The sequence below is a fragment of the Micromonospora trifolii genome, assembly GCF_050516465.1.
Lineage (GTDB): Bacteria > Actinomycetota > Actinomycetes > Mycobacteriales > Micromonosporaceae > Micromonospora > Micromonospora trifolii.
In genome coordinates this window covers 2,159,568-2,214,727 of the sequence record NZ_CP191526.1, presented here as the reverse complement: position 1 = coordinate 2,214,727, position 55,160 = coordinate 2,159,568, and the positions used below count along the sequence as shown (strand labels likewise).

The 55,160-nt window shown below is 72.2% G+C and carries 53 protein-coding genes and 1 riboswitch (1 of these 54 only partly in view); of the genes, 24 read left to right on the top strand and 29 right to left on the bottom strand.

All coding sequences use genetic code 11. The features are described from left to right. Positions 1-119 precede the first annotated feature (119 nt). Positions 120-1,049, top strand: a complete 930-nt coding sequence (locus ACQRWP_RS10285) for a hypothetical protein (RefSeq protein ID WP_430502017.1) — start codon at positions 120-122, stop codon at positions 1,047-1,049. A gap of 105 nt (positions 1,050-1,154) precedes the next feature. Continuing rightward, positions 1,155-2,888, top strand: a complete 1,734-nt coding sequence (locus tag ACQRWP_RS10280) for a DEAD/DEAH box helicase (RefSeq protein WP_430502016.1) — start codon at positions 1,155-1,157, stop codon at positions 2,886-2,888. A 45-nt stretch (positions 2,889-2,933) separates the two neighbouring features. Here the strand turns inward: ACQRWP_RS10280 and ACQRWP_RS10275 are convergent, their stop codons facing one another. The 4 genes from ACQRWP_RS10275 to ACQRWP_RS10260 all read right to left on the bottom strand — a co-directional run bounded on the left by ACQRWP_RS10275 (position 2,934) and on the right by ACQRWP_RS10260 (position 7,625). Then, a complete protein-coding gene (locus tag ACQRWP_RS10275) occupies positions 2,934-3,338 on the bottom strand; it encodes a DoxX family protein (RefSeq protein WP_430502015.1) in 405 nt (134 codons plus the stop codon). A gap of 130 nt (positions 3,339-3,468) precedes the next feature. After that, a complete protein-coding gene (lon, locus tag ACQRWP_RS10270; RefSeq protein ID WP_430502014.1) occupies positions 3,469-5,799 on the bottom strand; it encodes an endopeptidase La in 2,331 nt (776 codons plus the stop codon). Positions 5,800-5,940: 141 nt separating this feature from the next. Beyond that, on the bottom strand, positions 5,941-6,810 hold the full coding sequence (locus ACQRWP_RS10265) for a manganese catalase family protein (protein ID WP_210784870.1): 870 nt from the start codon (positions 6,808-6,810) through the stop codon (positions 5,941-5,943). An 83-nt stretch (positions 6,811-6,893) separates the two neighbouring features. Further along, on the bottom strand, positions 6,894-7,625 hold the full coding sequence (locus ACQRWP_RS10260) for a sensor histidine kinase (protein ID WP_430502013.1): 732 nt from the start codon (positions 7,623-7,625) through the stop codon (positions 6,894-6,896). Positions 7,626-7,708: 83 nt separating this feature from the next. Between ACQRWP_RS10260 and ACQRWP_RS10255 the strand changes: the two genes are divergently transcribed. After that, complete coding sequence (locus tag ACQRWP_RS10255) at positions 7,709-8,332, top strand: response regulator (RefSeq protein WP_430502012.1); 624 nt, start codon at positions 7,709-7,711, stop codon at positions 8,330-8,332. 144 nt (positions 8,333-8,476) lie between these two features. Beyond that, positions 8,477-8,824, top strand: a complete 348-nt coding sequence (locus ACQRWP_RS10250) for a histone-like nucleoid-structuring protein Lsr2 (RefSeq protein ID WP_088989485.1) — start codon at positions 8,477-8,479, stop codon at positions 8,822-8,824. A 125-nt stretch (positions 8,825-8,949) separates the two neighbouring features. Here the strand turns inward: ACQRWP_RS10250 and ACQRWP_RS10245 are convergent, their stop codons facing one another. Then, positions 8,950-10,242 (bottom strand): hypothetical protein, encoded by a 1,293-nt coding sequence (locus tag ACQRWP_RS10245; RefSeq protein WP_430502011.1) that lies wholly within the window; start codon positions 10,240-10,242, stop codon positions 8,950-8,952. A gap of 294 nt (positions 10,243-10,536) precedes the next feature. Beyond that, positions 10,537-11,418 carry a hypothetical protein gene (locus tag ACQRWP_RS10240; protein ID WP_430502010.1) on the bottom strand — a complete coding sequence of 294 codons (882 nt, stop codon included), beginning with the start codon at positions 11,416-11,418 and terminating at the stop codon, positions 10,537-10,539. A gap of 164 nt (positions 11,419-11,582) precedes the next feature. On the opposite strand from ACQRWP_RS10240, the gene ACQRWP_RS10235 reads away from it, so the two are divergent. From ACQRWP_RS10235 to ACQRWP_RS10215, 5 genes are read left to right on the top strand one after another with little or no spacing between them, the layout of a single operon-like run. After that, complete coding sequence (locus ACQRWP_RS10235; RefSeq protein ID WP_146754562.1) at positions 11,583-11,774, top strand: hypothetical protein; 192 nt, start codon at positions 11,583-11,585, stop codon at positions 11,772-11,774. Continuing rightward, on the top strand, positions 11,771-12,151 hold the full coding sequence (locus tag ACQRWP_RS10230) for an Asp23/Gls24 family envelope stress response protein (protein ID WP_430502009.1): 381 nt from the start codon (positions 11,771-11,773) through the stop codon (positions 12,149-12,151). Before ACQRWP_RS10235 ends, ACQRWP_RS10230 begins: the two co-directional genes overlap by 4 nt. Before the next feature lies 1 nt (position 12,152). Continuing rightward, entirely contained in the window at positions 12,153-12,674 is a 522-nt protein-coding gene (locus ACQRWP_RS10225; protein WP_430502008.1) for a DUF6286 domain-containing protein, read from the top strand. Further along, entirely contained in the window at positions 12,671-13,231 is a 561-nt protein-coding gene (locus ACQRWP_RS10220; protein ID WP_430502007.1) for a hypothetical protein, read from the top strand. Before ACQRWP_RS10225 ends, ACQRWP_RS10220 begins: the two co-directional genes overlap by 4 nt. Positions 13,232-13,284: 53 nt before the next feature. Continuing rightward, on the top strand, positions 13,285-14,010 hold the full coding sequence (locus ACQRWP_RS10215; protein WP_430502006.1) for a helical backbone metal receptor: 726 nt from the start codon (positions 13,285-13,287) through the stop codon (positions 14,008-14,010). Positions 14,011-14,064: 54 nt separating this feature from the next. On the opposite strand, the gene ACQRWP_RS10210 is transcribed toward ACQRWP_RS10215, so the two are convergent. Then, complete coding sequence (locus ACQRWP_RS10210; protein WP_430502005.1) at positions 14,065-15,021, bottom strand: TerC/Alx family metal homeostasis membrane protein; 957 nt, start codon at positions 15,019-15,021, stop codon at positions 14,065-14,067. Between the two features lie 271 nt (positions 15,022-15,292). On the opposite strand from ACQRWP_RS10210, the gene ACQRWP_RS10205 reads away from it, so the two are divergent. Together ACQRWP_RS10205 and ACQRWP_RS10200 are read left to right on the top strand one after the other, a co-directional pair. Then, positions 15,293-15,850 (top strand): hypothetical protein, encoded by a 558-nt coding sequence (locus tag ACQRWP_RS10205; RefSeq protein WP_430502004.1) that lies wholly within the window; start codon positions 15,293-15,295, stop codon positions 15,848-15,850. A 219-nt stretch (positions 15,851-16,069) separates the two neighbouring features. Beyond that, entirely contained in the window at positions 16,070-16,462 is a 393-nt protein-coding gene (locus tag ACQRWP_RS10200) for an FKBP-type peptidyl-prolyl cis-trans isomerase (protein ID WP_430502003.1), read from the top strand. 79 nt (positions 16,463-16,541) lie between these two features. On the opposite strand, the gene ACQRWP_RS10195 is transcribed toward ACQRWP_RS10200, so the two are convergent. Further along, positions 16,542-16,928 carry an STAS domain-containing protein gene (locus ACQRWP_RS10195; protein ID WP_430502002.1) on the bottom strand — a complete coding sequence of 129 codons (387 nt, stop codon included), beginning with the start codon at positions 16,926-16,928 and terminating at the stop codon, positions 16,542-16,544. Positions 16,929-17,111: 183 nt separating this feature from the next. Between ACQRWP_RS10195 and ACQRWP_RS10190 the strand changes: the two genes are divergently transcribed. Further along, positions 17,112-18,128 (top strand): SMP-30/gluconolactonase/LRE family protein, encoded by a 1,017-nt coding sequence (locus ACQRWP_RS10190; RefSeq protein ID WP_430502001.1) that lies wholly within the window; start codon positions 17,112-17,114, stop codon positions 18,126-18,128. Positions 18,129-18,192: 64 nt separating this feature from the next. Here ACQRWP_RS10190 and ACQRWP_RS10185 read toward each other — a convergent pair whose 3' ends face one another. Then, entirely contained in the window at positions 18,193-19,461 is a 1,269-nt protein-coding gene (locus ACQRWP_RS10185) for an Ig-like domain-containing protein (protein ID WP_430502000.1), read from the bottom strand. A 682-nt stretch (positions 19,462-20,143) separates the two neighbouring features. On the opposite strand from ACQRWP_RS10185, the gene ACQRWP_RS10180 reads away from it, so the two are divergent. After that, positions 20,144-21,109, top strand: coding sequence for a sugar phosphate isomerase/epimerase family protein (locus tag ACQRWP_RS10180; protein WP_091397722.1), 966 nt, complete (start codon positions 20,144-20,146; stop codon positions 21,107-21,109). A gap of 23 nt (positions 21,110-21,132) precedes the next feature. Next, entirely contained in the window at positions 21,133-23,232 is a 2,100-nt protein-coding gene (locus tag ACQRWP_RS10175) for a PQQ-dependent sugar dehydrogenase (protein ID WP_430501999.1), read from the top strand. A gap of 85 nt (positions 23,233-23,317) precedes the next feature. Here ACQRWP_RS10175 and ACQRWP_RS10170 read toward each other — a convergent pair whose 3' ends face one another. From ACQRWP_RS10170 to pdhA, 4 genes are all read right to left on the bottom strand, one after another. Further along, positions 23,318-24,997 (bottom strand): right-handed parallel beta-helix repeat-containing protein, encoded by a 1,680-nt coding sequence (locus ACQRWP_RS10170; RefSeq protein ID WP_430503173.1) that lies wholly within the window; start codon positions 24,995-24,997, stop codon positions 23,318-23,320. Positions 24,998-25,132: 135 nt separating this feature from the next. After that, on the bottom strand, positions 25,133-26,485 hold the full coding sequence (locus tag ACQRWP_RS10165) for a dihydrolipoamide acetyltransferase family protein (RefSeq protein WP_430501998.1): 1,353 nt from the start codon (positions 26,483-26,485) through the stop codon (positions 25,133-25,135). Further along, the gene (locus ACQRWP_RS10160) at positions 26,482-27,486 is read right to left on the bottom strand and encodes an alpha-ketoacid dehydrogenase subunit beta (RefSeq protein WP_181539337.1); all 1,005 of its coding nucleotides are present in this window, start codon (positions 27,484-27,486) and stop codon (positions 26,482-26,484) included. Before ACQRWP_RS10160 ends, ACQRWP_RS10165 begins: the two co-directional genes overlap by 4 nt. After that, on the bottom strand, positions 27,483-28,649 hold the full coding sequence (pdhA, locus tag ACQRWP_RS10155) for a pyruvate dehydrogenase (acetyl-transferring) E1 component subunit alpha (RefSeq protein ID WP_430501997.1): 1,167 nt from the start codon (positions 28,647-28,649) through the stop codon (positions 27,483-27,485). Before pdhA ends, ACQRWP_RS10160 begins: the two co-directional genes overlap by 4 nt. Positions 28,650-28,754: 105 nt before the next feature. Here pdhA and ACQRWP_RS10150 point away from each other — a divergent pair, with 105 nt between their 5' ends. Beyond that, a complete protein-coding gene (locus ACQRWP_RS10150) occupies positions 28,755-29,261 on the top strand; it encodes an Lrp/AsnC family transcriptional regulator (RefSeq protein ID WP_354946383.1) in 507 nt (168 codons plus the stop codon). 11 nt (positions 29,262-29,272) lie between these two features. Here ACQRWP_RS10150 and ACQRWP_RS10145 read toward each other — a convergent pair whose 3' ends face one another. Next, positions 29,273-30,244 carry a DNA polymerase domain-containing protein gene (locus ACQRWP_RS10145; RefSeq protein ID WP_430501996.1) on the bottom strand — a complete coding sequence of 324 codons (972 nt, stop codon included), beginning with the start codon at positions 30,242-30,244 and terminating at the stop codon, positions 29,273-29,275. A 109-nt stretch (positions 30,245-30,353) separates the two neighbouring features. Here ACQRWP_RS10145 and ACQRWP_RS10140 point away from each other — a divergent pair, with 109 nt between their 5' ends. The 3 genes from ACQRWP_RS10140 to ACQRWP_RS10130 all read left to right on the top strand — a co-directional run bounded on the left by ACQRWP_RS10140 (position 30,354) and on the right by ACQRWP_RS10130 (position 32,518). Further along, the gene (locus ACQRWP_RS10140; protein WP_430501995.1) at positions 30,354-31,085 is read left to right on the top strand and encodes a histidine phosphatase family protein; all 732 of its coding nucleotides are present in this window, start codon (positions 30,354-30,356) and stop codon (positions 31,083-31,085) included. After that, positions 31,069-31,938, top strand: a complete 870-nt coding sequence (locus ACQRWP_RS10135; protein ID WP_430501994.1) for an NAD(P)H-hydrate dehydratase — start codon at positions 31,069-31,071, stop codon at positions 31,936-31,938. The genes ACQRWP_RS10140 and ACQRWP_RS10135 overlap by 17 nt, the downstream gene beginning before the upstream one ends. 79 nt (positions 31,939-32,017) lie before the next feature. Continuing rightward, positions 32,018-32,518, top strand: a complete 501-nt coding sequence (locus ACQRWP_RS10130; RefSeq protein WP_430501993.1) for a hemerythrin domain-containing protein — start codon at positions 32,018-32,020, stop codon at positions 32,516-32,518. A 60-nt stretch (positions 32,519-32,578) separates the two neighbouring features. Here the strand turns inward: ACQRWP_RS10130 and ACQRWP_RS10125 are convergent, their stop codons facing one another. Then, positions 32,579-33,385 carry an SDR family NAD(P)-dependent oxidoreductase gene (locus tag ACQRWP_RS10125; RefSeq protein WP_430501991.1) on the bottom strand — a complete coding sequence of 269 codons (807 nt, stop codon included), beginning with the start codon at positions 33,383-33,385 and terminating at the stop codon, positions 32,579-32,581. A gap of 149 nt (positions 33,386-33,534) precedes the next feature. After that, positions 33,535-33,624, top strand: a riboswitch (ZMP/ZTP riboswitch). 19 nt (positions 33,625-33,643) lie between these two features. Between ACQRWP_RS10125 and ACQRWP_RS10120 the strand changes: the two genes are divergently transcribed. After that, positions 33,644-35,080 carry a glycine hydroxymethyltransferase gene (locus tag ACQRWP_RS10120; protein WP_430501989.1) on the top strand — a complete coding sequence of 479 codons (1,437 nt, stop codon included), beginning with the start codon at positions 33,644-33,646 and terminating at the stop codon, positions 35,078-35,080. A gap of 110 nt (positions 35,081-35,190) precedes the next feature. Here the strand turns inward: ACQRWP_RS10120 and ACQRWP_RS10115 are convergent, their stop codons facing one another. The 6 genes from ACQRWP_RS10115 to ACQRWP_RS10090 all read right to left on the bottom strand — a co-directional run bounded on the left by ACQRWP_RS10115 (position 35,191) and on the right by ACQRWP_RS10090 (position 41,513). Beyond that, the gene (locus ACQRWP_RS10115; protein WP_357205073.1) at positions 35,191-35,451 is read right to left on the bottom strand and encodes a hypothetical protein; all 261 of its coding nucleotides are present in this window, start codon (positions 35,449-35,451) and stop codon (positions 35,191-35,193) included. Between the two features lie 67 nt (positions 35,452-35,518). After that, a complete protein-coding gene (locus ACQRWP_RS10110; RefSeq protein WP_430501987.1) occupies positions 35,519-36,853 on the bottom strand; it encodes a PLP-dependent aminotransferase family protein in 1,335 nt (444 codons plus the stop codon). A 3-nt stretch (positions 36,854-36,856) separates the two neighbouring features. Continuing rightward, a complete protein-coding gene (locus ACQRWP_RS10105) occupies positions 36,857-37,960 on the bottom strand; it encodes an alpha-hydroxy acid oxidase (RefSeq protein WP_430501985.1) in 1,104 nt (367 codons plus the stop codon). Further along, positions 37,953-38,948, bottom strand: coding sequence for an alpha/beta hydrolase (locus tag ACQRWP_RS10100; RefSeq protein ID WP_430501983.1), 996 nt, complete (start codon positions 38,946-38,948; stop codon positions 37,953-37,955). Before ACQRWP_RS10100 ends, ACQRWP_RS10105 begins: the two co-directional genes overlap by 8 nt. A 7-nt stretch (positions 38,949-38,955) precedes the next feature. Then, on the bottom strand, positions 38,956-40,167 hold the full coding sequence (locus ACQRWP_RS10095) for a cytochrome P450 (RefSeq protein WP_430501981.1): 1,212 nt from the start codon (positions 40,165-40,167) through the stop codon (positions 38,956-38,958). A gap of 68 nt (positions 40,168-40,235) precedes the next feature. After that, complete coding sequence (locus ACQRWP_RS10090; protein ID WP_430503172.1) at positions 40,236-41,513, bottom strand: SGNH/GDSL hydrolase family protein; 1,278 nt, start codon at positions 41,511-41,513, stop codon at positions 40,236-40,238. Between the two features lie 312 nt (positions 41,514-41,825). Here ACQRWP_RS10090 and ACQRWP_RS10085 point away from each other — a divergent pair, with 312 nt between their 5' ends. Further along, the gene (locus tag ACQRWP_RS10085; protein WP_430501979.1) at positions 41,826-43,391 is read left to right on the top strand and encodes an AMP-binding protein; all 1,566 of its coding nucleotides are present in this window, start codon (positions 41,826-41,828) and stop codon (positions 43,389-43,391) included. Further along, the gene (locus tag ACQRWP_RS10080) at positions 43,388-44,611 is read left to right on the top strand and encodes an MFS transporter (protein WP_430501977.1); all 1,224 of its coding nucleotides are present in this window, start codon (positions 43,388-43,390) and stop codon (positions 44,609-44,611) included. Before ACQRWP_RS10085 ends, ACQRWP_RS10080 begins: the two co-directional genes overlap by 4 nt. A 26-nt stretch (positions 44,612-44,637) precedes the next feature. Here ACQRWP_RS10080 and ACQRWP_RS10075 read toward each other — a convergent pair whose 3' ends face one another. Continuing rightward, the gene (locus ACQRWP_RS10075) at positions 44,638-45,852 is read right to left on the bottom strand and encodes a pentapeptide repeat-containing protein (RefSeq protein WP_430501975.1); all 1,215 of its coding nucleotides are present in this window, start codon (positions 45,850-45,852) and stop codon (positions 44,638-44,640) included. 93 nt (positions 45,853-45,945) lie between these two features. On the opposite strand from ACQRWP_RS10075, the gene ACQRWP_RS10070 reads away from it, so the two are divergent. Continuing rightward, a complete protein-coding gene (locus ACQRWP_RS10070) occupies positions 45,946-46,869 on the top strand; it encodes an aminoglycoside phosphotransferase family protein (RefSeq protein ID WP_430501973.1) in 924 nt (307 codons plus the stop codon). 21 nt (positions 46,870-46,890) lie between these two features. On the opposite strand, the gene ACQRWP_RS10065 is transcribed toward ACQRWP_RS10070, so the two are convergent. Beyond that, the gene (locus ACQRWP_RS10065; protein WP_430501971.1) at positions 46,891-47,466 is read right to left on the bottom strand and encodes a hypothetical protein; all 576 of its coding nucleotides are present in this window, start codon (positions 47,464-47,466) and stop codon (positions 46,891-46,893) included. Positions 47,467-47,702: 236 nt separating this feature from the next. On the opposite strand from ACQRWP_RS10065, the gene ACQRWP_RS10060 reads away from it, so the two are divergent. Both ACQRWP_RS10060 and ACQRWP_RS10055 read left to right on the top strand, forming a co-directional pair. Beyond that, a complete protein-coding gene (locus ACQRWP_RS10060) occupies positions 47,703-48,641 on the top strand; it encodes an exo-alpha-sialidase (RefSeq protein ID WP_430501969.1) in 939 nt (312 codons plus the stop codon). Positions 48,642-48,680: 39 nt separating this feature from the next. Beyond that, the gene (locus tag ACQRWP_RS10055) at positions 48,681-49,406 is read left to right on the top strand and encodes an SGNH/GDSL hydrolase family protein (protein ID WP_430501967.1); all 726 of its coding nucleotides are present in this window, start codon (positions 48,681-48,683) and stop codon (positions 49,404-49,406) included. A 28-nt stretch (positions 49,407-49,434) separates the two neighbouring features. Here ACQRWP_RS10055 and ACQRWP_RS10050 read toward each other — a convergent pair whose 3' ends face one another. The 6 genes in view from ACQRWP_RS10050 to hppD are tightly spaced (at most 55 nt apart) and all read right to left on the bottom strand, a layout consistent with a single transcriptional unit that may run on beyond the window. Next, positions 49,435-50,793, bottom strand: coding sequence for a hypothetical protein (locus tag ACQRWP_RS10050; protein WP_430501965.1), 1,359 nt, complete (start codon positions 50,791-50,793; stop codon positions 49,435-49,437). Beyond that, the gene (locus tag ACQRWP_RS10045) at positions 50,790-51,758 is read right to left on the bottom strand and encodes an alpha-ketoacid dehydrogenase subunit beta (protein WP_430501963.1); all 969 of its coding nucleotides are present in this window, start codon (positions 51,756-51,758) and stop codon (positions 50,790-50,792) included. Before ACQRWP_RS10045 ends, ACQRWP_RS10050 begins: the two co-directional genes overlap by 4 nt. Before the next feature lies 1 nt (position 51,759). Further along, positions 51,760-52,734: a thiamine pyrophosphate-dependent dehydrogenase E1 component subunit alpha gene (locus ACQRWP_RS10040; RefSeq protein ID WP_430501961.1), complete on the bottom strand. Its 975-nt coding sequence runs from the start codon at positions 52,732-52,734 to the stop codon at positions 51,760-51,762. Further along, positions 52,731-53,522, bottom strand: a complete 792-nt coding sequence (locus ACQRWP_RS10035; RefSeq protein WP_430501959.1) for a DUF3050 domain-containing protein — start codon at positions 53,520-53,522, stop codon at positions 52,731-52,733. The genes ACQRWP_RS10040 and ACQRWP_RS10035 overlap by 4 nt, the downstream gene beginning before the upstream one ends. 1 nt (position 53,523) lies before the next feature. Further along, on the bottom strand, positions 53,524-54,453 hold the full coding sequence (locus ACQRWP_RS10030) for a phytanoyl-CoA dioxygenase family protein (RefSeq protein WP_430501957.1): 930 nt from the start codon (positions 54,451-54,453) through the stop codon (positions 53,524-53,526). Positions 54,454-54,508: 55 nt separating this feature from the next. Continuing rightward, on the bottom strand, positions 54,509-55,160 hold the 3' portion of the coding sequence (gene hppD, locus ACQRWP_RS10025) for a 4-hydroxyphenylpyruvate dioxygenase (protein WP_430501955.1). It continues 440 nt past the right edge of the window; only the last 652 of its 1,092 coding nucleotides appear in the window; the start codon falls outside the window, past its right edge — the gene reads right to left on this strand; it ends in the stop codon at positions 54,509-54,511.

The window sequence follows — 55,160 nt, the reverse complement described above, 5'->3', positions numbered from 1 at the left end:
GACCGCCCGGCGCACGGTCCACCCCTGCGAACTGTCACGGTCGGGCCGTGCGGTCCGCACGGATTTCCCGTGACGAACGGGTCTGCCGGCCACACCGGGGACACCGGCAGGGTCGAGGCATGGAAAACAACCAGATGTACGCGGACAGCCTCACCGCCGTACCGTCGCCCGCGCCCCTGCCCACCGACGAGCCGGCACCCTCGGCCCCGACACCGACCACCGCGGCACCGGCGGCCTCGGCACCGGCCAGCAGCAAACGGCGGCTGCTGTGGCATCTGGGCGAGATGGCCCTGGCGATGGTCGCCGGGATGCTGCTGCTCGGGCCGTTGTGGGAGCTGGCCGGCACCGCTGCGGGCATCGGCGACGCGCTGGCCCGGCCGGAGATCGCCGCACTGGTGATGGCCACGAACATGACCGTCGGGATGACGGTGGGGATGCGCTACCGGGCGCACCGCTGGCACGCGGTTGGCGAGATGGCCGCCGCGATGTACGTCCCGTTCCTGCTGCTGCTCGTGCCGTTCCGGGCCGGCGTGATCGACGCCGACGCGCTGCTGCTCGGCGGTCACCTGCTGATGATCCCCGCGATGGTACTGGTGGCGGTCCGACACCGGCACGAGGCGTCGGCGCCGGTACGCCGACACCGGGTCGTGGTGGCGCTCGCCCACCGCTGGCCGACCGGGTTGGCGCTGCTGATGACCGTGGACATGTGGGTCGACCCGAGCGTGCTCAGCCCGTGGACGATGCTGGTGCTGCCCGTCGGCTACCTGGTGATCGGCGTGGCCCGCCGCACGCTGGGCGGGCGGGGCGTGCTCGCCACCCAACTCGCCGGTCTGGCCGTCTGGGTCGCCCTGACGCTGGTCGCGGTGATGGCCGGCGGGCGGGCCGCCGACTGGCTGGTGGCGTTCGGGTGGTTGGCACACGCCGGCTGGGACCTGGCGCACCACCGCAACCGCCGGGTGGTGCCGGGTGGCTACGCCGAGTTCTGCGCGGTGCTCGACGTGGCCCTCGCCGCGGTGATGGTGCTGGCCATCCTGACCACCGACGCCTGACCGAGGCCGCCGCCGGGATCATGGAACAGCCGCAGCACGAGCCCGGAGACAGCTCTTGTGGCGGTCGCCGCAACGGCCCGGACGGCGTGATGAAAGGCTTGGCACATGAGTTCCGCACCTGCACAGCACGAAGCACCGATTGACGCCACCCCCGACGGCACCGACGAGGTGAGCGCCTTCACCGAGCTCGGGCTGCGCGCCGAGCTGCTGGGCGCGCTCTCCGCCCTCGGGTACGAGGAGCCGACCCCCATCCAGCGGGAGGCTATCCCACCGCTGCTGGAGGGTCGGGACCTGCTGGGTCAGGCGGCCACCGGCACCGGCAAGACGGCTGCGTTCGCGCTGCCACTGCTGAACCTCATGGCGGCACACCGCCAGGGCGGCGACCCGGTGGCCCTGGTGCTGGTGCCGACCCGGGAGCTGGCGGTGCAGGTCTCCGAGGCGTTCCACCGCTACGGCAAGGACCTGGGTGCGCGGGTGCTGCCGATCTACGGTGGGCAGCCGATCGGGCGGCAGCTGCGGGCACTGGACCACGGTGTCGACGTGGTGGTGGCCACCCCGGGGCGGGCCCTCGATCACATCGCCCGGGGCACCCTGCGCCTCGGTGGGTTGGCCACGGTGGTGCTCGACGAGGCCGACGAGATGCTCGACATGGGCTTCGCCGAGGACATCGAGGCGATCCTGGAGCATGCTCCGGCGGAGCGTCAGACGGTGCTCTTCTCGGCCACCATGCCGTCGCGCATCGACGGGATGGCCCGCCAGCACCTGCGCGAACCGGTGCGGATCGAGATCGGCCGGGAGCAGACGGTAGCGGGTGAGGCGCCCCGGGTGCGGCAGAGCGCGTACATCGTGACCCGAGCGCACAAGCCGGCCGCGCTGGGTCGGGTGTTGGACGTGGAGTCCCCGACCGCGGCGATCGTGTTCTGCCGCAGCCGGGAAGAGGTCGACCGGTTGACCGAGACGATGAACGGTCGGGGCTACCGCTCCGAGGCGCTGCACGGCGGCATGAGCCAGGAGCAGCGCGACCGGGTCATGGGCCGGCTGCGGGCGGGCACCGCCGACCTGCTGGTGGCCACCGACGTGGCGGCCCGTGGGCTGGACGTCGAGCAGCTGACCCACGTCGTCAACTACGACGTGCCGTCCGCCCCCGAGTCGTACGTGCACCGGATCGGTCGGGTGGGCCGGGCTGGCCGCGAGGGCGTGGCGATCACCCTCGCCGAGCCGCGTGAGCACCGGATGCTCAAGACCATCGAGCGGGTGACCGGCCAGCGGATCACCATCGACAAGATCCCCACCGTGGCCGACATGCGTACCCGGCGGCTGGAGCTGACCCAGGCGGCCCTGCGGGAGAGCCTGCTGGAGGACGACCTGGACCCGTTCCGGGTGATCGTGGAGACCCTGACCGACGAGTTCGACCTGATGGAGGTCGCCCTCGCCGCCGTGAAGCTGGCCCACGAGGTGACGTCGCCGGGCTCCGACGACGAGGAGGAGATCCCGCAGGTTCCGGTCCGTGGGCCGCGCGAGGGTCGGCCGGAGACCGGCGGCCGGGGCGGCGACCGGCGGGGCGGGGGCCGGCCGCGCTCCGCTGGCGGCAACACCGTCCAGGTCTTCGTCGGCCTGGGTCGACGCGCCGGGGTACGCCCGCAGGATCTGGTCGGCGCGATCACCGGGGAGACCGGCATCCGCGGCCGGGACATCGGCTCGATCGAGATCGCCGACCGGTTCTCACTGGTCGAGGTGCCCCAGGGGGTGGCCGACGAGGTCATCTCCGGGTTGCGCTCCAGCACGATCAAGGGCCGCAAGGCCACCGTGCGCCGCGACCGCGGCGGCGACGAGCGCTGAGCACGCCGTCGGCGACCGCCGGAGTACGACGGTCGCCGGCGCGGATCAGAGGGCGTACGGGCCGAAACGGCCCCAGGCCACCACGGCGGCGAGGACGAGCAGCACCGCGCAGGTGATCGCGCCCTGGATCTCGGTGCGACGCCCGTCCTGGGTGGTCTGCTGCTTCCGGTCGCGCAGGTGCACCAGGATGCCGCCGATCATGACGATGACCAGCCCGACGGCGGCGAGCGGGGTGAGCACTGTGGCGACGCCGGTGGCGGCGGGCAGCACCAGCCCGGCGGCGGCCAGCAGCTCGACCGCGCCGAGCGCCTTGACCTGCGACGGCGGGACCGGGTCCACCCACCGCATCACGCCGTTCAGCTTCTCCTTGGGCTGGGTCAGCTTGGCCAGCCCGACGCCGGCGAAGACGGCGGCGAGCAGGATCTGAATGATCCAGAGCACCACGTTCACGGGGGTTCCTCCAGGGGGCCGCCTCGCGGCGGAGAGGTGGTTGACGGTGCAGACGAGACAGTAGACCTCCCCCGCGTACCGAAAGGGCCCCCGCCGTCGCAAGACGGCGGGGGCCCGGATGGTCGGAGCGTCAGACCGCGAAGAGCGCCGGACCGTCCAGCGTCTTCACGTCGGCCGGGCGCAGCGCCAGGGCGAGCACGTCGGCCACGTCGGCCAGGGTGTGCACTGTCAACGCCTCGCGCACCTCGGCCGGCAGGTCGTCCAGGTCGGGCTCGTTGCGCGCCGGGATGATCACCTCGGTGAGGCCGGCCCGGTGCGCGGCGAGCAGCTTCTGCTTCACCCCACCGATCGGCAGCACCCGACCGGAGAGCGTCACCTCACCGGTCATCCCGAACTCGGGGCGGACCGGACGGCCGGTGACCAGCGACGCCAGGGCCGTGACCATGGTGATGCCGGCGCTCGGACCGTCCTTGGGCACCGCGCCCGCCGGGAAGTGGACGTGGATCCGGCGTCCCGCCAGGGCGTTCGGGTCGATGCCGAACCGCCGCCCGTTGGAGCGCAGGTAGGAGAGCGCGATCTGCGCCGACTCCTTCATCACGTCACCGAGCTGGCCGGTCAGGGTCAGCCCCGGCTCGCCCTCCATGCTGGTCGCCTCGATGAAGAGCACGTCCCCACCGGCGCCCGTGACGGCCAGGCCGGTGGCCACGCCGGGCACGGCGGTGCGCTCGGCCGATTCCGGGGTGAACTTCGGCCGACCCAGGTAGCCGGTGAGGTTGTCGGTGCCCACGCGTGCCGGCGTCGGGTCCGTCGCCAACGTCACCGCCACCTTGCGCAGGATCTTGGCCAGGGCCCGCTCGAGCTGCCGGACGCCGGCCTCCCGGGTGTACTCCCCCGCGATCAGCGCGAGAGCCTCGTCGGCGACGCTGACCTCGTCGACGGTCAGCCCGGCCCGCTCCCGCTGCCGGGGCAGCAGGTGGTCGCGGGCGATGGCGACCTTCTCGTCCTCGGTGTACCCGTCCAGGGTGACCAGCTCCATCCGGTCCAGCAGGGGGCCGGGGATGGACTCCACCACGTTGGCGGTGGCCAGGAAGAGCACGTCGGACAGGTCGAGGTCGACCTCCAGGTAGTGATCCCGGAAGGTGTGGTTCTGGGCCGGGTCGAGCACCTCCAGCAGGGCGGCGGCCGGATCACCGGCGTAGCCGGCGGCCAGCTTGTCCACCTCGTCGAGGAGCACGACCGGGTTCATCGAACCGGCCTCGCGCAACGCGCGGACGATCCGGCCGGGCAGCGCCCCCACGTAGGTGCGCCGGTGCCCGCGGATCTCCGCCTCGTCGCGGACGCCGCCGAGCGAGACCCGGACGAAGTTACGCCCGAGCGCCCGCGCCACGGACTCGCCGAGGCTGGTCTTACCCACCCCGGGAGGACCGGCGAGGGCGAGCACCGCGCCGGAGCCGCGACCGCCGACCACACCGAGGTTGCGCTCGGCACGCCGGTTGCGCACCGCCAGGTACTCCAGGATGCGGTCCTTCACGTCGGCCAGGCCGGCGTGGTCGGCGTCGAGCACCGCCCGGGCGGCGGCCAGGTCGGTGTTGTCCTCGGTACGCGTGCCCCACGGCATCTCGAGCACGGTGTCCAGCCAGGTACGGATCCAGCCCGCCTCCGGGGAGGCGTCGCTGGCCCGCTCCAGCTTGCCGACCTCGCGCATGGCCGCCTCGCGTACCTTGTCAGGCAGCTCGGCGGACTCGACCCGGGACCGGTAGTCGGCGGAGCCGTCCGGCTCGTCCTCGCCCAGTTCCTTGCGGATCGCGGCCAACTGCTGGCGCAGCAGGAACTCGCGCTGGGACTTCTCCAGCCCCTCGCGGACGTCACTGTTGATCTGCTCGGTGACCTCCTGCTCGGCCAGGTAGTCCTTCACCCAGCCGACCAGCAGCTCCAGCCGGGCGGTGACGTCCGGTGCGGCGAGCAGCTCGTTCTTCTGCTCCAGCGTCAGCCAGGGCGCGTAACCGGCCGAGTCGGCCAACTCGGAGAGGTCGGTCATCCGCTCCACCGCGTCGATGACCTGCCAGGCGCCCCGCTGCTGGAGCACGGAGGTCACCAGGGCGCGGTACTCGCGGGCGAGTTCCCGGGCCCGACCGGCGTAGGCGGGTTCGTCGAGTTCGGTCGCCTCGACCCAGAGGGCGGCGCCGGGCCCGGGCACGCCGGAGCCGATCCGGGCCCGGGACAGGCCACGGATGACGGCGGCGGGCTCACCCTCGGGCAGCCGGCCGACCTTCTCGATGGTGGCGACCACGCCCACCGGGCCGTACTCGCCGTCGATGCGCGGCACGGCCAGCAGCTTGCGGTCGCCGGTCGCACGCGCCGCGTCGATCGCGGCCTGGGTGGTGGGGTCGAGGGTCACCGGGATGACCATGCCGGGCAGCAGCACGGCGTCGGTCAGGGGAAGTACCGGAAGAGTTGCCATCGAACACCTGCTATCGCGTTGAGTTGAGCGTGTCTCACTCAAGTAACAAAGCGTTCCCCTTGTTCCGGCCTGTGACCCAGACCACTCTTCCGCCCGGTCCGTCGGGTCGCCCGGGACCGGCGGGCGACCCGACGAGGCACCTCAGGTGAGCTTGCTCTTCACCGTGTTCACCACCGAGCCGGCCACCCCCGGGTTGGTGCCGTACAACCGAGGGTCACCCGGAGGCAGCACCGGTTCCGGCGCGTTCGCCCGCGGGTTGTCGTCGTACCGGAACTCACCCTTGCCGTCCGGCGAGGGCCCGGACGCCCAGCGCCCCTGGGCGGCGTCGGTGCCAGAGGAGAAACCCAGGTAGGTGTAGCCGTACTCCTCGGTGAACTCACCCGAGTCCGGGAACGCCTCCGGCACCGGCATCTCCTCCAGCCCGTCCTCCTTGAGCTGCTCGATCGCCGCCAGCCACATGTTCTGGTGCATCGTGTCGCGGGCCAGCAGGAAGCGCAGCATCTGCTTGACGCCCGGGTCGTCGGTCATGTGGAACAACCGGGCGACCTGGAGCCGACCCTGCGCCTCGGCGGTGACGTTGAGCTGGAAATCGGCCAACAGGTTGCCGCTGGCGGTGATGAACGCGCCGTTCCAGGGCACCCCGTTGGAGTCGGTGGGCAGGGCCCCACCACCGCCGTGGATGAAGTGCGCCGGGTTCTCACCGGCGTAGGTCGCGGCACCTCCGGGGTCCTCCGCGATCCCCTCGGTCAGCGACAGCGGCGCATTGTCCAACAGCCGGGTGATCATCGTGACGATCATCTCGACGTGGCCCATCTCCTCGGTGCCGACGTCGAGCAGCAGGTCCTTGTACTTGCCGGGCAGTCGGCAGTTCCAACCCTGGAAGAGATACTGGTTGGCGACCGTCATCTCGCCCCACTTGCCGCCCAACACCTCCTGCAAACGGCGGGCGAACGCCGCGTCCGGGCCGTCCGGCTTGGCCTCGAACTGCAGATCCTTGACGTGGCTGAACATCCAACCTCCTCGGTACCGGAAATAGGTAGCGAGGCCGTTCCCGCCCCGATGACCCGAGCGGGCCAACCGGTGTCCCGCCCGGGTCAGCGCACCGGGCGAGCCATCGGCAGCAACACCTCCAGCGCCACTCCACGGGGCCGTAGCCGGTGCGCCCGCAGCGCTCCCCCGTCCGTCGCGAGGAGCTGTCGCGCGATCCACAGGCCCAGACCGGACATCCCGACGGCCGGCGCCGGACGCCGCAGCGCGACCAGCAGCGAATCGTCGACCCGACCCTCGTCGGTGACCAGGATGCTCAGGCTGGGGCCACGCAGGGTGGCGTAGAGCCCGACCTGCCCGTCCGGCGGCCCGTGCCGCAACGCGTTCTGCACCAGGTTGACCAGTACCTGTCGGGTTCGTCCGGCCGGCACCGGGCAGGAGGCCGCCCGCCGGGTGGCCCGCGCCCGCCGACGGCCGACCGGCACCAGCGCGGCGGCCTCCCGCAGGATGCCCGACAGCGCGACGGCCGGCTCCGGCTGCGGAGTCGGCGTCAGCACGCCGGTGCCGGCGGTCGCGTCGCGCAGCAAACTCTGGAGGTGGGCGGCCTGGTCGCGGGCCAGCTCACTGAGCGCCCGCCGGTCGTCCCCGGTCAGCTCGCGACGCTCGTCGGCCAGCGCGCGGGTCAGCGAGGTCAGGGTGCTGATCGGCGTCCGGAACTCGTGGCACAACACCCGCAGGAGCAACTCCGAATCCGCCGCCGTCGGTGGCCTCTCGCCGGGTGTCGGCTCAATGGGGCGCAACCCTCGCAGCAGGTCCCGCAAACCGTGCCGTACGCGCATCCACCCGACTCCTCTCGTTGGGTGCGAACCCGCATGATCGGTACCCGCTGGGGAACGGCGCAGACATGCCGGGAGCCTCCACCTTGCGACTCGTCGTCGTGGACGATCACCCCCTTTTCGTCCGCGGCCTGGAGTTGCTGCTTCCGATCACCACAAACGGCCGCGCCGAGGTGGTTGCCTCGACCGGCGACGCCGCCTCGGCGGCGGCCCTGGTCAGCAACTACTGCCCCGACCTGGCCCTGGTCGACCTGCACATGCCGCCGCCCGGCGGCATCCGGGCGGTGGCCGCGATCCGGCGGACCACCCCACGGGTACGGGTGGTCGCGATGTCCGGTTCCACCGACCCCGGGCCAGCGGTGGAGGCGCTGCGGGCCGGCGCGGAGGGGTTCCTGCCCAAGACCAGCGAACCGGAGGAACTGCTGCCCCCGCTACTGGCCATCCTCGACGGCTGGGCGGTGCTGCCGGCCGAACTGCTGCGCGCCGTGCTGCGGCCCACGCGCTCCACGCCCGTCGACCTGGACGGCGAGGAACGGCGCCTGCTGCGGGCGATCGCCGTCGGCCGCAGCACCGTCGACATCGCCGAAGAACTGCACGTCTCCGAACGGACGGTGAAACGGATGACCGCCGCGTTGCTGCGCAAGTTGCGGGTCTCGAACCGGGCCGAGGCGGCTGCCATCGCCGGTCACAGCGGCATCCTCGCGGAATGAAGCCTCGCCACCGAACCGATTCACGGTTTTGCTCGGTAACGGAATCGCGACGCGCCGAATGAATGGAAGGCATATTGTTGCGGATTACCGGGGTGATAGGTCAGACTTTGGACACATCCCGCCGCACACAGGGAGTAATCGGCAATGGCGAGAAAAGTAATCACGGTCCTGACCGACGACCTCGACGGTGGGAAGGCCGACCGGACGGTTGAGTTCAGTCTCGACGGCGTGGCCTACACGATCGATGTCTCCGACGAGAATGCCGGCGTCCTGCGCAAGGCGCTCGATCCGTACATCAATGCGGGTCGGCGGATCGGGCGCGGCCCGGTGGAGAGCGCCCGTTCAGTCCGGCGGCCGGGGCGACCCGCCGGCGCGGGAATGGATCGGGAGCAGAACCGGGCCATCCGGGAATGGGCCGTCAAGAACGGCTACAAGATTTCCGAGCGCGGCCGGATCCCGGTTGAGGTCGTCGAGGCGTACAAGAGCCGCTGACGCGACTCGACGGGGCCCCGCCGGAAACGGCGGGGCCCCGTCGTTTGTCCGGGTACCCGAAGCGACGCGGCGGCCGGCCACCCCGGGTTGTCGCCCCGGGTGGCCGGCCGCCGTTGTACGTCAGCTCAGTTGACGTCGATGCGCACCGAGTCGAAGGCGGGGGTCTGGTTGGCCCGCTCCATCATCGGCAGGCGGTGCGAGCCGTCACCGGCCCAGACGGAGCACTGGGCGGTACCGGACTCCGGCAGGCCCGGAATCTGGATCGTCACCTCGTCGGGCTGGGCGCCGCCGCGACCGTCCTCGGTCGCGACGAAGAACGCGGGCACCTCCTGCGGCTCCGGCGGAGCGGTCAGGCTGTCCAGCATCCGGCAGGCGGTGTGGAAGTGGCCGCGGACCAGGCCCTGGTCGTTGAGGAGCGAGCTCTCCACGTAGTAGCCACCCTGACCGGCGGCCAGGAAGCGGTCCCGGACCAGGTTGCGGGTGCTGACCCGCAGGGTGAAGGGCTGGTTCTGGCCGACCTGCTCGGGGAACTGGGTGATCAGCAGCGACGGGTTGTTGGCCGCCGCGCCGACCTCACCGAACTCGGTGCTCACGCAGCGGTTGCCGTTCTGGAAACCGTCGTGCGGCTGGAGCTGGCTCTCGTCGCAGTCGTTGGCGAGCACGCCGAGCCCGGCGCCGGGCTCGGTGCCACCGCCGTTGTTCCCGCCACCGTTGTTGCCGCCGCCGCCGTTGTTGCCGCCGCCGTTGTTGCCGCCACCGGGGGTGGTGGTTGGCGTGGTGCCGCCACCGTTGTTGCCGCCCGTGCCGCCGGTGGGCTGCACCTGGCACTCGGCGAGCTGCGCGAGGCCCTGCGGCCGGGGTCCGGCCCGGTCGATGGCGGTCGTGATCCGGTCCAGCACGGCGCGGCGCTTGCCGGCCAACGGCTGGAGGATCGCGCTGCGGATGAACGCCTCACCCTTGTTGCCCTCGGCGGCGAGTCGGCGGTCCGCCTCGGCGATCTGGGTCTGCAACTGGGCGAGATTGCGGTCCACCTCGGCCCGCGCCCGGTTCGGCACCTGCGGCAGTTTGGCCGCCACATCCGGACAGGCGATGGCCGTGCCGGTGCCCACCGTGCCGTCCTTGCCGTCCTCGCACTCGGGGACCGACTGCTGTCCGTCACCCCAGTGATTACGCACCCACCGACCGTTCTGCCAGGTCCGGCTGGTCGAGCCGTCGCCAGTGGGCGCGGTCGCGCCCGGGCTCGGCTCCACGCACTGCCCGGAAGCCGGACGTGGCTTATTTGTCCGCCGGTCCTGGGCCGACGAAATCTGAGTCACGGCGACAACTCCGCCGAAGACCGCGAGCGTGCCGACAACTGCCAGCAGACGCTTGCTCCGCGCGTTGCCGGAAGGCCGGCGCGCCCGAGTGGACCTGCGCATCGAATTGCTCTCCTTCTCGATCCGGTAGTGGATTTCTGCCCTCGGCGGACCGACGGATGTGAGTTGGCACGCCGCGGTGGCGACCCACCGTGACCTACCCGGTAATGCGTCGATGGCCGACGATGCCCTTTCCGCACCGTCTCCCGCGCCCGGTGGACGCGGATGGGGAGATCCTGTTCATTCGCGCAGGAGTACGGGGCGGCGGCCGGGAAGGTTCAACAGACGCACAGGAAATTGCCGCGACCCGACACGGAGCCGGTGCGGAGCAGGGATCAGCAGGTGAAACGGGCCTGGTCAGTCGGCGCAGAGGTGGTCGAACGCGAAGCCGCCGACCAGTTCGTGGCGGCGCTGGCTCAGCGCGGCGATCTGCGCGGTCCACTCGGCGCGCGACGGCAGGTCGGCGACGGCGTTGTCCCGCAGTCGTTCCCCCACGGCGACGGCGGCGAGATCCTCGGCCAGCCGGGCCGCGTCGATGCCGCAGGAGAAACGGTGTTCGGTCACCGAGACCTGCTCGATGAGGCACGCATCGGGGCGTACCTGCACCCAACTCCACCCCTGCGCCGGCCCGTCCACCCAGCGGACGTGCAGTCCTCGCACGATCGGGTCGGCCACCTGCCCGGACACGTACGCCTCGACCGCTGCCGCGCGGGTCAGCGCGCCGAGGTCGTTGACCGCCCCGGTACGCCCGCCCGGCAACCGGCCCAGGATGTCCCGGAAGCCCACCGGCGCCGGTTCGGTCCCGGCGGCGGTGGTCCCGGCGCCGCCCGCCGCGTAGGTGCGCGCGTCGATCACGTATTCGACCAGACGACGGCCGTGCTCTGCGGCGCTCAGCGTCGGCGAGCCGATCCGCAGCACGGGCAGGTCGACGGCTGCGCTCACCGCGTCCTTGAGTCGCTCCACCCGCTGCTCCGCCGAGCCGGCGGACGGCACCGGGCCGATCTCCACGGCGACGACCGGGTGGCCGGTGTCGGCGGCGTAGACCACGAAGTCGAAGCTGGTGCGGCTCGCCGAGGTCCACTGGCTGCCGGTGACACCGGGTGGGCGGCCCTGGACCAGGTCACTGAGCCGGCGTGCCGACAGGACCCGGTGACCGGCGCGGCTGAGCAGCGCGTCGCGCCCCGCCTCGGCGGGCATCGCCCGCAGCCAGCCGCGGTCGTTGCTCCCGGTGCTCGTCATCTGCCTGATCCATCCGCCGGTCGGTCGAGCCGGGACGAGTCTAGGTGGTCGATCATGGGCCACCGACTTCTGATGTGACCGGGATCACAGCAGCGCCGACGTTCCAGGGATGGCCGCCGGGTGTATCCAGCGACCGCCGGTACCGGACCGGCCCGGAGGTGACCATGTCGCGACAGCAGTTCGGCTTCCTCGCCGGGTTCCTCGCCGTGGCGGTCTGGGCGCTCGCCGGCGTCGGCGTGGCCGCCCTCGCCGTGCTCGCTGGCCTGCTCGGCTGGTTGGTCGTCCGGGTGCTCGACGGCGACCTCGCGGTGACCGGTCTCGGCGACCGCCGCGCCGACGCTCGGCGGCGTCGATGACCACCCGCCCGTCCGCGGGGACGAACCCCAGCACCGGACTGGCCGCCGGGACGACCGGTCCGGAGCGCCGCCCGGGTGACACGGCGGACGTCGCGCGGATCGCGGTGCAGGCGGCCAGCCTCGTGCCGGGCGTGTCCGTCGTCCGCCCGGCGGCGGTTCGCCTGGACGACCGGTCCGTCGCACTCGACCTGCACCTCATCACCTGGTACGGGCACAGCGTGCCGACGATCGCCGAAACGGTCCGGGCGGTGGTCACCGACCGGGTGGCCGCCCAGACCGGGCTCAGCGTGGCGGTGGTGACCGTCACCGTGGACGACCTGCTCGTCCCCGGCGTCGACTCCGCCGGCGCCGGCACCGCCACAGCGGAGGACGGCTGAGATGCGCACCGCCAACCGGGTCGCCTCGTTGCTGCTGGCCACCGCCCTGCTTCTCGGCGGCGCGGCGGCGGCCGTGCAGGCGTTGCTGCTCGCCCTGCACCGACCGACGCCGCTCGACACCACCGGCTGGATCGACGCGCTGAGCGGCACCCGCTGGCGCGACCCCACCGTCCGGGCCGTGGCCGGCGGGGCTCTCCTGCTGGGCCTGGCCATCCTCGCCGCCCAGCTGCGCCGCTGGACGCCGGTCCGCCTGCGCGCCGACGAGCGCGACGGCTGGTACCTGCACCGGCGCTGTGTGGAACGGCGCCTCGCTGACGCCGCGAGCGCGGTGCCGGGCGTCCGCCGCGCCCGGGTCCGGGTCCGACGGCGCGGCGGCCAGTGGCGCCCCCGGGTGCGCGCGACCGGTGACCCGGCGGCCCGGGCGGAGATCGAGTTCGCCGTGCACCAGGAGTTGCGGCACCTCACCGCGCCCCGCCCCGCCCGGATCGACGTCCGGCTGCTACCTCGGCGACGGCCGGCGTGACCAACGCCGGGCACCGACTGCTGTGGACCATCATCGCGCTGCTGCTGGTGGCGGGCGGCGCGGCGGCGTTGACGGCCAGCCTCGGCACGTTGCCCGGCGCTGACCCGGCGGCGGCGCTGCTCAGCGCCGAGCTGGTCGACCGGTGGCGACTGGCCGCGCCGTGGAGCACCCTGGCCGCGGCCGTCGCCGGAGCGCTGATCGCGCTGGCCGGGCAACGCCTGCTGACCCGGGAGCTGCGGGGCCCGGACGGCACGCTGCGCGGCACCCTGAGCCACCCCGGACGCCGGCCGGGCCGAACCCGGCTGGCCACCGACGTTCTCGCCGACGCGCTGGTGCGCGACCTGACCGGCAACCCCGGGGTACGCCGGGCCCGGGTGGTGCTCACCGGCGCGCCACCGCACCCCGACGTGTGGATCCGGGTGGACCTCACCGCCGACGCGCCGGCCGCCGGCGTACGCGAGCACGTTCGCGCCGCGGTCCGCCGATTCGCGGCGACGACCGACTGCCAGCCCGCGCACCTCGACGTGACCGCCCGCATCGAGCCCGGCCACCCCTGACCCGCCGACGACCCGAGGGGCATGATCGGTGTCGGGCGAACGGAGGTACGCGGGTGCGGGTGGTGTCGCTGGTGCCGTCCCTGACCGAGGCGGTGGCGCTGACCCTGCCGGGAGCGCTGGTCGGAGCCACCGACTGGTGCAGCCACCCGATCGGGCTCGACGTGGCCCGGGTCGGCGGCAGCAAGTACCCCGATCTGGACCGGGTGCGCGCGCTGCGGCCGGACCTGGTGCTGCTGAACGTGGAGGAGAACCGCCGGGCCGACGCGGACGCGCTGCGGGCGGCCGGCGTACCGGTGCGGGTCACCTATCCGCGGACCGTTCCCGGCGCGTTGACCGAGCTGGGCGACCTGCTGACCGAACTGGGCGCGCCGACCGAGCCGGCCTGGCTGGGGGCCGCCCGGCGGGCGTGGGCCACGCCACCCCGGCTCACGACGACCCGCCGCGCGGTGGTGCCGGTCTGGCGTCGGCCGTGGGTGGTGCTCGGCGGCGACACGTTCGCCGGTGACGTGCTGCGCCGCCTCGGCGTGCTGAACACCTACGACGAGCACCCCGAACGCTATCCCCGCCCGACCCTCAGCGAACTACGCGAACGAGAGCCCGACCTGGTGGTGCTGCCCGACGAGCCGTACCGGTTCACCGCCGACGACGGGCCGGAGGCGTTCCGCGGCGTACCGTGCGCCCTGCTCTCCGGGCGGCACCTCACCTGGTACGGCCCGTCCCTGGCCGAGGCGCCCGCGCTGCTCGCCGACCAGCTGTCCCGGCCGGTGCTGGTCGGCTGACCCCGGCCGCCGCCCGGCGGATCCGGACGCGGCCTGGCGGCCCCGGCCAGCGGCTCAGCCGTCGGTTCGGCGGCGGGCGGCCAGGGTGCTGGCGCCGATGGACACCGCCAGGGTCAGCAGCACCACGGCCAGGGTCAACCAGACCGGCAGCTTGCCGACCGGCGTCTCGGCGAGGATCAGCTTCAGCCCGGCGAACGCCAGTAGCAGCGCGAGCCCGTACCGCAGGTAGCCGAAGTGCCGCAGCAGGCCGGCGAGGCAGAAGTAGAGGCTGCGCAGCCCCAGGACGGCGAACGCGGTGGCCGTCCAGACCAGGAAGGTGTTGGTGGTGATGGCGAGGATCGCCGCCACCGAGTCGATGGCGAAGACCACATCGGTGGCCTCGATGGCGACGAGCGCCACCAGCAGCAACGTCGCCACCCGCCGGTCGGCCACCCGGGCGGTGAACCGGTCGCCGTGATAGCGGGCGTCGGTGGGCACCAGCCGCCGGAACAGCCGGACCACGACGTTGCGTTCCGGGTCGACGTCCGGCTTCCCGCGTACGGCCAACCGCCAGCCGGTCCAGATCAGGAACGCGCCCAGCACGAACCCGGCCCAGGCGAGCCGGTCCAGCAGCTCGGCGCCGGCGAAGATGAACAGCAGCCGGAAGACGAGCGCCCCCACGACACCCCAGAACAGCACCTTGTGCTGGTAGCCCGGCGGCACCTGGAAGTAGCCGAAGAGCAGCGCGAAGACGAACACGTTGTCCACCGAGAGCGCCTTCTCCAGCAGGTAGCCGGAGAAGTACGCGATGGCCGGGTCACCGCCGAGGCCCCACCAGACGACCAGCCCGAACAGCAGACCCGCGCCGATCCAGACGGCGCTCCACAGCAGCGCCTCGCGGAGCTCGATGACGTGGTTGTCCCGGTGCAGGAGCACGTCCACGGCGAGCAGCACCGCGATCACCGCGCCGACCGCCGCCCACGCCCACAGCGGAACCGCGACCGTCGCCTCAGCCACCGACGCCCTCCGCATCGACCACGGTGCACCGCCCGTCACCAGGGCCGGCCGGCCCTTTCCGAGCCTAGGTGAACGCCCCACCCGGTATCGGACGGTCCAACAAAGTCGGGTCGGGCCCCACGACGACGATCTGACAGCTACCAGTGGGGGCGGCGAGCGGCGCCGCCGGAACCGAAGGGGGTCGAACGTCCCGAGCGGTTGCGGTCTGTCGGCCCTGCCGCCGAGAACGCCGTGGGCGTCCACTGGAGATGCCACCGGGAAGCGCGGTGCGAAGCTGAGAAGGGACGTGGGGACCATGATCGCGACGATCGAGCGGGTCACCGCCGAGAACACCGCTGCGAAGGCCGGCACCGCTCACGAACGGGCCGTCAGGTACATCCTGGCCGGCACCCGGCTGGCACTCGGCTGGATCTTCCTCTGGGCCTTCATCGACAAGATGTTCGGCCTCGGGATGGCCACCGAGTCGAAGAACGCCTGGATCAACGGGGGTAGCCCCACCAAGGGATTTCTGGCCTTCGGCGTGACCGGCCCGTTCAAGGATCTCTACGCCGGAATCGCCGGTGCCGCCTGGGCGGACTGGCTCTTCATGGCCGGCCTGGCCGGGATCGGTGTAGCGCTGCTGCTCGGCATCGGCATGCGGGTCGCCGCCGTGGCCGGTGGGCTGCTGCTGGTCATGATGTGGGCCGCCGTCCTGCCTCCGGAGAACAACCCCTTCATGGACGACCACCTGATCTACGCGGCGGTGCTGGCGGTCCTGGCCCTGGTCAACGCCGGCGACACCTGGGGCCTGGGCCGGGTGTGGGCGAGGCTGCCGATCGTCCGGCGGACGCCCTGGCTGCGGTGAGCACCGCGCACCCCCTCGGCGCAGGCGTCACCAGCACCGGTGACGCCCGCCATGGCGTCGTTCCACCGTCCGGGCCCGGAGCGCCATCGGGACCGTCGGCGCACGACCAGCGTGTGGGGCTGCGGAGCAGGTTGCGGGTCCGCCGCACATCGGTGAGGGGTGATCCGGCAGGATCGACGGTGACCGGACACATCACCCAACACGGCAGGAGATCCCCGCATGACCCAGGCAGCAGGCGCCCAGTCGGGCAAGCCCGAGGTTGGTCCGATCGAGGGTGCACCGCCGGCCGACCTCGTGATCGAGGACATCACCGTGGGCGACGGCCCGCAGGCCGAGCCGGGCCAGTTGGTCAGCGTGCACTACGTCGGCGTGTCGCACTCCACCGGCGGCGAGTTCGACTCGTCGTGGAACCGGGGCGAGGCGTTCGACTTTCCGCTCGGCGGCGGTCAGGTCATCGCCGGCTGGGACCAGGGCGTCGCCGGCATGCGCGTCGGCGGTCGCCGCCGCCTGATCATCCCGCCGCACCTGGGGTACGGCGACCGGGGTGCCGGCGGCGTCATCAAGCCGGGCGAGACGCTGGTCTTCGTCGTCGACCTGCTCGGCGTTAGCTGACCGATTGTCGGGGTCGCCGGCCCACGTCGGCGGCCCCGCGCCCGGGTGCGACGGAGGCGGCCCACCTCGTCGACCAGCGTCAGGCGGCCAGTTGCAGGTCCGTGGTCGCGACCACCGGGCGACGCGCGGCCTCGACTGGCGAGGCCAGCTCCAGAATCGGCATCACGCGGTGCAGCCCACTGACGCGCAGCACCCGCGCCACCACCGGGCTCGGGTCGACCAGGACCAGCTCGCCACCGCAGGCCCGCACGCGCAGATGCGCCGCGAGCAGCGTGCGAACGCCAGCGGCGGAGAGCAGCCGCAGCCCGGACAACTCCAGTTGAAGCACCGGGCGGGCCGGCGCGGACCACAGCGCCGACCGGAACGCGGCCACCGTGGCGATGTCGACCTCGCCGGCCACCCGCACGAGGACCATCCGGTCACCCACGCTGACCTGCACGTCCAGCCGGTCGCTGTGCTCTTCCATGTCCAGAAATCTAGCCGCCACCACCGACACTTTCGCCCCTCCACGGAGTGATTCCGGGTACGCCCAGGGGCATACCCCGAGGTACCCCGCCTCCCTCTCGGGGTGGAGTCAGGGGGGCCGGGCGGCGCGCCGCGCGGGCTCAGAACCCGGGGGTCGGCCGGCATTCGGGTGGAGAATAGGTCGATGCTGATCCCCCGGCCCCGGCCGCCCCGGCTGATCCGCCCCGTCCGCGAGCCGGCGACCCGCCCTCCGGCGCTGGCCGGGGCATGGGCCCCCACTGACCGCCGGCTCGACGAGGCCGAGTTGCTACCCCTCCCCGCGGGCGCCGTCGGCCCCGAGGACGTGCTGGTCGACGGCGCCGGGCGGGTGATCAGTGGCGACGAGGACGGTCGGCTCTGGTGGTGGCCGGTCGACGCGCCGGCCGGCACCCCGCCCCAACTGTTGGCCGAGACCGGGGGCCGTCCGCTCGGCATCGAGCTGGACCCGTCCGGCGAGGCCCTGGTGGTCTGCGACGCGTACCGCGGGTTGCTGCGGGTCACGCCCGACGGCGCGGTACGCGAACTGACCGGAACGGCACCCCCGGTGCACCTGGCCAACAACGCGACGGTGGGCCGTGACGGCACCATCTACTTCACCGACAGCTCCGACCGGTTTCCGGTCTCGCACTGGAAGCGGGACCTGCTGGAGCACCGCCCCAACGGTCGGGTGCTGGCCCACCATCCGGGCAGCGGCCGCACAGAGGTGGTGACCGACGGGCTGTACTTCCCCAACGGGATCGCGCTGACCCCGGACGAGTCGGCGCTGATGCTCGTGGAGACCAGCACCCACCGCCTGCTGCGGGTCGAGCTGAGCGGCGGCGTGCGGGTCCTCGCCGACCTGCCCGCGTACCCGGACAATCTCACCTCGGTGGGCGACGGTACGTACTGGATCGCGCTGCCCAGCCCCCGGGTGCCGATCGCCGAACGGCTGCTGCCCCATCCACGGCTGCGCCAGATCGCCGCCCTGCTGCCCGACGCGATGCAGCCGCAGCCACGCCGCTACGGGCTGGTCGCGTTGGTCGACGACGCGGGAACGGTCCGCCGGACGCTGCACGGACCGAACGGGCACTACTCGATGATCACCGGGGTACGCCAGCACGGCGACCACCTCTGGCTGGGCAGCCTGACCGGGTCCGGGGTGGCCCGCGTACCCCTGGGGTGATGGGCGGCGACAGGGCCGGTCCGCCGTCGTGGCGGGCCGGCCCTGTCCTGCCGCAGGTGGTGTCTCAGCGGCCGCTGACCGAGGGCGCCGGTGCGGGCGATCCGCCGGCCACCGCGCCCGGGTGCGCCGGGGCGACCGGCGCGGGCTTGAGCCCGGGCGGCACCGGCAGGGCGCTGCCCCGGGCGAACTCGTCCCAGCTCACGTTCCACGCGGTCCAGCCGTTGCCCGGCTGTAGCTCCACCTCGGTGCCCTTGACGGTGACCAGGTCACCAACCTGCGTCACCCCCATCAACCAGTCGGCCGCGGTGGCGGAGACGTTCGCGCAACCGTGCGAGACGTTGGTGTTGCCCTGGTCCCCCTCCGACCAGGGGGCGGAGTGGATGAACTCGCCACCCCAGGTGTAGCGCTGGGCGTCGTCGACGTCGACCACGTAGCCACCGTCCGGCTCGCCCCGGGTGTCGAAGGTGACCCGCTCGTGCTTCTCCATGATCACCATCTTGCCGCTGGAACTCGGCGTGCTCGACTTACCCAGGCTCACCGGGATCCGGCGGACCTGCTTGCCGTCGCGCAGCACTGTCATCTGCTTGGTGGCGTTGTCGATCTCCAGCGAGACCTGCCGTCCGATCTTGGAGGTCGCGGTCCGCTCGGCGTCGCCGACCAGTTTCTTTCCGATCGGCAGACCCTCCAGCCCGGCCCGGACACTGATGGTGGTCCCCGGCTTCCAGAAATCGGGGGCCCGGTAATAGACCTGACTTCCGTCCTCAAGCCATGACCAGGCACCCGGTTGCGGTGGATTGGTCTTTACGAACAACCGTCTCTGGACATCTGCTCTGGCCTCTTTCGGAATTCCTGGGTCGAACGCCACAGTTACCGGCATCGCCGTGCCGTACGTCCGATTGCCGTTGAAATAGAGGGTGCTGGTGATCTGCGGTTTGGTCGATTTGGCCATCGTCGTGAACGTGGTGGTACGGGTGGTGGTGGCACCGGAGTCCCCCGTCGCGGTCACCTCGGCGGTGTAGGTCCGTCGTGGTTGCAGCGGGGCGCTCGGCACCCAGCCGGAGCCGTCCTCGCGCGGCTCGGCGTTGACCTGCTTGCCCTTGTCGTCGATGAGGCGTACTCCGGTGACCCGCCCGCCCTTGACCACGGTGCCCACCTCGGCGCTGACCGGGACGTCCCGGGTCTTGTCCCCCGGCGTCACAGCGAGCTCCGGTGGGGCGGCGTGCTTCTTGGCCGAGCCGGTCGCCGAACCCCGGTCGGCGGTGCACGCACCCAGGACGAGTGGTGCGGCTGCGATGGTTACCGCCAACAGCGTCAATCGCCGCCTAGACGTCATGTTCAGTCCCCCCGTATTCGACTTCCCTCCGCCACATTCTTGCTCGCTTGAGGGGACCATTCGCGGCATTCCGAAATAATCGACAGCGCATTTATCGACGCATTTTCCGACAATGCTCCGCTTGGCCGGAACAGGGGTTCAACCGACCCGTGTCATCCGCTTTGCTCCGCTTGAGCGACGCAACGTCGACTGTCCGGATGGCGGGCGGGGCGGCACGCATGATCGACTCGAGTTCAAGGAGGTCGCGGTATCCGGGTCGGCCCAACACCGCGACTTTCAGGAACCCGCGTCGATCACGAACCTCGTCGAGCGAGCCGGACGGGGGGCGGATCGCGCGCGGCGCGGTGGGCACGGGAAGTAGAAGGTCACGCCGGGTGGCGCACCTCGTGGGCGGACTTTTGTCAGTTGAAGCGAAACTTCCGGCGAACGCGACAAAGCTTTGCCTTCGTCCGGGGGCAAGGGTAAGGTCTCGATCTAGATAGAGGGTTGCCCATTCGTCGATCAACTTGCCGCCACCTCTGCCGGGTCGCCGCGTTCCGCTCCCAATGGGTCCGGGCCGCACCCGCGCCGTCCCTCACCGTCCAGCCGGAGCCCGCCTCCGGCCGGTTCGGCGCGCCCGGCGGACGGCAGTCAGGTCGACCGCCGCCGACGGCGTACCAGCCGTCAGGAAGGGACCACCACCATGGATCAACAACTCAACCGACCGGGGCCGACACCGGCGTCCGAGCCGGTCAGCCGGCGTGGAGTGCTGCGCGCCGCGACCGTCTCCGCGGCCGCTGTCGGCGCCGCCGGTCTGCTCGGCGGCCCGGCCGTCGCCGCGCCCGCCGCATCCACCGGGCAGGCCCAGGGCCGCCGCCGGGTGCCGGTGGACCGGATCAGCATTCAGCTCTACACCCTGCGCGATCAGCTCGCCGCCGACCTGCCCGGCACCTTGGACGCGCTGCGTCGGATCGGCTACCGGCGAGTGGAGCACGCCGGTTTCGTCGGACGCACCGCCGCGCAGTTCCGGGCCGCGCTCGACGAGGCCGGGCTGCGTTCCACCTCCGGGCACGTCGGCATCCCGCAGCCGTTCGACGCCGCCACCTGGGAGCAGGCCCTCGCCGACGCCAACGTGGTGGGCTGCAAGAAGATCGTCCACCCGTACTTCGGTCGGGACGCGAGCGGTCAGCCGATCCGGGACCCTGCCGTCTACCGGGCCCTGGCCCGGGACCTGAACCGCGCCGGTCGGCTCGCCGAACGCGCGGGGCTGGACTTCGGCTACCACAACCACCAGCTCGAGTTCGTGCCGCTGACCGGCGGCTCGACCGGGTTCGACATCCTCAGCTCGCAGACCGATTCCCGGCTGGTCCACTTCGAGCTCGACCTCTACTGGACCTGGCGGGGCGCCCACGACCCGGTCGACGTGATCCGGGCCAACCGCGGTCGGATCCGCCAGGTGCACGTCAAGGACCTCGACGTCGAGGGTGGCTTCGCCGACCTCGGCGACGGCGTCATCGATTTCGGCCGCATCTTCGCCCACGAGCGTGAGGCCGGCATCGAGGAGTACATCGTGGAGCGTGACGACGCGGGCACCGCGCCGCGCTCCCCCGCCGACGCCCTGGACACCGCTCGCGTCGGCTTCGACTATCTCGCTTCACTTCGGTACTGAAACCACCCCGGGGGACTCACCTGATGAACAGGACCGCATTCGCGTCCGCCCTGCTACTGGTGACGGCCGGTCTGGCCGTACCACCGTCGGCAGCGTCCGCAGCGCCGGCCGCGCCGCCGGACAGCAGCTTCCAGAAAGTCACACTGAACGACTTCCCGGGCGAGCCGATGAGCCTCGCCGTCCTGCCCGACCTGCGGGTGCTGCACACCTCCCGCACCGGTGAGGTCCGCATCCACGACCCGCGCACCGGCCTGAACACCCTCGCCGCCGACATCCCGGTGTACGAGCACGACGAGGAGGGGTTGCAGGGGGTCGCCATCGACCCGAACTTCGCCCAGAACAAGTGGGTGTACCTCTACTACTCGCCGCCGATGGACACCCCGGTGGACGACCCGGCGACCCCCGGCGTCAACGAGGGGGACGCGCCGGAGACCGGCACCGAGGCGGACTGGCAGCGGTTCAAGGGCGCGCTGCGGCTGTCCCGGTTCAAGCTGGACGGGATGAAGCTGAACCTCGCCAGCGAGCAGCAGATCATCGACGTGGCCACCGACCGGGGCATCTGCTGCCACGTCGGCGGCCAGATCGACTTCGACAGCAAGGGCAACCTGTACCTGTCGACCGGTGACGACACCAACCCGTTCGCCTCCGACGGTTACATCCCGATCGACGAGCGGGCCGACCGCCACCCGGCGTACGACGCCCAACGCACCTCGGCCAACACCAACGACCTGCGCGGCAAGCTGCTGCGTATCAAGGTGAAGGCCGGTGGTGGTTACACGGTGCCGGCTGGCAACCTGTTCAAGCCCGGCACGGCGCAGACCCGCCCGGAGATCTACGCGATGGGGCTGCGCAACGCGTTCCGGTTCGCCGTCGACCGGCGTACCGACAACGTGTACGTGGGCGACTACTCCCCGGACGCCTCCAACCCGAACCCGGAGCGCGGGCCGGCCGGGCACGGCCGGTGGATGCTCGTCGACAAGCCGGCGAACTACGGCTGGCCGTACTGCGTGACGCCGACGATCGCCTACCGCGACTACGACTTTGCCACCGGCGAGTCCGGCGCCAAGTTCAACTGCAAGCGCCCGGTCAACGACTCACCGCACAACACCGGCAAGCGCGTGCTGCCGCCGGTCGAGCAGCCGGAGGTCTGGTACGCGGCCGCCCCCTCGGCCGAGTTCCCGCAGTTGGGCACCGGCGGCATCTCTCCGATGGGTGGCCCGGCGTACGAGTACGACGGAACCAGCACGTCGCGCACCCGCTGGCCGGCCTACTACGACGGGGTGCCGCTGTTCTACGAGTGGTCCCGCGACTACATCAAGGAGTTCCGCCTCGACGAGGACGGCGACGTCACGGACATCCGTCCGGTAGCGCCGTCGCTGGTGGTGGACAACCCGATGGACATGGAGTTCGGCCCGGACGGCGCGCTCTACGTCCTGGAGTACGGCGACGGTTACTTCGCCGAGAACCCGGACGCGCAGCTGTCCCGGATCGACTTCGTCCGGGGCAACCGGACGCCGATCCCGAAGATCAGCGGCACCCCGACCGTCGGGCAGGCCCCGCTGACCGTCGCGTTCTCCAGCGCCGGCACGACCGACCCGGACGGGGACAAGCTCAGCTACGCGTGGGACTTCAACGCGGACGGCTCGGTGGACAGCACCGCTCCGAACGCGAGCTGGACGTTCCCGGAGAACGGCTCGTACACGCCGACGTTGAAGGTCACCGACCGCACCGGACGGTCCGCCTCGGCGTCCCTGCCGCTGGTGGTCGGGCCGACCGCGCCGATCGTCGAGTTCGTCGCCCCGGTGGCCGGTCAGCCGTTCCAGTTCGGGCAGACGGTCGCGTACGAGGTGAAGGTCACCGACGACCTGCCGGTGGACTGCTCCCGGGTGAAGGTCACCTACGTGCTCGGGCACGATGAGCACGGGCACCCGCTCTCCACCTCGACGGGTTGCTCCGGGACCATTCCCACCTTCCTGGACGGTGGGCACAGCGGCGCGGACAACCTGACCGCGGTGTTCGTCGCGGAGTACACCGACGCGCCGACCGACCCGGGCGTACCCGCCCAGTCCGGTTCTGCGACGGTGGTGCTGGACCCGACCCCGGTGGCCGGTCTGGCCGGCTGATCAGTTCAACAAACGACAGTGGCGGCGGCCGGATCCTTCCGGCCGCCGCCGCACGTCGTTCAGCGCCGAGCCCGGCCCGAGCCGGTCAGCTCCAGTCGCTGTCCACGTGGTTGTCCCGCCACCGTCCGCCCACCGGCGGGGTGTCCAGTCGCATCCCCTCGTCGGCGTTGCCCGCCAGGTCGTTGTCCTCGACCCGGCAGTCCACGCAACTGCCCCGGTCGGTGATCCACAGCCCGTGCGTCTGGGTCGGGTTGTCGTGGTTGTCCCAGACCCGGTTTCCCCGGATGGTGGCCGAGTCGAACGGCGCGTCGATGGTGATGCCGGCCCGCAGCTTCGGTGCGGCGGCCAGTTCGTAGCCGCATCCCGGCGGTGGCACGTCCCCGCTCCACGCGGTGAACGCGTCCGGGCGGACCGGGGCGAGGGTGAGTTCGTCGCCGGTGTTGGAGGCCACCATGGCGACGGCCTTCCCGACCCGCAGGACCTTGCCCCGGTGCCCGTCGTGCGGCCAGTTGGCCGACCGGTCCACCAGGCACCGCTCGCTGTAGCGGACGGCGTCGCCGGTACCGCCGGTGCCCTCGCCGTACTGCCGTCCGTTGTTGCGGATCCGGTTGTTGAGCACCACCGCGTCGGTCATCTGGTGGTCGATCCGGATCGCGTCGAGGCCGTTACCCCAGAACTCGTTGCTCTCGATCACCACGTCCCGGATCGAGCCCCGGTAGCCGCGCCCGAGGTCGTGCGCGTGATAGCCGTGCCGGCCGTTGCCGCTGATCCGGTTGCCCCGGACGGTGTACGGGCCGGGGCTGTTGCCGATGCTGACCCCGTCGCACATGTTGCCGTCGATGACGCAGTCGGTGAGCAGCCCGCCCCGGCCGGCAACCGACGAGGTGCCCTGCGCCGACACGTCGAAACCGGTCTCCAGGTTTCCGGTCATGGTGCAGGCGGAGACGATCAGGCCGTCGGCGCCCCAGTCGGAGATGCCGAAGCGGTTGCCCTGGCTGTGGCAGCCGATGATGCGGTAGCCGCGCGGCGGCGCCCAGTAGTCCTTCTGCAACTCCAGGAAGATGCCGTTGGTGCCGTTGGCCAGGGCGGTGCAGTTCGCGATGGTCAGCCGCTCCACCGCTCCCCAACCGCCGATGCCGATCCCGATGCCGGCGCCGCCCATCTGCTCGCCGTTGTCCAGTCGGCCACAGCCGACCACCACCACGCCGTCGATCAGGGAGTCCTGGAGGAAGTCGCAGCCCAGCCCGGTGGCGGCGGTGTGGTGGATGTAGAGGTTGCGGAAGACGCCCCGCACCACGTACTGGAGGCCGAGGCCCTTGGCCAGGTAGTTGTACTCGGCCATGGCGACGCCGGAGCCGTCGATCTGGAAGTCGGAGAAGGTGCAGTCGGCGATGTGCCGGTCCCGGTCGGCGCCGTGCTGCACCGTCGTCCAGAAGGCCAGCGGGGTGGGGTCGGCCCGGTTGCCCTCGTTGCTGAGCATGAACCGGGTCGCCGCCGGGCCGGCCCCGATCAGCGACACACCGCTGCGCCACACCGTGCCAGCGTCCCGGATCGAGTAGATGCCCGGCGGGCAGTAGATGACCCGGGCCCGCCCGTCCGAGGCGTACCCGGCGCCGAGGCGGTCCACGAGGGCGGCCAGCGCCGGCTGGTCGTTGGTCGCGCCGTCACCGGTGAGCCCGTACTCCAGCGCGTCGCAGTACAGCGGCGCGCCGGCCGAGGCCGGCCGTCGTACCCGGACCGAGTTCAGTAGCAGCTCGTTCGCCACGGCCACGGGCGGGCTCCCTTCGACGCGTTCGGTGCGCTCCGGCGGGGCCGACTTCCCGGTGAGGCCGCAGGGAAACCCCGGACGTGCGTCGGCCCCGGCGCCGCACGGGCGGCGCCGGGGCCGAAGGGGTACGCGTCAGACGGCGGCGATCAGCAGCGCCGGGCGCTCCACGCAGTCGGCGACGTGCCGCAGGAAGCCGCCGGCCACCCCGCCGTCGCAGACCCGGTGGTCGAAGGTGAGGCTGAGCTGGGTCACCTTGCGGACGGCGAGCTGCCCGTCGACCACCCACGGCTTGTCCACGATCCGCCCGACCCCGAGCAGGGCCGCCTCGGGGTGGTTGATGATCGGCGTGGAGCCGTCGACGCCGAACACCCCGTAGTTGTTCAGTGTGAAGGTGCCACCGGTCAGCCGGGCCGGGGGCAGGCTGCCGGCCCGCGCGGCGGCCGTGGTCGCCGCCAGTTCGGCGGCCAGCTCGGCGGTGGTGAGCCGCTGGGCGTCGCGCAGCACCGGCACCAGCAGCCCCCGGTCGGTCTGCGCGGCGATGCCGAGGTGAACCCCGGCGGACTGGACTATGCGCTGCGCCTCGGTGTCGACCCGGGCGTTGAGCTGCGGGAACCGGCGCAGCCCGCTGAGGCAGATCCGGGCCAGCAGGGCCAGGATGCTCACCGGCGCGTCGGGCGTCGCCGCGTTGATCGCGGCGCGGGTCTCCAGCAGCCCGGTGGCGTCCACGTCGACCCAGATGGTCACCTCCGGGATCTCCCGCCGGCTGCGGGAGAGCTTGTCGGCGATCACCTTGCGGACGCCGGTCAGCGGGACGATGACGTCGCCGTCTCCGACCGGGGCCGACCCGACCTGCGGGTCCGGCACGGCGGCGAGTCGGGCGGCGGGCGCGGTCAGCGCGGCCTCCACGTCGGCGCGGCGGATCACGCCTCCGGGCCCGGTGCCCCGCACCGTGTCGAGGTCGACGCCGTGCTCGCGGGCCAGCCGCCGCACGATCGGCGAGATGACCAGGGCGGCGGCCGGCGGTGCCGGGTCGCCGGTTGGGGCAGCCGCGCCGGACGCGCCACCGGCAGCCGCGCCGGCGTCGACCGGTTCGGGGGCCACCGCCAGGCGGGGCCGACGCCGACGGCGGGTGGCAGTGCCGTGGCCGGTGCCGTACCCGATCAGCACGTTGCCGGAGCCGGCCCGCTCCTCCTCGCGGTAGGTGGCGTGCCCGGTGGGCTCGTCGCCCCCGTCCAGCGGCGCGATGGTGATCAACGGCTGGCCGACCGGGCGTACCTCACCGGCCGCGCCGTGCAGGGTGACCACCCGGCCGGCGTACGGGCAGGGCACGTCGACGACGGCCTTGGCGGTCTCCACCTCGACCACGCTCTGGTCGACGGTGACCACGTCACCCACGGCGACCCGCCACTCGACGATCTCGGCCTCGCTCAGCCCTTCGCCCAGGTCGGGCAGGAGGAAGACCTGCGTCCGTTCCACGATGGTCATGCCGCCGCCCAACGCGCGTCCGGCTGGTCGTCCCACTGGAGGCGGGCCACCGCGTCGAGCACCCGGTCCACGCCGGGCAGGTGGGTGTGCTCCAGCATCGGCGCCGGGTACGGGATGTCCAGTCCGGCGACCCGCAGCACCGGGGCGTGCAGCGCGTGGAAACAGCGCTCCTGCACCCGGGCCGCGATCTCCGCGCCGACGCCCGCGAAGCCGGGCGCCTCCTGGATCACCACGCACCGGCCGGTACGGCGGACCGAGGCGGTGATGGTCTCGTCGTCGAACGGCACGATGGTGCGCACGTCGACGACCTCCAGGTCCCACCCCTCCTCCCGGGCGGCCTCGGCGGCCTCCAACGCGACCGGCACCGCCGGCCCGTACGCCACCAGGGTGGCGTCGCGTCCGGGCCGGCGCACGACGGCCCGGCCGAACGGCTCGTTGCGGGTCGGCAGAGACGCCTCGGCGCTGGCGAAGTAGAGCTTCTTGGGCTCCATGAAGACCACCGGGTCGGGGTCCTCGATCGCCTCACGCAGCAGCGAGTACGCGTCGTCGACGGTCGCCGGGGTGACGACCTTCAGCCCGGGGGTGTGGGCGTAGTACGCCTCGGACGAGTCGCAGTGGTGTTCGACTCCGCCGATCCCGCCCGCGTACGGCACGCGGATGACGATCGGCACGCTCAGCGCGCCCCGGGTGCGGTTGCGCAGCTTCGCCACGTGCGAGGCGATCTGCTCGAAGGCCGGGTACGCGAACGCGTCGAACTGCATCTCGACCACCGGGCGCAGGCCGGACATGGCCATGCCGACGGCGAAGCCGACGATGCCGGCCTCGGCGAGGGGGGTGTCGAAGCAGCGGTTCTCGCCGAAGCGGGCCTGGAGGCCGTCGGTGATCCGGAAGACGCCGCCGAGCGCGCCGACGTCCTCACCGAAGACCACGACCCGGTCGTCGGCGGCGAGCGCGTCGGCGAGCGCGGTGTTGAGCGCCTTCGCCATGGTGGTGGCCATCAGGCGTCACCCTCCTCGGCGTGGGCGGCGGCCAGCTCGGCGCGGACCTGCTCACGCTGTTCGATCAGCTGTGGGGTGGGCTCGGCGTAGACGTGGTCGAAGAGGCTCAGCGGGTCGACGGTGGGCTGCTCGTTCATCCGGGTCCGCAGGTCCGCCGCGTACGCCTCGGCCTGCTCGGCGATCTCGGCTACCGCCGCGTCGTCGAGCACGCCGCGGGCGCGCAGGTAGGTCTCCAGCCGGGCGACCGGGTCCCGGTCCCGCCAGGCGTCGACCTCGGCGCCGTCGCGGTAGCGACTGGCGTCGTCGGCGTTGGTGTGCGGCTCCATCCGGTAGGTGTGCGCCTCGACCAGGAAGGGCCCCTTGCCTGCACGGGCGTGGGCGACCGCGCGGGTGAGCACCGCGAGCACCGCGACCGGGTCGTTGCCGTCGACCTGCTCGCTGGGTACGCCGTAGCCGACGCCCTTGTAGGCCAGCGACGGCGCGGCGGTCTGCCGCGACAGCGGGACGCTGATGGCGTACTTGTTGTTCTGCACGAAGTAGACCACCGGCGCCTTGAACACGGCGGCGAAGTTGATCCCCTCGTGGAAGTCGCCCTCGCTGGTGGCGCCGTCGCCGATGAAGGCCAGCGCCACGGTGTCGCGACCCTGGTACGCCTCGCCGTGCGCCAGCCCGGCGGCGTGCACGCACTGGGTGGCGAGGGGGGTGCACTGCGGTGCGGTGTGCACCTCGGTCGGGTCGTAGCCGCAGTGCCAGTCGCCGCGCAACAGGGTGAGCACCTCGACCGGGTCGATGCCTCGGGCAACCAGCGCCATCGACTCGCGGTACGTGGGGAAGACCCAGTCGGTGTCGCGGACCGCGAGCACGGCGCCGACCTGGCACGCCTCCTGGCCTCGCGAGGACGGGTAGACGGCGAGCCGGCCCTGCTTGGTCAGGGCGGTCGCCTGCGTGTCGAAGCGGCGGCCGAGCACCATCCGCCGGTACAGCTCGCGCAGCACCTCGGCGGGTGGTTCGGGGTAGTCGGCGCGGGCGGGCAGCGGCGTGCCGTTCTCGGCGAGCAGGCGGACCGGCTCGGCGTCCGGTAGCAACGAGCGCGCCGGGTCGGGCGGGGTGACCGTTCGACGGGTGCGCGGGGATGCCCTGCGGACCGCCTGGGGAGTGGTCGTCACGGCGGAACCTCCTGGGACGTGTGGTGAGCCTATGCTTCCGCTTGTGGATGATTGACTCAAGATCGACACGGAAGGCGGGACGGTTGGCATGCGGAGGGCCCATCAGTGAGCCAGGAGACCGCCGACGAAGCGAGCCGGGGCGCGGGATCGGGACGATCGGCGCGAGCGTTGGACGAGGTCGACCGGCGGATCCTCGACGAGCTGGTCCGCGACGGTCGGACGTCGGTGCGCACCCTCGCCGAGCGCATCCACATCTCCCGCACCAACGCGTACGCGCGGGTGGAGCGGTTGCTCCGCGACGGGGTGATCACCGGTTTCCGGGCCCAGGTGGCGCCCGAGGCGGCCGGGCTGGGCACGTCGGCGTACATCGCCCTGACCATCGAGCAGAACACCTGGCGGGAGGTGTCGGCCGAGCTGGCCCAGGTGCGCTACATCGAGCACGCCGCGCTGCTCGGCGGTGACCACGACGTGCTCGCGCTGGTGCGCGCGCCGGACAACGCCGCGCTGCGCGACGTGGTGCTGGGCCGGGTGCAGAGCATTCCCGGGGTGCTGTCCACCCGCACCTGGCTGGTCTTCGAGGAGTTCGACGGGGTCGGCAGCCCCTGGGCGTGACCGGCAGCGGCTCAGCGCTCCGGCGGGGCCTCCAGCCCGTCGCGGTCGGCCAACTCCAGCAGCGGTTCCAGCGAGTGCCGGTCACCGTCCAGCCCGGCGTGCGGGTCGCCGCGCTCGGCGAACCGGGCCGGCATGCTGAGCACGTCGAAGTCCTCCGGACGGACCTGGTCCAGCTCCGACCAGTCCAGCGGCGCGGAGACCAGCGCCGCCGGCGTCGGCCGGATCGAGTACGCCGAGGTCACCGTGTGGTCCCGGGCCATCTGGTTGTAGTCGACGAAGACCGGCCGGTCCCGTTGCTCGCGCCACCAGGTGGTGGTGACCAGGTCCGGCAGCCGGCGCTGCATCTCCCGGCCCAGCGCGAGCACCGCCCGACGGCAGTCGCCGAAACTCCACAGCGGCTCGATCGACAGGTAGACGTGCAGCCCCCGACCGCCGGTGGTCTTCGGGTAGCCGGTCATGCCCAGCTCGGCGAGGAACGCCCGCACCTCGTGCGCCACCGGTACCACCTGCTCGAAGCCGACCCCGGGCATCGGGTCCAGGTCGATGCGCAACTGGTCGGGGCGTTCCACGTCGGCGGCGGTGACCGGCCACGGGTGGAACCGCAGGGTGCCCAGGTTGGCCGCCCAGATGACCACGGCCAACTCGCTCGGCGCGACCTCGTCGGCGGTACGGCCACTGGGGAAGGTGATGTGCGCGGTCCGCACCCACTCGGGCGCGCCGGCCGGCAGCCGCTTCTGGTAGAACGCGTCGCCCCGGTTGGTCTGCCGGGTGGCGATCGTCGCGCCCTCGAAGACACCACGAGGCCAGCGTTCCAGCATGGTCGGCCGATCCCGCAGCGCCCGCAGGATGCCGTCGCCCACCGCCAGGAAGTAGCGGACCACGTCCAGCTTGGTCAGCCCGCGCTCGGGAAAGTACGGCTTGTCGGGGCTGGAGACGCGGACCAGCCGCTCCCCTACCTGGATCTCCTCCGCCGCCGTGGCCACGACACCGAGGGTACGACCTGCGCCCACGTCGGACGCCCACCGAGCGGAGATCGGCACGGCGGATCACCGGACACGGTTACCGGGGGCGGCGCCCGGGTAGGGGGGCCGCATGGCGGAACTGGCAACCCTCTGGATCGTCCGGCACGGCGAGAGCACCGCGAACGTCGCGGCGACGCGGGCCGAGGCGTCGGGCGCGGAACTGATCGACCTCACCCACCGCGACGCCGACGTGCCGCTCTCCGCGACCGGCGAGGAGCAGGCTCGGGCGACCGGCCGTTGGCTGGCTGAGCTGCCGGACGCGAAGCGCCCGGATGTGGCGGTGGTGTCGCCGTACCTGCGCGCGGTGCAGACCTCGCGGCTGGCGCTGGCCGGCACCGGCATTCCCGTCCACCGCGACGAGCGGCTGCGCGACCGGGAGCTGGGCATCCTCGACGGGTTGACCGGGCACGGGGTGCGTCGGCGGTACCCGGACGAGGCCGACCGCCGGGAGCGGTTGGGCAAGTTCTACTACCGGCCGCCGGGCGGGGAGTCCTGGACGGACGTGGCGTTGCGGCTGCGGACGCTGCTGGGCGACCTACGCCGGGACCACGAGGGTTGCCGGGTGCTGCTCTTCGGCCACGACGCGCTGGTCTTCCTGCTTCGCTATCTGCTGGAGGGGTTGACCGAGGACGAGCTGATGGCGCTCACCCGGCAGGACGTGATCGCCAACTGTTCGATCACCGAGTGGTCGGCGGACGGCGACGACCGCCTGGCCCTCACCGCCTTCAACGATGTCGCGCACCTGCGTCAGCAGGGCGCCCAGCCGACCAGGGAGGACGAGATCCATGCCGAGCCGGTCTGAGGTGAAGGTGATCACCCCGGCGTTGCTGCGGGACTGGGCGCTGCCGGTGCCGGTCGGTGGAAAGGAGAGCCGGGGCACCGTGCTGGTGGTCGGCGGTTCCCGCTTCACGCCGGGCGCGGTGCTGCTCGCCGGGGTGGCCGCGTTGCGCGCCGGTGCCGGGGTGCTCCAGCTCGCCGCCGCCGAGTCCACCGCCGCCGCGCTGAGCATCCAGGTGCCCGAGGCGCTGGTGGTCGGTCTGCCGGAGACCGCCGACGGCGCGGTGGCCGCCGACCGGGACGGCCAGCTCGGCGACCTGGTCACGCAGGCCGACGTGGTGGCCATCGGCCCCGGCCTGAAGGCGATCGACGAGACCAACCGCCTGCTGAGCCTGGTCCTGGAGGCGGCCCGTCCGGACACGTCGCTGGTGCTCGACGCGTACGCCCTCGGTGCGCTCAGCCACGCACCGGACCTGCTGGTCGGCTCGGGTCGCCCCGTGGTGCTCACCCCCAACGTCACCGAGGCCGGGCACCTGCTCGGGCGGGAGCCGGGCGACGACCTCGACGTCGAGGCGGCCGAGTTGGCCGCCCGGTACGAGGCGGTCGTGTCGCTGTACGGACACGTGGCCGCCCCGGACGGGCGGGGTTGGCGGGAGGAGAGCGGCGACGCCGGGTTGGGCACCTCCGGCAGCGGGGACGTGCTCGCCGGGTTGTTGGCGGGGCTGCTGTCCCGGGGTGCCGACCCGGCGCAGGCGGCCTGCTGGGGCTCGTTCGCGCACTCGGTGAGCGGCCAGCGGCTGATCCCCCGCTACGGCCGGATCGGCTTTCTGGCTCGGGAGTTGCTCGACGAGATCCCCCGCACCCTGGCCATGGTGTGAGGCGGTTTCACCTGTTTCCGCACTCGGCGTCTGGGTACCGGAACCCCACCAGCCGAGACTTTTCAGGGAGGTCATACCGGTGTCGACCGATGCCATCGTCCTGCTCAAAGAGGACCACAAGGAAATGCGCCGACTGTTCAAGGCCTTCCAGGACGCCGAGGAGGGGCCGGCGAGCCAGCGGCAGAAGCTGGTGGACCAGATCCTGGAGGCACTGACCATGCACACCTATCTGGAGAACGAGGTGATGTATCCGGAGGTCCGCCGGCTGCTGCCCGACCTGGAGGACGACATCCTCGAGTCGTACGAGGAACACCACGTCGCCGATGTGCTCTGCGCCGAGCTGGCCAGCATGAGTGCCGACGACGAGCGCTTCAACGCCAAGACGACAGTGCTGATCGAGAACGTGACGCACCACGTCGAGGAGGAAGAGGAGGAGTGGTTCCCCAAGGTGCGCGAGGCGCTGGGCCGCAAGCAGCTCCAGGAGATCGGCGAGAAGATGATCGCGTTGCGCGCGGACGCGCCGCGTACCCCCACTGAACCGAAGGCGATCAAGAAGGCGCTCGATGCGGTGACAGCCTGAGGCACCCGCTCACACCGAAGGGCCCGGCACGATGCCGGGCCCTTCGTCGTGCACCACGGGTCAGCTGCCAGATCCCGGCTCGGCCATCCGGCGGTGCTGCTCGGACTTGAGCTTGTCCGGAATGATCTTGCCGGCGGCGGTCTGCACCTTGTTCATCAGCGAGCCGGCGGTGATCGTCTGATCACCCCTCATCATCGCCTCGAAGCCCTGCTCGGCGACCTTCGCCGGGTCGTCCTTCTTGCCCGAGCCCACCCGGGTGTCCTCCATATCGGCCCGGTCGAAGAACTCCGTGTCGGTTGGCCCTGGCATCAGCGAGGTCACCGTGACACCGGTGTCCTTCAGCTCGTTGCGCAGCGCCTCGGCGAAGGACTGCACGAACGACTTCGACGCGTTGTAGACCGCCTGGAACGGCCCCGGCATGGTGGAGGCGATCGACGAGGTGAAGAGGACCCGGCCCGCGCCCCGCTCGACCATCCCGGGCAGCAGCCGCTTCGCCAGGTGCACCGTCGAACGCACGTTGAGGTCGACGATCTCCAACTCGTCAGCGAGGTCGGTGCCCCCGACGAAGGCGCCACCTGCTCCGCGACCGGCGTTGAGCGCCAGCGCGTCCAGCGGCCGTCCGGTCGCGGTGACGGCGGCCACCAGCTCCGTCACGCCCTGCTCTCGGGCCAGGTCGACGCGGACCGACCAGATCTGCGGGCCGCCGTCGCGGCGCAGCTTCTGCGCGGCCGACTCGATGCCGTCGTCCTCGGCCGCGATGACCAGGTCGAAGCCGTGCTCGACGAACTGCGCCGCCAGTTCGTACCCGATTCCGCTGGAGGCCCCGGTCACCAGGGCGAGCGGCCGGTTGGAGGTGGGTGTGGTCATGTTCTCGACTCCTTCTGTGCGAACCCTGGCCGCACCCGTGACGGTGCGGTGGTCACCTACCGTGTGCCCCGCGACGCATCGCCCAATCACGTCGGCGGGGTCGCCTCCCGGAGGGCGGCCCGAACGGCCGGTTCCGGCCCGGTAGGATCCTCCCGGGCCGTTACTGGCGCGTGGGGATGGAGAACCATCGGGGAGCGGCCTCGTCACGTGGACGTTTGCCGAGCGCCTGGGCCTTCCCGCACGTCTGTTGGAGGTCGCATGTCCCGCAACGCCGAATCCACCGCATTCCGGAGTGCCCTTGAGGTGATCCGGGCTGTCGAGCCGCGGGTCGCCGACGCCATCGGCGCCGAGCTGACCGACCAGCGGGAGTCGCTCAAGCTGATCGCCAGCGAGAACTACGCCTCCCCGGCGACCCTGCTGGCCATGGGCAACTGGTTCAGCGACAAGTACGCCGAGGGCACCGTCGGCCGCCGCTTCTACGCCGGCTGCCAGAACGTCGACACCGTCGAGGCGCTCGCCGCCGAGCACGCCCGGGAGCTGTTCCGCGCCGCGCACGCGTACGTGCAGCCGCACTCGGGCATCGACGCCAACCTGGTCGCCTTCTGGGCCGTGCTGGCCGACCGGGTGGAGTCCCCCGCCCTCAAGAAGGCCCAGGTCCGCCAGGTCAACGACCTCACCGAGGCCGACTGGTTCGCGCTGCGCCGCGAGCTGGGCAACCAGCGGATGCTCGGCATGTCGCTGGACGCCGGCGGCCACCTCACCCACGGTTTCCGGCCGAACATCTCCGGCAAGATGTTCGACCAGCGCAGCTACGGCACCGACCCGACGACCGGCCTGATCGACTACGACCGGGTGGCCGAGGCCGCCCGCGAGTTCAAGCCGCTGATCCTGGTGGGCGGCTACTCGGCGTACCCCCGGAAGGTGAACTTCCGGATCCTGCGCGAGATCGCCGACTCGGTCGGCGCCACCTTCATGGTCGACATGGCGCACTTCGCGGGCCTGGTGGCCGGCAAGGTGTTCACCGGCGACTTCGACCCGGTGCCGCACGCGCACATCGTCACGACCACCACGCACAAGTCGTTGCGCGGCCCGCGCGGCGGCATGGTGCTCTGCCAGCCGGAGCTGGCCGACCAGGTGGACCGGGGCTGCCCGATGGTGCTCGGCGGTCCGCTGCCGCACGTGATGGCCGCCAAGGCGGTCGCGCTCGCCGAGGCCCGCCGGCCCGACTTCGCCGACTACGCCCAGCGGATCGTCGACAACGCCCAGGCGCTCGCCGAGGGGCTGCTGCGCCGGGGCGCGACGCTGGTCACCGGCGGCACCGACAACCATCTGGTGCTGATCGACGTGTCCGGCTACGGGCTCACCGGCCGCCAGGCCGAGCAGGCCCTCCTCGACTCGGGCATCGTCACCAACCGCAACTCGGTCCCGCAGGACCCGAACGGCGCCTGGTACACCTCCGGCATCCGGATCGGCACCCCGGCGCTGACCACCCGGGGCCTGGGCACCGCCGAGATGGACCAGACCGCCGAGCTGATCCACACCGTGCTGACCCAGACCACCGCGGGCGCGAACGCCGACGGCACCCCGTCGAAGGCGAAGTACACGCTGGACGCCGGACTGGCCGACAAGGTCGCCCGCCAGGCCACCGACCTGCTGGCCACGTACCCCCTCTACCCCGGCGTCGACCTGAGCTGAGCCTCCGCCCGACCGCTCCCGTCGATCATGGAGTTGTGGTGCCTGATATGGGCTGGTGCACGACTTTCGTCCACCACCACAACTCCATGATCGACGCAGGGGTGCGACCGTCAGGCCATCGGGCGCTTCAGGTGGTAGCGGTGGACTTCGGTGCTGCCCTGGACGTTGTTGACGTCCTCGGCGGCGGAGACCAACTCCCACCCCTCCCGGCCGGCGCGATTGAGGTGCGCGATGGCGGTGTCGCCGAAGGCGGTGATGTCCTTGCGTGACCCGTCCGGCGCGTACCAGACGAACGAGACGTGAAAATTGCGGCCCTGTCCCTGATAGCGACGGACGAGCAGGGCGTACTCCCAGGCAACCATGCGGCTTATTATGACCGTCCAACCAGGACGGCGGCACGCGGGTCGTCGCGCATTGCCATCCGATGAACGCGGTGTGTCAACCCGCCCAGCGAGTCAGCTCGTCGGTGATCAGCGCCGCGAGGCGATCCAGCCCGACGTCGATCTGCTCCGGTGTGACCGCGCTGACCGACAACCGCAACGCGCGCACCGGTGCGGTGTCGTCGTAGAAGTGCGCCATCGGCGTCCACAGCACCCCGTAGTCGCGAGCCGAGCGATCCAGCAGCGCGTCGTCGACCGGGAACGGCACGGTCACCACCACGAAGAACCCGCCGGCCGGCACCGTCCACCGCACCGCCGGCCGATCCAGCTGCTCGGGCTGATCGGGGAAGCGCCGGGTCAGGCCGGCCACCAGGTGGCGCAGATTCCGGGTGTACGCGGACCGCTCCCGGGTGTTAGCGGCCACCAGGCTGCATCCGTGCTCCAGCAGCCGGCCGCCGATCACCGCCTGCGCGATCGGCGACGTGTTCACAGTGACCATGCTCTTGATCATGGCGAGCTGGTCGGCGAGCGGGCCGACCGGCCCGTCCGGGCCGGCCACCCGCTGGTCGGCGACGACGTACCCGACCCGTGCGCCGGGGAGCACGGTCTTGGCGAACGAGCCGAGGTAGACGACCCGCCGCCCGGTGTCCAACGCCTTGAGGGTGGGTGGGCGTGGCCCGTCGTCGCTGTGGAACAGGCCATACGGGTTGTCCTCCAGCAGCAGCAGATCCTCCTGCGCGGCCAGGTCCAGCAGCCGTTGCCGGTGGGCGGTGTCGATGCTGACCCCGGAGGGGTTGGCGAAGTCCGGCATCAGGTAGCAGGCGCGCGGCCGCAGCCCCGCCGCCCGGGCCCGGTGTACCTGGGCGGCCAGGTCGGCGAGGTCGATCCCGGTCGGCCCACCGGCGACCGGCCACACCGGCAGGTCCACCAGCCGGGCTGCCCCGGTCAGCCCGACGTAGGTCGGGGCGACCGCGAGCAGCACATCAGTCGGCCCGGCCCGCAACGCCCGCAGCACCAGGAACATCGCCTCCTGGCAGCCGACGGTCACCACGACGTCCTCCGGGTCGACGGTGATCCCCTCGTCGACCGCGAGGTTGCGGGCGATCAGGTGGTGCACGATGCCCTTGGTCCGGCCGTACTGGAGCAGCAGCCGGCGGGCCTGCTCCGGTCGGTGCCCCAGGTCGTCGACGAGGTGCCGGTGGAAGGTGTCCAGGTGCCGGTGCACCGCCGCGAGGTCGAAGAACTCCTCGTACGGCCGGCCGGCCGCCAGGGACACCGCCGCCGGGTAGCGCTCGGACACCTCGTTGAGGAAGTTCATCGAGGTCAGCGCCGGATCGCCCAGCGCGGGATGCAGGTCGGCGACGGTCAGGTCCACAGGTTCGGCGGCGCTCACCCCTCACCCCACCCCGAGGGTGCGCAACTCGCCGGCCGCCACCACGTCGGCGCAGCCGGCCAGGGTGAGCGCGTCGGTCAGCTCGGCGACGAGCAGCCCCAACGCGTCCCGGGCGGCCGGTTCGCCACCGGCGGCCAGCGCCCAGAGCAGCGGCCGGCCGACCAGCACCCCGGCCGCACCCAACGCCAGCGCCCGCAACACGTCGGTGCCGCACCGGATGCCGCTGTCCAGCAGCACCTGGCAGTCGTTCCCGACCGCGTCGACGACCTCCGGCAGCATGGTGACGCTCGCCGGTGATCCGTCCAGTTGCCGCCCCCCGTGGTTGGAGACGACCACCGCGTCCGCGCCGACCCGTACCGCCTCGATCGCGTCGCGCGGGTCCAGCAGCCCCTTGACCACCAGCGGCAGGTCGACCTGCTCGCGCAGCCACGCCAGGTCCGCCCAGCGCAGCGCCGGCGCGAACGACGCGGCGGTGTGCGCGGCGATCCCGGACACCCCCGGGGCACCGGAGTGCGCCAGCGCGTCGCGACCGTCGGGGAGGTTCGCGGCGACCACGTCGGCCGGCAGCCGGAACGCGTTGCGAAGGTCTCGGGGACGTCGGCCGAGCACCGGGACGTCCACGGTGACCACCAGCGCCCGGCACCCGGCCGCGACGACCCGGTCAAGCAGGTCGCGGACGAGCGCCCGGTCGCGCAGCCAGTAGAGCTGGAACCAGACGTCCGCGCCCGCCCCGGTGACCTGTTCGATGGGGATGCTGCCCAGCGTGCTGGCCAGGTACGGGATCCCGGCCGCGCCGGCCGCCGCCGCCAGACCCAGCTCCCCGTCCGGGTGCACCAGTCGCTGGTACGCCATCGGCGCCACCCCGACCGGCATGGCGTACCGACGGCCGAGCAGGTGGGTGCCGAGGTCGACGGTGTCCACCCCGCGCAGCACCCGGGGCAGCACCGCGACCCGGTCCAGCGCGCGACGGTTCGCGGCGAGGGTCACCTCCGAGGCGCTGCCGCCGGCCAGGTAGTCCCACACGTCCGGCGGCAGCACGGCCCGCGCCCGCTCGGCGTAGTCGGCGAGCGACACGGCCGGCAGGTCGGCCAACACCCGCTCACCCATCGCCGGACGCCGGGCCCGTCGCGGCCGCCGGCTCGGCCAGCTCATCGGCCTCGCCCGACCCGGCCGGCAGCCCGAAGCGCTCGCGGAGGAAGGCCGCCGCGTTCCCCTGCGCGCGCCGTCCGTCGGTGAAGGTGCCCGGCATGGCGAAGAACCCGTGGATCATGCCCGGGTAGTGCTCCAACCGGGTGGACACACCGGCGTCGCGCAGCCGCTCGGCGTACCGCTGCCCCTCGGCGCACAGGGGATCCAGTTCGGCGGTGATCACCAGCGCGGGCGGCAACCCGGACAGGTCGTCGGCGAGCAGCGGCGAGGCCAGCGGATCCTTGGCGTGCGACGGGTCGGCCAGGTAGTGCGTCCGGTACCAGCCGACCGATCGGCGGTTGAACAGCGCCGGGTCGTCGTCCCCGGCCGGTTCTCCGCTCTGGTCGGTGTTCGGGTAGACCAGCAGCTGCGCGGCGAGCGGCGGCCCGTCCGTACGGCTGAGCAGGGTGACCGCGGCGGCCAGGTTCCCGCCGGCGCTGTCGCCTCCCACCGCCAGCCGGGTCGGGTCGACGCCCAGCTCGTCGGCATGCCGGGCGATCCACGAGGTGGCGGCGTGGCAGTCGTGCACCGCCGCCGGGAAGCGGTGCTCCGGGGCGAGGCGGTAGCCGACGGTGATCACCTGACAGGGCACCGCGTTGGCCAGGCGCCGGCAGATGCCGTCGGCGGTCTCGATGCTGCCGAGCGTCCAGCCGCCGCCGAAGAAGTACAGCAGGGTGGGCAGCGGACCCGCACCGGTCGGCCGGTACACCCGCAGCGGCAGCTCCCCGGCGGGGCCGGGGATCCGCTCGTCGCGGACCTCGGTCACCGGCTCGACCGCGCCGCTGCCGGCGCGGATCGCGGCCAGGTCCGCGGCTCGCGCCTCGGAGAGGGTCTGTGCGTACAGCGGCGGGGTGCCGGCCGCGGCACGGGCCGCGCGGTAGGCCGCCACCTCCGGGTGCACTGCCATGTCGCTCCTATCCACCGGTGCTGACCAGCAGCCTGTCGATGCCGCGCAGGAACAGGCTGCCGCTGTACGTCGGCGTCTCAGTGACCGTCAGCGCGGGGAACCGGGCGAACAGCCGGGGCAGCGCGAGGCGGCCCTCCAACCGCGACACCGCCGCGCCGAGGCAGAAGTGCAGGCCCACCCCGAAGGCCAGCGACGGAGGGCCGGAACGGGTCGGGTCGAAGGTGTCCGGGGCCGGGAAGCGGGCCGGGTCCCGGTTGGCCGCTCCGATCATGATCAGCACGTTGTCGTCAGTGGCGACCGGTACGCCGTGCAGCACGGTGTCGGCCGGCGCTGCGCGGGCCAGGAAGTGCACCGGGCTCGCCAACCGCAGCACCTCGTCGACGCAGCCCTGCGCCAGCGTGGCGTCGGTGGGCAGCGCCGCGACGGTCTCCGGGTGGGCCAGCAGCAACGGCAGGCCGTTGCTGAACATGTAGACGGTGGTGACGAAGCTGGCGTTGAACAGCACGATCAGGTTGCTGACCAACTCTTCCTCGGTCAGCTCCACCTCCCCGGAGTCGAGCGCCTCGACCAACGCGCTGAGCAGGTCGTCCCCGGGCACCCGGCGGCGGTGCCCGAGCAGCTCCCGGTAGAAGGCCCGCAACTCCTGCGCGGCGGTGTTGGCCGCGGCCAGCCGCTGCGGGGTCTTCCCCGCCACGTCCAGGAACTCGTCGATCCACTTCACCCGCTCGCGGTACCACGGCAACTCGGCGGCCGGGATGCCGATGAACTCGGCCATCACCAGGGCCGGAATCGGGTACGCGAAGTCGGCCACGAAGTCGATGACGCCCTCCCCGGCGTCCGCCATCCGGTCCAGCAGCTCGTCGACCACCCGCAGGATCACCGGTTCCAGCGCGCCGAGCCGGCGCGGCGTGAAGGTGCGGGAGAAGACGTGCCGCATCCGGGTGTGATCGGGCGGGTTGACGAACATCATCGAGGTCTGGAGGGCCCGCAGGATTTCCTGCTCCTCCCAGCCCGGCGGCGGCTGTTTCGTCCACTCCGGATCGCGCAGCAACCCGTCGACGAGGTCGTAGCCGACCGCGACGGCGGCCACCGTCCGGTGCTCGGCGCGCGCCGGCACCGCGCTGATCGGGCCGAGCCGGTGCAGGTCCGCGTACCACGGGTACGGGTCCTGTCTACCCTCTTCGCTGTACAGGCCGGTGAGTATCTCCTCCACGTCCACGGCCAACTCCTCCCCGCCGATGTCGGTGACCGGGGGCAGCGGGGATCACCCGCCGCCCCCGGCCGATGTCACAGGTCGAGCAGCCGCAGCGGCACGGCGTTGGCCAGTGCCTGGTTACCGGCGTCGTTCGGGTGGATGTGGTCCCCCGAGTCGTACGCGGGCAGCAGTTGGCTGGGCCGGGCCGGGTCGCGCAGCACCCGGTCGAAGTCGAGCAGCCCGTCGAACTCCCGACTGCCGCGCAGGTACGCGTTCACCGCCTGGCGGGTGGCCTCCTTCTGCGGCGTCCACACGCCCGGCGCGCCGTGCCCCTCGTACGGCGTCAGCGTGGCCACCAGACTGGTCAGCCCGCGCTGCTGGAGCTGCTGGTTGATCTGCCGCAGCGTGCCGATGATCGCCTCGGGTGAGTCGTTCGACATCCAGATGTCGTTGATGCCCAGGTGGGTGACGACGGTACGCACCCCGGTCTGCGGGAATACGTCCTCGTTGAGCCGGGCCGCCGCGTTCGGGCCGAGCTGGTAGTAGCCCGGGTAGTTGCCGTCGCCCGGCTCGGTGCCCTCGTGGTTGAGCCGGTTGCCGGCCAGGCTCAGGTTGAGCACGCCCGGGGTGCGCTTGTCCGGCCGGTCGGCGAGCAGCCGGTCGGAGAGCAGGTCGGGCCAGCGCCGGTTGGCGTTGACGGTGCTGCCGTTGCCGTCACCGATGGAGTCGCTGAGCACGACCAGCGCGCCGGGGCTGCCCTTGCGCTGCACGTCGACGCCGGAGAGGAAGAACCAGCAGCAGGTGGGACGGGTGGTGAACCCGGTGCCCTCGGCGGCCCCGGTCAGATCCCCGGCGCCGATGAAGTTGGCCTGCTGGGACTGCCCGTGGAACGTGGTCGGGCCGGTCGGCGTCGGGAAGTGCAGGGTGACCACCAGGTCGCTGTCGTCCGCGACCGGGAAGGCCAACGGGTCGCTGAGCAGTTCGGCGCCCCGGTTCATGGTCGCCGTGGTGGCACCGGTGAAGCTCAGCGGACGCACCGACGCCGCGTCGATGTCGGAGAGGTCGTCGGGGGTCGCGGTGTTCGGCCGGGCGACGGTGGCGCGGCCGACAGTGACCGCCTGCTCGCCGTAGAGGTTGCTCAGGCGGACCCGCAGCGCCGGGCCGCCCACCGACACGTGCACGATCATCCGGACGCTCTGGTCGTTGAGGCCGGTGTTGGTCAACCCGACCGAGTTGCCCCGGGTGACAGCGGTGGCCCAACTGCCCGCCCACTCGGCGCGGTCGGGTCGGCTGGCGGCGGTGCCGGACGGACCGGCGCTGGCGACGACGGCGGGTGCGCCGGCGACCAACAGCGCGGCCGCAGCGGCGATGACAGGCCATCTCTTCGGGGTTGCCGTTGCCATGGAACCTCCATCGTGTGGCAGCCCAGGGCCGTCCGCTGACGGCGCCCGCCTGGACGATGGTCCAGAAACCTAGCCGCCGCCGCTGACGGGCGTCAATCAACCTGATCGACGCGATCAAATGTCCGGCGGGCCGCTCGGACCGCCCGTCGGCACGGTTCCGACCAGCCGTTTCCCGCCTAGGCTTCCAGGCGGCGGCGGTGCGGTCGCCCAAGCGCGCCACCGTCGCGTCGTCACCGGGAGCTGCCCGGGACCGCCGCTTTCTCGGATGGGGGCTGCCGGATGACTGACGGACCCGGGCACACCACGACCTACGTGCACAGGGTGTTGGACCTCTTCGCCGAATTCGGCGACCGGGAGGCGTTGGTCGGTGCCGATCGGCGACTCACCTACATTGAGGCCGCCGCGCGGGTCCGGGCGATGGCCGCGACGTTGACCCGGCACGGAGTACGGCCCGGGTCGGCGGTGCTGGTGACCGTCGCGAACGCGGTCGAGGGTCCCCTGCTGCAACTCGCCCTGCATCTGCTCGGTTGCCGGACGATGTGGGTCGCCCCGGTGACCGCACGCCGGGAGGTCGACGAGTTCATCCGGTTGGCCCGCCCGGACGCCCTCGTCTACGACGCCCGGGACCGCGCCAGTCTGGGCCCGGAGCTGGCCGCCGCGCTGCACGGCACACCGGTCTGCTGTCTGGGCCCGGGCGGCGCCGGCCCCGACCTCACCGCCGACGCCGACGTCGACGTGGCGGAGCTGCCGGCGCCCGTGCCGGCGCCCGAGTCGTTCCTCCAGACCAGCGGCACCACCGGAAGCCCCAAGCTGGTGCACCACCGGGAGAGTTTCTACGCCCAGATCCTCGCCCTGGCGGCCGATTTCCGCGCCGCCGGGTTCCCTCTGCTGCGGCACCTGTCGCACTCGCCGATGTGGCTGGCCAGCGGGCAGATCACCACGCTGTTCAACCTGTTCACCGGCGGGGTGCTGTTCCTGCGCGACGACTGGGACCCGGCGGCCTTCGTGGACACCGTGCAACGGGAGGGGATCAACTCGACCTTCGTCACCCCGCCGATGCTCTACGAGGTGTTGGACCACCCGGCGCTTGTCGGCGCGGACTTCTCCGCCATGTTCATGTTCAACGTGGGCGCCGGGCCCGCCGCGCCCGCCCGGCTGCGCCAGGCCATCGCGCGGTTCGGCCCGGTGCTGCGCATCGTGTACGGCCTCAGCGAGGCGGTCGTGATCACCGCGCTGCCCGGGCTGACCGACGATCCGGAGCACCCGGAGCGGCTGCGGTCCTGCGGGCGACCCTACGGCGACGTGCGCATCGAGATTCGCGGCGACGACGGCGCGATCCTGCCGACGGGCCGCGACGGCGCGGTGTGGGTGCAGACCCGACTGAGCTTCGCCGGTTACCACGGTCAGCCGGAGCTGACCGCGCAGACGCTCGTCGACGGGTGGGTGCGGACCCGCGACATCGGCCACCTCGACGACGACGGCTACCTCTACCTCGTCGACCGGGCAGACGACGCGATCCTCACGCAACGGCGGAGCTGGCCGATTTTCTGCCGCCCCATCGAGGACGTGCTGGCCGGCCACCCGCAGGTACGGGCCGCCGCCGTGATCGGCGTGCCGGACGAGACGGCCGGCGAGGTCCCGTACGCGTACGTGGTGCTCGGGCCGGGCGCTACGGTCACCGGGGCGGAGCTGATCGACCTGGTGACCGCCGAACTCAACGAGATGTGGGCACCGGCCGCTGTGGAGTTCATCGACCGACTGCCGGCGAACCGGTCGATGAAGGTGAACAAGCGGGCGCTGCGCGAGCGGTACGCGACGCGTCGGGCGGCGGCGGTCGGGTCGTGACTCCCCGCCGGCAACTGGTCGTCCTCGTCAGCGCGGACCTGATCTCCAACCTGGGCACCCGCATCTCGGTGGTGACCATCCCGTGGCTGGTGCTGGTCACCACCGGCAGCCCCACCAAGATGGGCCTGGTCGCGTTCGCCGAAACCCTGCCGTACCTGCTGTCCAGCGCGTTGGGCACACCCTGGGCGGACCGGATCGGCCTGCGCCGTACCTCGATCCTCTGCGACGCGGGCAGCGCCGTGGCGATGGTCGTCGTCGCGCTGACCCCGTGGTTGGGCTTCGCCCCACTCGTGGCGCTCGTCGCGGTGGCCGGCGCGCTGCGGGGCATCGGGGACCGGGTGAAGCACGTGATGTTCCGCCCGGCCGCGGAGGCCGCCGGAGTGCCGCTGATCCGGCTGACCTCCGCGTACGACGGGCTCAGCCGGGTGATGACCCTGTTCGGCGCGGCCGTGGGCGGCCTGCTGATCGCCGCGTTCGGGGTGACCGAGGCGATCCTCATCGACGCGGCCAGCTTCGGCGTCTGCGCGCTGCTCATCGGCGTCCTGGTCCGCCCGACGGCCGCCCCGACGCAACCCGCCCAGCCGGAGAGCTATCTGCGCGCTCTGCGGGGCGGCTTCAGCTACCTGGGTCGGGACCGGCCGCTGCTCGGCATGCTCGCCGTCATCTCGGCGCTGAACATGGTGGCCAACGCCAGCGTTGCCGTCTACATCCCGGTCTGGGTCGCCCGGGAGCTGCACGGCCCGAGCGGTCTCGGCCTGGTGCTGGCCGCGTTCTCGGCGGGCGCGCTGCTGGGCAACCTGCTGTTCACCGCGCTCGGGCCCCGCCTACCCCGACGACTGACGTTCCTGGTCGGCGTACTGGTCGCCGGCACACCCCGGCTGGTGGCGCTGGCGATCAGCGACGAACTGCCGGTGGTGCTCGTAGTGACGTTCCTGTCCGGAATCGGCATCGCGGCCGTCAACCCGCTGCTCGGGGTGGCGCTCTACGAGCGGGTGCCGCCGGAGTTGCAGACCCGGGTGATCGGCATCGCCGGTTCGTTGGCGTTCGTCGGGTTGCCGGTCGGCGCGCTGCTCGGCGGCTGGTCGGTGGACGCTCTGGGGCTCACCCCGGCCCTGCTGACCATGGCAGCGGCGTGCCTGGTGGTCACCGCGTACCCGCTGTTGCACAAAGCCTCCGGCCCGGAGACACCAGCGCGGCGCACCCCCGTCACCACACCCTGACCGGCCCCAGCCTGCCTCGCGAGGTCCTACCGCACCGCTGCCCGCTTTGCCCGACGGGCCCGGCACTCTGGGTCGTTGGTGTGAGCGTCGGCTGCCGGCCGGGTCACTCCGGCCGGCAGGCGCGTCCAGTCGTCCACGTAAGCGCACTGGATGTTCCAATCCAGGAGCAGTTTCGCCCGCTCGATGTTCGCCTCAGTCAGGTCGACGCCGAGCAGGTCGACGCCGAACAGGTCCGCGCCCGTCAGGTCCGCGCCCGTCAGGTCCGCGTCGGTCAGATCGGCAGCGGACAGGTCCACGTCGGTCAGCACGGCAAAACGCAGGCTCGCCTCGACCAGGCTCGACCCGGCGAGGGTGGCGTGGTCCAGTCGCGCCCGGTTCATCTGCACGTGCTGCAGGTCAACCCTGCTGAGGTTGGCGCCGCGCAGCTCCGTGTCGATCAGCTCGACGTCGGTCAGGTTGGCGCCCGCCAGGTCCGCCTCGGTCAGGTCGGCGTCGGAGAGGTTCGCCCCTTCCAGATTCGCCAGGCCCAGGTTCATTCCGGCCAGATCCATCCCGCGTAGATCGGTGCGGGACAGGTCGACGCGGGTCAGATCCGGCCGGCCGCTGAGCGAGTCACTGTCGCCGAGCGCGGCCAGAGCGGCGTGGATGTCGACCGGGGGTCGTACCCGGGTGTCCTCGAACGAGGCGGCTTCCGTGGCCCCGTCGGTGGGAGCAGCCGCCCCGCCGACGGAGTGGACGCGGACGAACGCCGACAGGATCTCCACCACGGCAGGACGATCGGCCGCAGAATCGCGCATGATCCGTCGCAGGGCGTGGATAGCACCCAGGCGTACGTCCAGCTTCTCGGCGCCGGGCTGCCCCAACTGTTCGATCGACGCGGTGAAGCGGTCGGTGATCTGCCCCTGCGCGGTGAGGCGTTGCTGCTCACGGTTGGCCTCCTGTTGCGCACGGTTGGCCGCATTGGTGATGAACAGCCCGACCGCGAGGACGATCACCGACAGAATGCTCCCCAGGCCGAGCAACCGTTGCCACGGGTCCGGTTTGAGTTCCAGGGGGGCGCTCGGGGCCAACTCCAGCCGGGTTGTCGACGGTCGGCCAGGGCGTAGGGCGCGCGATGCGACGGTAGCCGGCCGAGGCCGTCCACTGCGGGTCGGGCGGCCGGGGGCCGCGGTGGGGGCACCGGCACGCCAGGCGGCGCGGACGGCGGCTAGTCGAGCGCGGATGGTCGCCACAATCTCCATTTGACCCGACCTGCGCTACTCCTGCTGTCACCCTCCTCCGGACGCCGGGCAAACCGGTTGCGGGGCGTGCCCGGCTGCCGCAGGCTCGGACGGATGAGCGCGCAGCCGCCGCCAGGCGTGCCGGTGACCGACGCCGGCGTGGCCGACCGGATCGACGGGGCCCTGGTCCGCCGACTGGTGGCGGAGCAGTTCCCCCAGTGGGCGCACCTGCCGGTACGCCCCGTCGAGGTCGACGGCTGGGACAACCGCACGTTCCACCTGGGCCGGGAGATGACCGTGCGGCTGCCCAGCGGCGCGGGGTACGCCCTCCAGGTCGCCAAGGAGCAGCGCTGGCTGCCGGTGCTCGGGCCACAGTTACCGGTGCAGATCCCCACGCCGCTCGGGTACGGCCGGCCCGGGGCCGGATACCCGTACCCGTGGTCGGTCTATCGCTGGATCGACGGGCGGACCGCCCACGGGGAGCGGATCGACGACCTGACCCGGTTCGCCACCGACCTCGCCGCCTTCCTGCGGACCCTGCGCCGCGTGGACGCCACCGACGGCCCGGCGGCCGGCCCGCACAGCGCCTGGCGGGGTGGTCCGCTGTCCACGTACGACGCGGAGACCCGGGCGGCGATCGAGACGAACCGGGCGCGGCTGCCCGTGGACACGGTCACCGGCATCTGGCAGACCGCCCTCGACGCCACCTGGGCCGGGCCGGCGGTCTGGTTCCACGGCGACGTCGCGTCCGGCAACCTGCTGGTCCGCGAGGGCCGGCTCGCCGCCGTCATCGACTTCGGCTGCTCCGGCGTGGGCGACCCCGCCTGCGACACCGTGATCGCCTGGACCCTGCTGCACGGCCCGAGCCGGGTCGCCTTCCGCGCCGCGCTCGGTCTGGACGACGCCACCTGGGCCCGGGGACGAGGGTGGGCGCTGTGGAAGGCGCTGATCACCCTGGACGATCGCGACGCGGCCAAGGCCGGGTGGGCCGGGCGAGTGCTCGGCGAACTCCTCGCCGAGCACAGCGTGGCCCGCTGAATCCGTACCGGCTGGGGCCCGTCAGCGCCCGGCCGGGGCCGGAGTGGCGTGTTCGGTACGGCAACGTGGGCAGCGCAGTCGCGCCCCCGGGGCCGTCCGGGGCACCCGGAGCCGCTGACCGCAGCCGCAGGTCACCACCGGGGCCGACGCCCGTAGGTATTCGTCCCGCTCCCGGCGTGGCCACCGGCCGTGGCAGCGGGCGCACCACTTCGGCGGGTAGCTGTGGTAGTGCGCCAGGCCGAACGCGCCCGCGATCATCAGCGCGGCGGGGACCAGCAGGCCGAGCGGCGCGAGCAGCGCGGTCGGCACTCCGCCGACGCCGTCGGAGACCAGCACGGCGACCACAGTGAGCACGACCACCGGCACACCTAGCAGTGTGAACCCGAAGCCCCAGGCGAAGGCCAGCAGGGACGGCAGGAACATCCACATGCCGCCGGGCGCCCACCGGCGGACCCCGTACCCGTCGCAGCGTGGGCAGTTCGGCGAGACGCGGTGCGGCACCGACCGCAGCGCCTTCGGCGCCAGCCACTGCACCAGAAGCTTGAGGATCTCCTCGACCAGTTTCGTCGCGAGGGCCTGAAGGAACGAACCGAGCATCGTCAGCCACCTCCTCCGCCACCTGGCCCGGGGCTCCCACCGTGCGGTCGGCCCACCGCCCATCGTGGGCGGTGGGTGCCAACAGCCCACCCCAGCGCGCCGACGTCACGTCGTCCACGACGCCAATCCGACAGCGGCCGCGCGTTGTTCGTCGGACGTTCGGCTGCCGGCCGCGCGGGCGTCGGCCGGGGACGGCTAACGTCCATCGTCGTCACCGCACCTGGAGGCCGCCGCGTATGACGTCGTCACCCACCCGCCGCCGCACCGCCGAGGTCACCGCCGTGCGCCGGATCGGCGACAGCGCGCCGCACAGCGCGTTCACCGACCTCGTCCGGTACGCCGGGAGCTGGTTCTGCGCCTTCCGGGAGGCCCGGACCCACCTCAGCGACGACGGCGTGATCCGGGTGCTGACCTCGACCGACGGCCGGTCCTGGGCTTCCGCGACGGTCATCCGGCAGGCCGGCGTCGACCTGCGCGACCCACGCTTCGTGACGCGCCCCGACGGGCGGCTGCAACTGCTGGCTGCGGCCGCCACCGGCGAGGCCACCAAGACGTTCCAGACGGTGACGTGGCTCTCCGCCGACGGGCACGCCTGGGGCGATCCGACCCCGGTGGGCGAGCCGGGCGTCTGGGTGTGGCGGGCGGCCTGGCACGACGACGTGATGTACGGCGTCGGCTACGCCACCCGGGAGCCGAGGTTCGCCCGGCTCTACCGCAGCACGGACGGGGTGGACCTTCGGCCCTGGGTGCCGACGCTGTTCGAGGACGGGTACCCCAACGAGTCCGGCCTGGTCTTCGCCCCGGACGGCACCGCCCTCTGCCTGCTGCGGCGGGACGCGGCCACCGCGAGCGCGCAGCTCGGCCGGGCCGTGCCGCCGTACCGGGACTGGACCTGGACCGACCTGGGTGTCCAGGTGGGCGGGCCGACGCTGCTCCGTCTGCCCGACGGGCTGCTGCTGGCCGGGCTGCGCCTGCACGACGGCGAGGTCCGCACCTCGATCTGCGTCGTCGACCCGGACCGTGGCGAGCTGACCGAGCTGGTCGCGCTGCCGTCCGGCGGTGACACCAGCTACCCCGGCCTGGTCTGGCACGACGACCTGCTGTGGGTGAGCTACTACTCGTCGCACGAGGGGCGGACCTGTGTCTACCTGGCCGAGGTCAGCCTGACCGGCTGAGCCTGGCCCGGCGGCCCGGCGGTCGGCTAGCGTGCCGGCATGCCATCGACGTTCACCGAATCGACGGACCCGTACTGTCTGCGCCCCGGGGAGGCCGCCGAACTGCTGCACGAGCACCCGTGGCGGCGGTTCGTGGCGCTCGGCGACAGCGTCGTGGAGGGCATGTGTGAGCCGACACCGGGCTACCCGGACGTGCAGTGGGTCGACCGGGTGGCCGCCGAGCTGAGCGCCGTGCGCCCCGAGCTGGCGTACCGGAATCTGGGTCGACGCGGGCTGCGCGCGCACCAGGTGCGGGCCACCCAGCTCGCCCCGGCGCTGGCCTTCGCCCCGGACCTCGCGCTGGTTGTCTGCGGCGGCAACGACGCCTTCCACCCGGCGTACGACGCGGAGGCGGTGGACGCCGAGCTGACCGCGATGATCACAGCGCTGCGCCACGTGGGCGCCGACGTGATCACCCTGGGCATGTTCGACGTCTCGCACAGCCTGGCGGTGCCCGAGCACCTCCGGACCGGCCTAGGCGAACGGATGCGCCGCCTGTCGGCACACACCGCAAGCCTGGCCGAACGCCTGAACACGATCCACGTGCACCTGACCGACCATCCCCTGACGGCCGACCCCACCCTCTACAGCACCGACGGCCGCCACGGCAGCGCCCGCAGCGACGCCATAGCAACAGCCCAAACCCTCCGCACCCTCTCCCGCCGGCTCCACCACCCCGGTGATCATGAGGTTGGCGAGGCCAGGAGCGGCTCAGAGCCCCGCTAACCTCATGATCACCGGGAGAGAACCGGGGTCAGTTGGTCAGGAGGATTCCGGTCAGGAGGACGCCGTGGGCCAGGTTGAGGATTCCGTCGCAGCCGGGGTAGCCGACCCGGGCCAGGCCGCCGGAGGCGTGCCGGCCGAACAGGTACGGGGCCAGGGAGTACGGGACGTCGGCGGTGACCGTCTCACCCGTCTCGATCTGGACGAAGTCCATCGACACCCGGTCGGTCGGCAGGTACTCCTGGAGGATGGCCCCGCCCTGGTCGACGGCGGCCCGCACACCGTCGGCCCAGTCCGCCGCGCTCAACTCCGGGCCGAGCAGCACGCCGTGCCCGGCCGAACCGTCGGCCGGCTTCGCCACCAGCGTGGCCTGCTCGGCGATGGCCCGGTCGAGCACCGCGGCGGTCAACGGCACCGTGTACGGCACGTGCCGGCGGATCAGTGCCTGGTCGTCGGCGGGCAGCCCGTCCACGTCCTCCCACAGCCAACCGAACGTGGTCTTGTTACCGAGCAGCCAGGCCGCCGCCGACACGAACATCGGTAGGGTGCCGGCGGCGAGGGCCACGGCCACCGCGTCCAGGCCGGCGGTCGGGGTGACCCGGTTGGGCACGAACAACCGGAACAGCGCGTCGACCGGAGCGCCGTCGACGACCAGGCGCTTGTCGGCGTCCACGGTGGCGGTGGCGACCGGGGCGATGACCAGGTCGATGCCGAAGTCCCGGGCCCGTACGGCGAGAGGGTCGAGGATCCGGATGAACGTCTGCGGGTCGTCGAGGCCCGGGTAGTCGCCGTCGAAGTCCATCAGCAACGCCACCCGGGCGCCCTCGGGCAGCCGCAGTTCCTCGCGGATCGCCACGAACCGCTGGTCCAGCAGCGACGGCGCGGCCCGCACCGGCAGCTCGTCGAGGAGGCCGTGCTCCCGGTAGAGGCCCGCGTACCGCTGGATGACGGTGTCGGCGTCGAACCCGCCGCCGAGGCTGCTGTCGATGTTGTACTCGACGAACTTCGGCACCCCGGCGGAGAAGATCACGTCCGGGCGGTACGCGGCCAGCAGCGCCTCGGTCAGCGGCTCGGCCTCGTCCAGCAGCCGGGTCTCCCCCGCCGGCACGCCGAGCAGCCGGCGCAGCTCACCGGCGGTGCCGGCCCGCCGACGGCAGGCGTCGAGGATGAGCTGGGCCAGCCGGTCGCAGACCTCGTTGAGCTCCCGCCAGGCGTCGGCGGTGAGCACCGGGGGGCGGGCCAACCGCCACTGCTTGTTGTAGGTGGCCCGGCCGTGGAAGACCTGCTCCCAGGCCGCCGCCCCACTGGCCACCATGGCCCGACGGGCCGGCTCGGGAAGGTCGGTCCAGGCCCGGTCGGCCGCTGGCCACGGATAGTTCGGGTCGATCATGAGCCGTCCTTCAGGGTCAGGTGGATGGCGGTGGCGAGCTGGTCCCGGCCGGGCTGGACGGCCCGGTCCAGTGCTGGGGCGAACGGCAGCACCGCCCCGTCCGGGCGGGTGACCCGGCGCGGCGGGGCGAGCAGCCGGACCCGTTCCACCACCGAGGCGATGATCTCCGCGGCCATCCCGCAGGAACGGTTGCCGTCGTCGAGCACCACGAGGCGTCCGGTGCGGGCCACCGACTCGGTGAGACCGTCGATGTCGAACGGGTACAGGGTGCGCGGGTCGAACACCTCCACCGAGACCTGGTCGGCCAACTCCTCGGCGACAGCGAGCGCGTCGTGCACCAGGTGCCCGATCGCGACCACTGTCACGTCGTCGCCGAAGCGGTGGATCCGGCCCCGGCCCAGCGGCACCGGCGCCAGGTCGTCGACGTCGTCGCGCACGTCCATCGCGCCGGCCGGCGCGAACACCACCACCGGGTCGTCGTGGCGGATCGCGGTGACCAGCAGCCCGTACGCGTCGGCCGGGGTGGCCGGCACGACGGTGACCACGCCGACGTGGGCGAAGAGGCTGTACGGGTGGTCGGAGTGCTGCCCGGCCCACCCGGTACGCGAGCCGGAGCCGGGCACCAGGTAGGTGACGGGGACACTGCACTGCCCACCGGTCATCAGCGGGAACTTGTGCGCGTGGTTGACGATCTGCTCGAAGACCAGGAACAGCAGCGACGGGATCTGGAACTCGATCACCGGCCGCAGCCCGGCCAGCGCCGCCCCGGTGGCGAAGCTGGTGAACGCCTGCTCCGACAGGGGGGTGTCGCGGACCCGTTCGGTCCCGAACCGCTTGGCCAGCCCGGTGGTCACCAGCGACGCCCCGACCTGGACGTCCTCGCCGAGCAGGAACACCGCCTCGTCGCGGGCCAACTCGTCGGCGAGGGCCCGGGTCAGCGCCCGGCGGTACGACAGTCGGGGCACCTCAACCACCTCCGGTGCGGGCGGTCAGGCCGCTGGCGTACAGGTAGGTCAACGCGTCGGCCGGGTCGGGTTCCGGGCTGCCCAGGGCGAACCGCACCGCCGCGTCGAGGGTCGCCTCGACCTCGGCGTCCACGGCGGCCCGGTCGGTGTCGGTGAGGCGTTCGCCCTGGATGCGCACCGGGTCCCGGGCCCGACCACGGGTCACCTCGTCGGGTGGCCGGTAGCCGTCGAGGCGTACCGCGTGTTCGAAGGTGTGGTGGACGTCGAAGCGGTAGGTCCGGGCCTCGATCAGCTCGGGGCCGCCGCCGGCGCGCATCCGGTCGACGGCGGCGGACGCGGCGACGCGTACCGTCTCGGGGTCCTGGCCGTCGACCTGGACGGCCGGGATGTCGAACGCGGCGGCCCGGCCGGCGATGCTGCCGGCCACCGCTCCGGAGACCGGCATGGTGGTGGCGTAACCGTTGTTCTCGCAGACGAACAGCACCGGCACCCGCCAGAGCGCGGCCAGGTTGAACGCCTCCAGCAGCATCCCCTCGTTGACCGCGCCGTCGCCGAAGAAGCTCACCCCGACGGTGTCACGGCCTTGGCGGCGGTGGGCCCAGACCGCACCCGTGATGATCGCCCCGGAGGCGCCGACGATCGCGTTGGCGCCGAGCACGCCGATGCTCAGGTCGGCGGCGTGCATCGAACCGCCCCGGCCGGCGTTGAGGCCGGTGAGCCGGCCGCACAGCTCGGCGAGCATCCGGGCCGGGTCGGCCCCGCGGGCCAGGACGTGCCCGTGCCCGCGGTGGGTGCCGGCGAGCACGTCGTCGGCGTCCAGCGCGGCGCAGACGCCGGCGGCGATCCCCTCCTGACCGAGGTACGGGTGGATGCCGCCGACAATCTGGCCGCCGTGGACCAGCTCCACCGCCCGTTCCTCGAACCGGCGGATCAGCCGGACCGTGCGGTAGAGCCGGACCGGGTCGGCGTCGGTCACGCAGGCCCCTTGATGGCGGCCAGGATGTCGTCCCAGAGCCGGGCCCGGGCAGCGAGGGCGGTGTTGACAGTGTCGGCGCACTCCTGCCACCTGCTGTCGTCGTCGCCGCACAGGTCGGCGAGCATCTGCATGGCCATCGGGGTGTGCTGTTCGCCGTCGACCTCGATGTGCCGCTCCAGGTAGTCGACGAAGGTGTGCAGCCGGTTGCTGTGCTCGTTGACGGAGACGACCTGGGTGAACATGTCCGGGATCAGGTCCTCCCGGCCGAACGCGAAGGCCGCCGCCTGGCAGTGCACCGGGGTGGACTCGATGATCTGCCAGGTGGTCGCGGCGAACCTCGCCGACGCGGCCGGCACCCCGGCCTCGGCGAGCGCCTCGGTGACCGGCCGCCCGGCGCGCAGCAGGTCGATGAGGGCGTTCACCGCCGTGGTGTCCGCGCCGGCCTCGGCCATGCCCTGCACGTACAGCTCGAAGTGGCTGATGTAGCCGCCGCCCAGCTCGTCGCTCTCCTCGACCATGACGATGTCGTTGATGAGGCGGCGGCTGCCGGTCGGGCCGGTCGGGATCCACGGCACGGTGACGCAGGTCAGTTGCCGTTGCAGCGACTTCAGCAGGGACATGAAGTCCCAGACCGCGAAGACGTGGTGCTGCATGAAGGTGACCAGCGCCTCGTGGGTGTCGAGGTTGGCGTAGAGCGGGTGCTCGACCACGGCGTCGCGCCGGTCGGTCACCGCCCGCTCCAACCGCTCGATGCCCGGGTGCGTCTTACCCCAGTCGTACCGTGACATGTCAGCCTCCCTGCTGGGCGCGGTGGCGCCAGATGACCGGGCAGTAGTCGGGGTCCGCGTAGTCCGGCCGCCCGTCGTGGGTGCGGCGGACCAGCACGTCGTGGTTGTACGCGGCGAGCGTGCCGTCGGAGAGCGGATACTCCCGCCAGGCGTTGTCGCCGTCCTGTAGGTGCAGCGAGATCGCCTGTCGGGGGCGACCGCTGACGTTGGGGCCGCTGCCGTGGTAGGTGCGGCAGTGGTGGAAGCTCACGTGTCCCTTGGGGATCACCATCGGGATCTTGCGGATCTCCGCGCCGTTGTACGCGGCGTTCTCGGCGAGCATCTCCTCCAGCTGGCTGCGGTCCCGGTCGGCGAAGTGCCGCACCACTGTGTCGTCCGCGCCGATCTCCTTCCACCGGTGCGAACCGTCGACCATGGTGATGGTGCCCATCTCCTCCCCGCAGTCGTGGAAGGGGATGAACGCGGTGAGCATCCTCTCCGACGACGAGGAGGCCCAGTAGTGCTTGTCGAAGTGCCAGGGCACGATGTTGCTCGGCTCGCCGGAGATCGGCGGCTTGTAGATCAACGTGGACTGGAAGACCCTGATCTCGTCGGCCTGGGCCAGCCGGGCGGCGACCGCGCCGAGCAGCGGCTTGCGCAGGATCGCGCCGAGCCCGTCGTGTTCGTGATGGACGTAGTCGTTGTGTCGCTGCACCGGGCCCTTGGACGGCTCCCAGTAGGCCAACTTCGGTGGGCGCACCGGGAGCCGGCGGTCCCGCTCACCGTCGTAGTAGCGCTGTGCGGCGGCGGCGAGGGCGTCCACCTCGTCGTCGGTGAACACCTTTCCCGACAGGTACCAGCCGTGTTCGGCGTAGTGCCGCACGTCGTCGTCGGACGGCAGCAGCGCCTGCTCCTCGGCAGTCAACGTCGGCTCGTAGTCGGTCGCGGTCACTGTGCCTCCCTGGTTCGCGACTGCGGGGCTCGCAAACCCGGCTCACTCCTCGCGCTCACGCCCCCACCCCCTGTGGTGTGGCCGCCACGGCGGCCAACTCCCGCTCCTTGGCCTCGTAGAGCGCCTTGATGTTGCCGCTGCCGAAGCCCCGCGCGCCGCGCCGCTCGATCAGCTCCAGGAAGAGCGTGCGACGCACGTGCATCGACTCGGCGAAGATCTGCAACAGCTGACCGTCGTGGTCGGAGTCGACAAGCACACCCAGCTCGCGCAGCCGGTGCAGCGGGGCGTCGACCCGACCGACCCGCGCCTCCAGGGCGTCGTAGTAGCTGGCAGGGGTGCCGGCGAAGCGCACCCCGCGCCGGCCCAGTGCCTCCACCGCGCCGACGATGTCGTCGGTGCGCAGCCCCAGGTGCTGCACTCCCCCACCGGCGTGCTGGTCGAGGAACGCGTCGATCTGCCCGGGCCGCCGGGTGCGGTCCGGTTCGAGCAGCACCACGGTGACCCGCCCGGACGGGCTCTGCACCACCTTGGAGTTCATTCCCTGCCCGTCGACCTCGATGTGCTCCTCGAAGATCTGCGCGAAGTCGAACAGCGCCTCGAAGTGCCGGACCGTCTCGTCGAGCTGGCCGGGCGGCACGCAGACCGCCAGGTGGTCGATCTCGGCGAGCACCGGCGGGTGGCCGTCCGTCGTGGACGCCGCCGCGGTG

What these genes read in the sequence shown, in the direction of transcription:
- ACQRWP_RS10100 (WP_430501983.1), bottom strand. Translation starts at nt 38,948, where the DNA reads ATGGCAGTGCACCCGGAGGTGGCGGCCTACCGCGCGGCCCGTGCCGCG.
- ACQRWP_RS10035 (WP_430501959.1), bottom strand. Translation starts at nt 53,522, where the DNA reads ATGTCACGGTACGACTGGGGTAAGACGCACCCGGGCATCGAGCGGTTG.
- ACQRWP_RS10235 (WP_146754562.1), top strand. Translation starts at nt 11,583, where the DNA reads ATGTCGCGACAGCAGTTCGGCTTCCTCGCCGGGTTCCTCGCCGTGGCG.
- ACQRWP_RS10225 (WP_430502008.1), top strand. Translation starts at nt 12,153, where the DNA reads ATGCGCACCGCCAACCGGGTCGCCTCGTTGCTGCTGGCCACCGCCCTG.
- ACQRWP_RS10060 (WP_430501969.1), top strand. Translation starts at nt 47,703, where the DNA reads ATGACGTCGTCACCCACCCGCCGCCGCACCGCCGAGGTCACCGCCGTG.
- ACQRWP_RS10135 (WP_430501994.1), top strand. Translation starts at nt 31,069, where the DNA reads ATGCCGAGCCGGTCTGAGGTGAAGGTGATCACCCCGGCGTTGCTGCGG.
- ACQRWP_RS10180 (WP_091397722.1), top strand. Translation starts at nt 20,144, where the DNA reads ATGGATCAACAACTCAACCGACCGGGGCCGACACCGGCGTCCGAGCCG.
- ACQRWP_RS10230 (WP_430502009.1), top strand. Translation starts at nt 11,771, where the DNA reads ATGACCACCCGCCCGTCCGCGGGGACGAACCCCAGCACCGGACTGGCC.
- ACQRWP_RS10075 (WP_430501975.1), bottom strand. Translation starts at nt 45,852, where the DNA reads ATGGAGATTGTGGCGACCATCCGCGCTCGACTAGCCGCCGTCCGCGCC.
- ACQRWP_RS10055 (WP_430501967.1), top strand. Translation starts at nt 48,681, where the DNA reads ATGCCATCGACGTTCACCGAATCGACGGACCCGTACTGTCTGCGCCCC.
- ACQRWP_RS10125 (WP_430501991.1), bottom strand. Translation starts at nt 33,385, where the DNA reads ATGACCACACCCACCTCCAACCGGCCGCTCGCCCTGGTGACCGGGGCC.
- ACQRWP_RS10070 (WP_430501973.1), top strand. Translation starts at nt 45,946, where the DNA reads ATGAGCGCGCAGCCGCCGCCAGGCGTGCCGGTGACCGACGCCGGCGTG.
- ACQRWP_RS10175 (WP_430501999.1), top strand. Translation starts at nt 21,133, where the DNA reads ATGAACAGGACCGCATTCGCGTCCGCCCTGCTACTGGTGACGGCCGGT.
- ACQRWP_RS10185 (WP_430502000.1), bottom strand. Translation starts at nt 19,461, where the DNA reads ATGACGTCTAGGCGGCGATTGACGCTGTTGGCGGTAACCATCGCAGCC.
- ACQRWP_RS10250 (WP_088989485.1), top strand. Translation starts at nt 8,477, where the DNA reads ATGGCGAGAAAAGTAATCACGGTCCTGACCGACGACCTCGACGGTGGG.
- ACQRWP_RS10265 (WP_210784870.1), bottom strand. Translation starts at nt 6,810, where the DNA reads ATGTTCAGCCACGTCAAGGATCTGCAGTTCGAGGCCAAGCCGGACGGC.
- lon (WP_430502014.1), bottom strand. Translation starts at nt 5,799, where the DNA reads ATGGCAACTCTTCCGGTACTTCCCCTGACCGACGCCGTGCTGCTGCCC.
- ACQRWP_RS10240 (WP_430502010.1), bottom strand. Translation starts at nt 11,418, where the DNA reads ATGACGAGCACCGGGAGCAACGACCGCGGCTGGCTGCGGGCGATGCCC.
- ACQRWP_RS10210 (WP_430502005.1), bottom strand. Translation starts at nt 15,021, where the DNA reads ATGCGGAGGGCGTCGGTGGCTGAGGCGACGGTCGCGGTTCCGCTGTGG.
- ACQRWP_RS10120 (WP_430501989.1), top strand. Translation starts at nt 33,644, where the DNA reads ATGTCCCGCAACGCCGAATCCACCGCATTCCGGAGTGCCCTTGAGGTG.
- ACQRWP_RS10260 (WP_430502013.1), bottom strand. Translation starts at nt 7,625, where the DNA reads ATGCGCGTACGGCACGGTTTGCGGGACCTGCTGCGAGGGTTGCGCCCC.
- ACQRWP_RS10280 (WP_430502016.1), top strand. Translation starts at nt 1,155, where the DNA reads ATGAGTTCCGCACCTGCACAGCACGAAGCACCGATTGACGCCACCCCC.
- ACQRWP_RS10105 (WP_430501985.1), bottom strand. Translation starts at nt 37,960, where the DNA reads ATGGGTGAGCGGGTGTTGGCCGACCTGCCGGCCGTGTCGCTCGCCGAC.
- ACQRWP_RS10200 (WP_430502003.1), top strand. Translation starts at nt 16,070, where the DNA reads ATGACCCAGGCAGCAGGCGCCCAGTCGGGCAAGCCCGAGGTTGGTCCG.
- ACQRWP_RS10195 (WP_430502002.1), bottom strand. Translation starts at nt 16,928, where the DNA reads ATGGAAGAGCACAGCGACCGGCTGGACGTGCAGGTCAGCGTGGGTGAC.
- ACQRWP_RS10285 (WP_430502017.1), top strand. Translation starts at nt 120, where the DNA reads ATGGAAAACAACCAGATGTACGCGGACAGCCTCACCGCCGTACCGTCG.
- ACQRWP_RS10085 (WP_430501979.1), top strand. Translation starts at nt 41,826, where the DNA reads ATGACTGACGGACCCGGGCACACCACGACCTACGTGCACAGGGTGTTG.
- ACQRWP_RS10245 (WP_430502011.1), bottom strand. Translation starts at nt 10,242, where the DNA reads ATGCGCAGGTCCACTCGGGCGCGCCGGCCTTCCGGCAACGCGCGGAGC.
- ACQRWP_RS10140 (WP_430501995.1), top strand. Translation starts at nt 30,354, where the DNA reads ATGGCGGAACTGGCAACCCTCTGGATCGTCCGGCACGGCGAGAGCACC.
- ACQRWP_RS10050 (WP_430501965.1), bottom strand. Translation starts at nt 50,793, where the DNA reads ATGATCGACCCGAACTATCCGTGGCCAGCGGCCGACCGGGCCTGGACC.
- ACQRWP_RS10190 (WP_430502001.1), top strand. Translation starts at nt 17,112, where the DNA reads ATGCTGATCCCCCGGCCCCGGCCGCCCCGGCTGATCCGCCCCGTCCGC.
- ACQRWP_RS10065 (WP_430501971.1), bottom strand. Translation starts at nt 47,466, where the DNA reads ATGCTCGGTTCGTTCCTTCAGGCCCTCGCGACGAAACTGGTCGAGGAG.
- ACQRWP_RS10165 (WP_430501998.1), bottom strand. Translation starts at nt 26,485, where the DNA reads ATGACCATCGTGGAACGGACGCAGGTCTTCCTCCTGCCCGACCTGGGC.